Source organism: Parachryseolinea silvisoli, assembly GCF_021190955.1.
Lineage (GTDB): Bacteria > Bacteroidota > Bacteroidia > Cytophagales > Cyclobacteriaceae > Ohtaekwangia > Ohtaekwangia silvisoli.
Map to the genome: position 1 here is coordinate 403,701 of NZ_JAIOAO010000002.1, position 57,671 is coordinate 461,371.

Here is a 57,671-nt window from a genome sequence, read left to right on the forward strand (position 1 = left end):
GCGCTCTTGCTATAAAGCACGCTGCCGAAAGCGCTGCAAAAAATGCTATCTTCTTCATCTGTTTATTAATTCACTGGTATAATGATGATACCATTCGAACCTTTCGGGACAATCTTTTCTTCGTCGTCACGGAATGTTCTACGGGCAGCATCTTTGATATCAATAACAATACGGTCACCAGGGCGAGCTTGGCCTGCCCATGAACGCAAGTCGGGGTTACCGTTCGTTGCGGTCAAACGCTGTACACCAGCCGTTCCGCGACCGAGGATAACCTCAGCACGCTTGATGGAATAACGAGCATCCTTCGGAACTTCTTCCTTGAAGTTTGCTTCTGGCTCAGCCGCAAAACGCAGCGCAGCAAGTTGGTTGGCACGGATACCGTTGCGCAAGTCAACCTGGTTGTTACCCACGTATGCTACGTACTTCGGATCCGGAACGTTCTTCACGTCGAACGGCTGATCACCGATTGTAGCGCCACCGTTGCTTACCGTTACTTTGATCTTCCGTTGTTTCGGGATGATCGTTACACGGCCGGGCTTGTCACCTTTGATGATATCAGCACCGCCGTTTGAGTTAAACGAAGGATTATAATTCGTACCGAGAGAAGGAACTTCGATGTTCACCGTGTTACCGCAGTTCATATACAGGGTAGGAGCGTTACCAGTCGTTGCTTTAATAACTGGTTGTGCCACCATGTACTGAATGTCTTGCTCGTACGGCTTACCATCGATCATAATCCGGGCCTTGAAAGACTGTTTCGAGAAACCGTCTTTGTCATAGCTTCCACCTTTCGCGGTGAATTCTACTTTACCCATCTTCACACCGGACGGATCGTCCATTACCTGCAGTTTCTGACCGTTGTAGTACATCTCGGGCACCAGGCCGGAAGCCGATGCGGTGATAAACATGTCAGCCTGGTATTTAGCACCTGCTGCCACGATCGAAGATACAGGACGAACCATTGGAACGATGCGGTCGAACTTCACTACGCCAGCGCCTGCTTTTTCAGCCAGGATACCCAGCGCCTTCGCTTCTTGTTCCAACACTTCCGTTTGGATCTGCGTCACGGAAGCGTAAGCCGCTACCGCAGGCGTATTTTCAAACGTAAAGGTTAGGAAGTCTTTGTTCTTGTGCTTTTCGTTGTCTTTGAAAGCTGCCATTTGATCGGGAGACTTCGTCAGCGTTTCGAATTTACCACCGGTCAGCTTTTCGAGCTGCTTGCGGTAGTCTTCAAGCTTCTTCACGAACTCAACACCTACGCCCGCACCATCTTTTTTATCGATCATCATCGTCGCTATTTTCGAGCTGTGATCGTTGATGAATTGTTCGTCGACACCTTTGGCGCCAGCTTCGGCGAGCATCTTTTTCTTAACTTCTTCAATATAAGCCACGGTCGCTTTTGACTGCTTCCGTACTTCCTGGGCATTCGCTACGGCCTGCTTTACAGCTGCGTCGTCGCTCTTGCCACCGTCTTCCACTATCTTTCCAAGCTGAGCATCGTTCTTGGTATTCCCTTCACCAATCAGCGACTCAAGCGTGCTGTTGATGATAGCGAATTTTTCCAGAACGGCATTGCTCACCTGCAGCGCCAGAAGTGCAGTCAGTACGAGATACATCATACCGATCATCTTCTGCCGCGGGGTTTCCTTTCCACCTGCCATTGTTGGTTGTTTTTTTAATTAAACGTTAAAAAACAGTCAATCGTATTAGTTCTGACCGCCACCTTTCATGGCCGTCAGCATGCTGCCGTACACTTTGTTCAGGGCAGTCAGGTTATCAGAAAGTTTACCAAGTTCTGATGTGAATTTAGCGGTGTTATCACCAACCTTCGACAGACCTTGCATAGCACCTGTCAGGCTTTCATAGAACTTGTTCATATTCTTTACGTGGCTGTCGGCATCCTTCAGCTCCATCTCATATACTGAGTTCAGGGCAGCGAGGTTCTTCGTTACTTTCTGAACTTGTGAGTGGTACTCACCAGCGTCTTTCGATGCTTCAGACATGCTCGATACAGCCTTGATAGCAGTGTCGTAAGATTTGTTCATTTCCACCAGCTGGGTAGAAGCTTTCTTCACGTTGTTTGCATAGTCGTTTGTAGCGACAGCAGCGTCAGAAAGAGTCGACATTTTCTTAGCAGACTCAGCCAGGTTGTTCAGGCCTTTGCCGAGGCTATCCAGCAACTCAGGACCGATCTTCGCTTTCTCAAGTGAAGCGTCCAGTTGCTGAGACAAAGAAGCGCCAGCAGGTTTATTAGAGATACGAGGCGAAGTAGTAGGAGCTTCGTAGTCTTCAGAAAGTTCAGGATATACTTTTGACCAATCGGGCTCCTGGTGAGGCGGCTCGAATGCGCTCAGGAAGAAGATCACAGCCTCCGTCAAGAGACCGATCATCAGCATCTGGTCAGCACCGGTCAAGTGAAGAATTTTAAATAACGCACCCACGATTACAACTGCCGCACCAATACCATAAACTTTGGGCATTATGGTCTTGAAGAGAAGTTCGGCAAATCCGCCTTTTTTCTTGCTCATTTTAGTAATGGTTTAAGTTTTTTGCCTTTTGATATTAAAAAATAGAATAGAGTTTCTGGTTGTTAAAATTCCTGACCTGACGAGCGGCCCAGGTGGGTCATAGCACATCTGAACCCGATGTAGGCGCGCGTTGAATCTTTGAATTCGTAAGTACGTGTACCTGTTTCGAGGTAGTAAGCCACATCTTTCCAGGAACCACCGCGTACCACTTTCTTAGGCGGAACGCGCGGGTTGTAAGCTGAGCTTTCCGGATTGGTTCTCGGATCGATGTACTGCGGGTTCAAGTCCCAAACAGTCGGTACAGACGCAGGGTTGAAGTCATCTAAACACCATTCTGAAACATTTCCTGCCATGTCGAACAGACCGAAGTCGTTGGGGAAATAAGACATCGCGGGAGATGTGTAGGCAAAACCATCATCGTAAAAGTTACCACGGCCAGGCTTGAAGTTTGCAAGCATACATCCTTTAGAGTTACGGATGTAGGGGTTACCCCAGGGATATTTGGCCATGTCACGGCCGCCACGGGCGGCATATTCCCATTCTGCCTCAGACGGCAGACGGAAGGCAGGCATTTGGAAATCACCTACATTTTTGCGGTAGTCGTTCAGGTAAGCAGTTCTCCATTTTCCAAAGAAGACGGCAGCATCCCAGTTGACACCCACAACCGGATAGTCGTCGTAACCCGGGTGCCAGTAGTAGTAATCCTGAATAGGGTCACCCATGTGGTGAGCAAAGTCACGTACCCAGGCGGCAGTATCGGGATAGTATTTCTGACGGAACGTTTCAGCATCGACGGTCTCGAAGCCCTCAATGGTACCGTTGTCTACCAGGAAGAAGTTTGTGAATTGACGGTACTCGTTGTTGGTAATTTCTGTATCGTCCATGAAGAACGAACCAATGGTTACCTGCTTGTTGAAGTTGATTTGAGTGGAAGCAGGATCTTCATCTGCCTGACCCATGTGAAACGTACCAGCGGGAATCGGAACCATCCCATAGGGAATTGTCATAACCCAACCTTCGCGGCCGGGAACTCCGACGAGTTCACCCTGATCGTTTCCGCCACCTTTACCACCTCCAAGACCCAGGAGGCCACAAGCACTGGCCACTGCGCCCGAAAGCACTAACACTACTTTTGAAAGAACCTTATTCATACTGCTATCTCAGGTTTGTCTACGGTGAATTTTTAGAGGACGAAAGTTAATTGTATCAGCTTTATTTTTTTGAAGAAAGTAAATGCAAATTCATTAAAATCTTAAAAATACCAAACTCAGTGCCGCTTAATGCCTGTAGCGAGGGGTTCGAACGACTTTTTTGCCGCTGCCCGGATTGACAGGTAATTCATAACTCAGCATGAACTCAAGCGAAAAATTATCTTTGGCATCACGGTCTTTGACGATGAAGTCAATGCCACTACCTAACTTGAGTGATTTGTCTTTTAATAGTGCGTATCCCAACAGTAAGCTACCCGCCTCACCTTGTCTAAACGCAAGGCCTCCCCACATCGTATCTTTCAAGTAACCAATCGTTGCAAAATCCATTTGTGTACGATTCAAATCTGAGCGAACTGCAACACTAAATTGTACACGTAAATCAAAACTTACCTCGTAAAAATACCCACCGGTTGCGTTAATGTGATTTTCCAACGCGCTACGCACACCATCTTCACCAAAATCAAATTCAGAACGTAACAAGTGATTAAAACCGATACCGATATAGTACTTCTCGGCGCGATAAAAAGCGCCCAACCCCAGGTCCGGACGAATTTGCGATTCTTTACCGTGCTTCAGCAGCGGGTCGTCGGGATTTGTCGCACGGTACACTTCCCAATCAATCGCCTGCGAGTATACTCCTGCCTTAATCCCTAAGCTCAACTTCGTATCTTTTATACCCAGGTGGTACGCGTACATCGCTTGTGCCTCCAGGTTGTTCTGCGGTCCGAGCTTATCGTTCATCACGTAAGCACCAAACCCGCTGCGCAGTTTGAAGATGGGCGTGTTAAAGCTTACCATCTGTGTTACGGGAGCACCGCCATCGTTGAAGCTTGACTGGTACCCGAGCCATTGGCTACGGTGTACTGCTGTAAGCCTCGTTACACCATCCACGCCGGCGTATGCAGGAGTCATGTATAAGTTGTTAAACATGTACTGCGTGAACAGGGGATCTTGCTGAGCAGAAACACCGGATCCAGCCAGAGCCAACAGGAGGGTATAAAAAGTCTTTTTCAGCATTAAGGTTAAAAAATAGAATTTAAAGTAAGCGCTTTTTTACGACACAGTCAATCTAATGTAATTAAAGTGTAATAAAAAAGGTCACTTTGTAAAATTCAAAGGATGAACGAGTTATTCAAAAAAACTACCCGTTCATGCGGGCACATCAAAACGTCCAAAACGCCGAAAACCGTTTCGTCCCGCTGAAAGAACTGAAAATGTGCTACTTAATTCCGTTCGCCTTTTTTATATAGAGCTCAAGCGCACCCGTCATTGACGGCGCGTTCGGCAGGGGTGCTTCAATGTCCAAAATAAGGCCGGCATCGCGTACAGCCTTGGCCGTTGTTGGGCCAAAAACCGCTATGCGGGTGTTATTTTGCTTGAATTCAGGGAAATTGACAAAAAGGGAGTTGATGCCTGAAGGGCTGAAAAACGCCAGAATATCGTAAAACACTTCTTTCAGGTCCGATAAATTGGCGGCTACCGTATGGTAAATGATGGCTTCGGTGTAATTGTATCCGCCGTCTTTTAGAAAATCAGGGATGTCATTTTTACGGATATCCGAGCAGGGGAAGAGGTATTTCTCGTTTTTGTGTTTCTTGAGCATCTCCAGCAGATCTTGAGCCGTCTTCAAACCCGTGAAGATTTTACGTTTACGGATCACGATGTATTTCTGCAGGTAGTTCGACGTCTGCTCTGAGATGCAAAAGTATTTCATCTCCGGAGGCATCTCGAGTTTTAGTTCCTGACAGATATGAAAGAAATGGTCAACGGCATTACGACTTGTGAAAATAATGGCCGTATGGTTTAGGATGTCGATCTTCTGCTTGCGAAATTCTTTGACAGGTACTGGCTCTACCTGAATGAACGGGCGGAAATCGATTTTCAGGTTATACTTTTCAGCCAACTTCAGGTAGGGAGAGTTCGCATCAGCCGGAGCTTCTTGGGTCACCAGAATGCTTTTTACCTTGCGCATCCTGTCAGTAGCAATTTCACTCATATCAACACGTAAACGAATTCAGGCTAATTGTACAGTACCTTTAATGTTATCAAAAAGGGTATCAATTCGGTAGCACAAATGTACGAAAATAAATGAAACAACGAGTGGCTCATTTTGCTACTTAACTTGAAAATGATCAACACCATCCAAACAACAAGGGTCCATCCAAAAAACTGCAGCAGGCCGTAGAAAAAACCGGCATGCTGGCCATGCATGATGAAGTACCCAGACATAATGATCGTAACGGTTCCAAACACTACCAACAACACACGTACCCAATTGAAAAAATGTGTGCCCGCCGCCTCCGGCACACCGAATAAGCTCGTTAATCCGTACACCAGCGTCATCTTCACAAAGAAGATTCCCAGCACAATCAGGCTCAATTCCAGCCATTGCAGCATCGCCATGGGAAAATTCTCTGCTTTAAACAGCAAGGCCGTCGTATATTCTGTGGGTAGAAAATGAAAAATGATCATCAGGTAATACCCCAGCATCATACTACAGAAAATATAGAAGAGAATATTCGTGCTGCTGGTGATCCGCGTGTATACCTGACTGTCGTCCATTTCACGCATGGAGAATATTTTGATAACCGAAAAATAATCTGATGCCAGCTTGGGATTCAGGCGAATGATGGTAATGACCAGCATCACTAACACCAGTAACCCGATGATGGCGAAGTCGCGAAAGGAAGTATTGCGTGGCACCAACTGCTCTTCTGTGCTGGCCTTTTGCGGCGCGCGCGTCAGCACCTGGGTGCTGAGATCCTCCTGCCAGATGCGTTTTTGACGGACGGCCACCGTAAACGACGGCGAAAAAATACCCGCCAGGCTGTCGATGTCGAGATGCAAACGCGTACCAGTACCGGCGAGCTTGCCGTCGATGAACAGGTTAAACGGTTGAGGGCTGCTCACTGCCAGAAGATCGTGTTGAAATTTACCGGCATCCACGCGAAAGTAAACCGTCGACACCTTCTCGTTTCCGGTAAAAGCCTCGTATTTGCCCTCCTCAAAGTAGGTCCACTCGGATGCGAAATCCTTGCGGATAGCATACTGCTGCGCCGCGGCCTGTACTGTGAGTAGACATGCCAGACAGCTAAAGAGGACCAGTTTTTTTACGCTCATCATACGGCTCAAAAATATTCAGAATTGGTCTCATATCCCGAAATGCCCGTAAGTTTGCCACACGAATATGGCCGGAATCTATTTTCACATTCCCTTTTGCAAGCAGGCATGCCACTACTGTGACTTTCACTTTTCCACGAATCAGGAGAAAAAGGGAGAAATGGTCGGTGCGCTGGTGCGCGAGCTGGAGCTCCAAAAGTCGTACCTGGCGGGTGAAACGATCGAGACCGTGTATTTCGGCGGGGGCACACCCTCGCTTCTGTCGGTGGTGGAAATAGAAACGCTATTAGAAGCCGTTGCTAAAACCTACTCATTGGCGCCCACTGGGGAAATAACGCTGGAAGCCAATCCCGACGACCTTCACGCCGAAAAATTGGTGGATTTGCGTGCCGCAGGAGTCAATCGCCTGAGCATCGGCATTCAGTCGTTTGATGATCGGGTGTTGCATTTCTTACATCGCGCACACAGCGCCTCGGCAGCGCAGCAGTGCCTGGAGCAAGCGCGTGCGGCAGGCTTCGACAACATCAGCCTCGACTTGATTTATGCCATTCCTGGGCAACCGGTGGAGACCTGGCGGGAAAATATTCGGCGCGCACTGTCTTTTGCACCGGAACACATCTCATCCTATTCTCTTACAATCGAAGAAAAGACAGCGTTCGGCAAGTGGGCGGCCACGGGCAAGCTCAAAGCTGTAGAGGATGACCTCGCGGCAGCGCAGCTGGAGATGCTGGTAGAGATGCTGGACGTTGCCGGCTATGAGCAATACGAAGTGTCGAACTTTGCTCGGCCTGGATATTATTCGCGTCACAATAGCAGCTATTGGCAGCAAAAAAAATACCTGGGCATTGGCCCAAGCGCCCATTCCTATGACGGCCAGAGCCGGCAATACAATGTCGCGAACAACCATGTTTATTTGCGCGGATTGCAAGAAGATAAAATTCCATTTACACACGAAGCGCTGACGCCGGAAGATGTCATAAACGAATACCTGCTAACCACCCTGCGTACGTCCTGGGGCGCTGATCTGCGGAAACTGCGACAGGAGCTTCAGTACGACCTGCAGGCTCTACACGGTCCCTACCTGAATACACTCTTTGCCGAAAGTCTGGCCATCGTGTCAGGCGATACCCTGCAACTCACCAGGCGCGGTAAGATGCTGGCCGATAAGATCGCGGCCGACTTATTTGCGACAAAATAAAACCGCGTCGCAACGGCCAAGCAGGAAGTTTCGTAATTTTCACGACCGTTCCCTATCCGAGACCCATGGAAGAAAAAAAAGTGTATATGTTGCTCAAAGCCGTGATCTTTCACTACCACGGTCTGGACGACATAGAAAAAAACGATTTAGAGAAAACCGCGCACGAGCTAAACGCCCAGGATGAATACAAGTGGGCGCTGGATTTTGTAGCGCAAGATTATGTCACCTCTTTCGACCGCGCCCGTGATTACCTGAACGAGATCATCGGCGACTATCCCAAAGAAAAGCGCGTGGAGCTAATCAATATGGTTTGGCAAGCAAACAACCTCAAGGGCTACGTGACCGAAATGGAGGCCACGGCCATGCTGAAGCTTGCCAAAGACTGGAATGTACAAAAAGAACTGATCGAGCTTGTGTTAGCCTGAACCCATTACAGGCTCATCATATCTTTAAACTTGGCCGCCTGCCGACGACTTACTTCAACCTTATCCCCGCCCCGAAGTTTTACCATAAGCCCGCCGTTGAACCACGGCTCGATGCCTTCTACCCAGCTCAGGTTGACGATGTGCTTACGGCTCGCCCGGAAGAAAGCGCGTTCGTCCAGCTTTTCATCCAATGCATTCAACGACTTGTGAATCATCGGCCGGTTGGCATCAAAGTATACTTTGATGTAGTTACCGTCTGACTCGAACAGGCGCACATTTGAAAGGCTCACAAACCAGCAGCGGTCGCCGTCTTTTACAAATACCTGGTCGTTCAGACCCAGCTTTTTCTCCGGCCCACGAACGGCGGCAAGCTTGGCACGCTCCTTTTCCGCGAGTTTCGAGACAGTTTCCAGTAGCCGTTCCGGTTGAATGGGCTTAAGCAGATAGTCCAGCGCATTTACCTCAAAAGCCTTGATCGCAAACTCATCATAGGCAGTCGTGAACACCACCAGTGGCACAGCATCCAATTCTTCGAGCAGCTGGAAGCCTGTCTTTCCGGGCATTTGGATGTCCAGGAATAGCAGGTCGGGATTCAGGTCGTTTACCAGCTGCGTCGCCTCGTCGGCGTTGGCCGCCTCACCCACTACTTCGATCATCGGATGATCTTCCAACAACTTCATTAGCTCTTTTCGCGCCAGGCGCTCATCATCCACGATTAATGCTCTCATAGGTAAAATTTTGAGGAATGATTATTTCAGTAAGTACAAAATTATCGTTTTCATTCACAATCCGGAACGATGCCTCGTCTCCATAGATCAGTTTTAAGCGCTGCATGGTATTTTTCAATCCCAAACCTCCTTTGCGTTTGTTCCCTTGCACCAGGTGCCCTGTATTGCGAATATGGACCTTCAAACGGTTATTATCAACAGATGTCTTCACCTGAATCACGCCGCCCTGCGTAAGTTTCGAAATCCCGTGCTTGATACCGTTCTCCACCAGCGTCTGAATCATCAGCGGTGGCACCAAAAAGTTTTGCGATTGCGGATGTATGTCGAACTCCGTCTTTAGCCGCTCCTCAAAGCGAATGCTCTCCAGTCCCAGGTAATCCCGCACCAACCGCATCTCGTCATCGAACTTGGTAAGCCCTTTCTTATCCATCGCCAGGCTATTGCGCAAAATATTGGAGAGCTGGTTAATGGCCTGTTTGGACTTCGAGGGGTTCTCGTCTACCAGGGCACGAATGCTGTTTAACGCATTGAAGATAAAATGCGGGTTGAGCTGCGACTTGAGGTTGTTCAGCTCGATCTCGATCATCGACGCCTCGTACTTCAGCGACTTATTATACCGGTCGAAATAGTGATAGGTAAAATAAAACACCGACCACAGGAAGAATACGATCGCATAAAAGGACGTCTGCCCCAGGATTTGTGCCGGGTCAAACGCAGTGCGCGGATCAAATAATCGACCGAGGATCAAATTAACGGGTATACGTAAGAAATATACCGTCACCCCCATCAAAATCACGGCCACAAATACACCCGGGATAAGTTTTGGCATAGGCAGGTACAGCCACCGCCAGCGGTTCAGGAATAAGCGGAATAAGTGTGTGATCATGAGGCATAAAAAAGCCTCGAACAGCAAGAACGTAATGCGACGCGTCGCAAAACCATCAGAAGCAAAGAAGCTGAAGACAATCTGGACAACGGCGTAGAATAACCACCCGCCGGTTTGTAGTGTCCAATACAATCTGTGCTTATTTACCATATCGCCTCTGCGAAAAGTTCAAAATATACGCAAATCGCGGGCACCCGGCATCCCAAATTTATGTGGGTGGTGGATCTACAGGTATTTAAACTGCAGGAGGTATAAGAAAAGTATGCCTGTCACAATAATCAGCGACCAGGTAATGGTCACGATCGTTTTTTTATACGCGACAAGCTTTGGCTCGGCGGCCATCGAGTTGAACGCAAAGGCCAGACTGGCCAGTATATACAAAGATGCTTCGAGCAGATCTCCTGTGTATACCTGGTAGACTCCTACCAAAAAGAAAAGGAAGCTGACCAGGTATGGGCGTAGGCGTGCTATCATGTTGATACTGTGTGAAAATCGATTATTATCACGGGTTAATTCAACTCGGCCTTCAGGAACTTACCCGTGTAGCCTGTGGTATTTTTGGCCACCTCCTCGGGGGTGCCCCGGGCGATGATCTTGCCACCTTTTGCGCCACCTTCCGGCCCCAGGTCGACGATATGGTCCGACGACTTGATAACGTCGAGGTTGTGCTCGATTACCAATACCGTATTGCCCTTGTCGACAAGTTTCTGCAACACATCGAGCAAATGCGCAATATCCTGGAAGTGCAACCCCGTGGTGGGCTCATCCAGAATGTACATCGTCTTACCGGTATCGCGCTTCGACAGCTCCGTTGCCAACTTCACACGTTGTGCCTCCCCGCCAGAAAGTGTCGTAGCATGTTGTCCCAGGGAAATATAACCCAGACCCACTTCGCCAAGCGTTTGGATCTTGCGCAAGATCTTTGGCTGGTTCTCAAAGAACGTGATCGCTTCCTCCACCGTCATATCCAGCACGTCGCTGATCGACTTCCCTTTGAATCGTACTTCCAGCGTCTCCCGGTTATACCGCTTCCCCTTACAAGTTTCGCAAGGTACATATACGTCCGGAAGAAACTCCATTTCAATGAGACGTAAACCGGCCCCTTCGCATGTTTCGCACCGGCCACCCTTTACATTAAACGAGAACCGACCGGTTTTATATCCACGGATCTTTGACTCCGGCATCTGCGTAAACAGGTCGCGGATATCGCTGAACACCCCCGTATAAGTAGCCGGGTTCGAACGCGGTGTGCGGCCAATGGGTGACTGATCTACTTCTATCACTTTGTCGATATGCTCAAGCCCTTCCATCTTTTTATGCGACAGCGGCTCTGTACGCGAATTATAGAAGTGACGATTGAGGATCGGGAAAAGTGTTTCATGGATCAGCGTAGACTTACCACTGCCCGAGACACCCGATATACACGTGAGCGTGCCCAGCGGTATCTCGAGTGTAACATCTTTCAGGTTGTTACCTGAAGCACCCGTCAGCACCAGCTTCTCACCACTGCCTTTGCGTCTGTCCTTCGAAAATTGTATACCGATCTTGCCGCTCAGGAATTTGGCCGTAGTACTGTCGTTCTTCAAAAACGTTTTCGGATCGCCCGCGGCCACGACGTGACCTCCATGACGGCCCGCCCCCGGACCAATGTCGAGTATATAATCCGATGCTAACATCATGTCCTTGTCGTGCTCCACCACTACCACGCTGTTACCAATGTCGCGCAGGTCTTGCAGCGCTTTGATCAGTTTAACGTTGTCGCGTGCATGCAGCCCGATGCTGGGCTCGTCGAGAATGTATAACACCCCTACCAGCTGTGTACCGATCTGTGTGGCCAATCGTATACGTTGCGACTCACCACCACTCAGTGTGCGAATGGGCCGATTGAGGTTCAGGTAGTCCAGGCCGACGTCCAGCAAGAAGCCTATACGCTTCCGGATCTCCTTCAACACCTCCGTGGCGATTACCTTCTGCTTGGCATTGAGTCGTCCTTCTAAACCGTCAAACCATTTTTTCAAGGACTGGATGTCAAGTATAGCCAGTTCGGCAATGTTCTTGTCGTCGATCTTAAAATGCAACGACTCCTTCTTCAAACGCGCGCCGTTACATTCCGGACATGTGCGAACGACCGTGAAATCCTCCACCCATTTTCGCATTGACTCCGACCCTTCATCGCGTTGCTTCTCGAGGAAGTTGATGATGCCTTCAAAGCGCACGTTCCAGTCCGTGCCAGGATATTTTACCGAGGCCACCGGCACGGGTGTATCGTCGCCATAGAGCATCACCTTGATAACATCCTTGGGTATATCTTTGACCGGTGTCGACAACGTCAGCTTGTGACGCTTCAGCATCGACTCGATCTTCTTAAAGATCCAAATGTCTCGGTACTCACCCAGCGGCAAAATACCACCCCGGCTGATGCTCAACTTCTTGTCGGGCATGATCGAATCTTCCGTGATCTCTTCGATCTGTCCCAACCCGTTACACGTGGGGCACGCCCCATACGGGGAGTTGAAAGAAAATGTATTCGGCGCCGGCTCATCATACGACAGGCCCGTTTTGGGGTCCATCAGGAATTTGGAGAAATGATGCACCTTGCCACCCTCTTCCATCACCATGATGACGCCCTTGCCCTCTTTCAGTGACTTGGCGATCGATTGCCCGATGCGATGTTTGTCTTTGGGATCGGCCACGATCCTGTCCATCACCACTTCGATGTCGTGTATCTTGTAACGGTCCACCTGCATCTTGGCCGTGATCTCTTGCACATCGCCATCTATACGCACTTTGGTGTAACCCGACTTTCGGATCTGCTGGAAGAGCTCGCGATAGTGACCTTTACGCCCCTTGACGATTGGCGCCAGGAGCACCAACTTTTTACCTTTCAGGGTTGTGATGATCGCATCCAGGATTTGTTCTTCCGATTGACGCACCATTTTATCGCCAGACAGATACGAAAAAGCTTCGCCGGCCCGCGCGTACAACAGACGCATAAAATCGTATATCTCTGTTACAGTACCCACAGTGGAACGTGGGTTCCGCGACGTCGTTTTTTGTTCGATGGAAATAACGGGGCTCAGGCCATTGATCTTGTCAACATCCGGCCGCTCGAGGTTGCCCAGAAAGCTCCGCGCGTATGCAGAAAAGCTTTCCATGTAGCGACGTTGCCCTTCGGCATAAATAGTATCAAAGGCAAGTGAAGACTTTCCGCTGCCGCTGATGCCGGTAATGACAACTAACTTGTTACGCGGAAAGCTAACGTTGATGTTTTTCAGGTTATGCTCACGGGCCCCGATGACTTCGATATACTCATGACCGGTCTGGTCCTGGATCTTTTTTTCTGCTGCTTTCGCCATGAATTGAACTTACCAATAATGAGAAATACAAAAATGCCGCGCCGATCGTTTCCCGCAAAATGAAAAAATCGGAATCGTACGATCTTTCTTCAAATTCCGCCAGCGATGTGCCCGGCTGTCTGTGCCACCACTTCACCTATCGATGGACATACCCATCTGTTTTCCTAGTGCCTTATAGCTAGGATATCACTAGCATAACACTAGCTCAATACTAGCGTAAGTCTAGGACATCCGCGGACTATCCGGCACTGTATGTCCAGAAAAACAGGAAGGCCACCCTTTCCAGGATAGCCTTCCCATACGCCCGCAGGCAAAATATTATTTCCGATTGCCGTAAAACAGAGTAATAAACAGCGTCGGGTAAAATGCATAGTTTTTGGCAGCCGCCATCAATTCCACTTTTTCAGTGTAGGCATCTAGCAGAAATCCTGCCTCAAAACCCGTCACCTGGCTTTTAATCGTGCCCAGCTCAAAGTTAAGCGCAGCTTTTATATTGGCGCCGGGAGCGATCTTCGACTCGTCAATGCCCTGGAACAAACGGCCGGTGCCAAAGATAGACGTGACGCCGATGTTGGTGTCATACTGCGCCGTATTCGTTACAAACGAAGTGTTGTCTACGCTATATTCCACGTAATACGGGGCCACAATACCAATGGTCGGACCCGCTGCAAAAATGGCTTTGATTTCCACCCCTTGTTGCGGTGCTTTTTTGAACAAGATAAAGTCGCGTCCGTATTGCAGGCGGAGGGCATAGAGATAATTCTTTTTTCCGAGAATAAAGAAGTTGCCGGTGTTGGGTGAGCTGGTGCGTACTTCCTGTGGATTCTTCACGTTCATGATCTCCAGACCATACGTTTCCAGTACGCGGTCGCTCAACTTACGCGCTTTTTTGAAAACCAGGCCCCCGATGAGCCCCCCTGCTGTATTTTTATTGATCCCCCACGTAAACTCTGACTGGTAATCATAGCTATCTTGCGTTTGTGCATTTGCCACAATCGCCACCAACAAAAAGGCCATTAACAGGGAGATCTTATCCAGACGCAACATCCTCACAAAGATACTTTGGATTAAATTTAAACTTTTAATTACCTAACGCAAATACTAACCCCAAGTTATTCGATATGGTTTCCATGACCGGAATTTATGAAGGATCTTTACGTACAAGCGTAAAACATCTCAAATCAGGCAATACAATCGTTACCGATGCACCACCCGATAATAACGGCCGTGGCGAAGCATTTAGCCCGACCGACCTGACATGCGCCTCGCTGAACAGCTGCATGATGACGCTCATGGGCATTCTGGCTAACCGTGAGGGAATCGACCTGACAGGTCTTACGTCGGAAATCACAAAAATTATGGGTGCCGACCCGCGAAAAATTGCGGAAGTTAAAATTGTGTTTACACACCCGTCGCTCGTCGCCACGGACATTCAAAAGGAAAAACTAAAACGTGCCGCCATGACCTGCCCCGTAGCGTTAAGCCTCTCGGACACGGTCGTTCAGAGCATCACGTTTAATTTTTAACCGTACTGCGTATTTGTTGGTAGTCGATCGCCATGTGTGAGCGGTCGTATACCGACGCGCCGTCGCGGATGATCAGGATTTGGGGGGATTCGTGCTCAACTTCAAAAAGCGCAGCGATTTGATTGGAGATCTGACGATAGGAAATCAGGTCGAGGAAATAAGGCTTCACGTGTGAATCCATTTCCTGCACATCCCAGTTCCGCTCCAGTCGCTCTAACACCATTCTGCTAATTGAGCAACGGGTGCTATGTTTAAAAATAAGGACTGGTCTCTCGGCCGATTCTTTCCGGATCGCTTCCAACTGGTCCAGTGAGGTCAATTTTTCCCAATTCATATGTGATGCGTTATTCATACCACAACCCTGCTTCCCCTTTGTCGTACCGAGGCTTATGACCCTTGTCCTTCAGGTGGTCGGGCTGCGTTTCTTCTTTTCTGAATAAACGCGACCACCATAGCTTAAAGTTCGTGAGCATGTCACGTTCGCTATCAACATTGTTTTTGTTTGTCTTGACGAACTTCGCATCCGGATGCAAGCCCCTTTTATCAAACAGGGTGTACTTCTTCATCTTGATGTTACCCTGATAGTCGGTTGACCGTGCAAAGGCTTTTCCCGGCTCGCGCACCTTCAGCGCCTCTTCTGCACTGCTGCCATTCCGTACGTAGCGATATTGCTTTACTTTCACTTGCAGCTCGCCCACCGCCTTGGTGGCTTTCGTAGGCGACAACTTGGGCGTAGCATCTTCAGCAGCATTTTTATTTTTTACATAGCGCCGGGTTTTCACAGGTATCTGCAAACCGTATACCTGGTCGACCGCTACGCTTGGACGCTTTTTCAGCAACGCATCCTCGTGTGCTTTTTCATTGCGAATGTAGGGCTTGCGCAGCCCCCGGTGACGAATGACTCCTGTAAATTCTTCTCCCTGATCGCCAAAACCCGGACTGGCCGAGAAACGCTTCATCTTACCAGGATAGCCATTGATCTTATGCGCCTCGGGTTTTGGCACGCGACCCACTAGTGGTGTTTCATCGTTGTTCCACAACGTACCGCTTACACTACCGCCACCCTTCAAGGGCCGGCGACCTTTCAGTGTACCCTGATATTTACCATAGCGAGTCTCGCGCGGTTGACGTCCGACAATCGCCGACTCCTGGTTGTTCCACAGACGTCCGCTCACACTGCCGCCACCTTTCAACGGGCGACGGCCCTTTATTGTACCCTGATATTTTCCGTAACGTGTTTCGCGTGGCGTGCGGCCGGCAATTGCCGACTCCCGGTTGTTCCACAGACGTCCGCTTACGCTACCGCCACCTTTCAGCGGGCGGCCACCCTTCACGTTGCCTTGAAATTCACCATAACGCGTCTCCCGGGGTTGACGTCCGGCCAGCGCCGTACCGTTGTTGTTCCACAACCTGCCACTCACGCTGCCACCACCCTTCGCCTGTCGGCGACCTTTGATATTACCCTGGAAAGTACCTGGACGGGTTTCGCGTGGTTGACGCCCGGCAACAGCCGAACCATTGTTGTTCCACAATCTGCCGCTGACACTACCTCCACCTTTTGCACTGCGGCGGCCTTTCAAATTTCCTTTGTAATTACCGACACCCGATGCGCCAATGCCCGGCGTACGGCCCTGTATGGGCGTCTTCCCTGTATGCGACCGCGTGACGGACTGCGCGCCGCCGCCCGGAATGGCACCACGATACCGGCGATCGCCATACCGCGCTTTCTTACGACGCCCGGTATATAAGATCGGCATTCCCTCTGTACGTTTTTTGCTGGTGAAATTTTTACCACGAATTCGCCGTCCGGCAATATCGCCGGTCCAGGCCTTCGGCCGTGTGTTGGTGGCCGAACGATAACTGCCCGCAGCAGGTCCGCGATACGGACGTTCACCCACGCGTCTTTTACCGGAAAATGTTCTGACAGGTGCGCTTACTCCGGGCCGGGGCGACTCATAGTTACGTCGGCGCAATGGGTGGCCGGCAAGGTCTGTGGTCTGTGCGCGCTCTGTACGTTTCTTGGGGCGTGGGAAATTGGCGTAAACATTTAAGCTCTTCCGGGCAATGAACGGCCGCGATGCCGACCTTGGTTTCACCTTGCGTCTGCGGGGCGGCGTAGACCGCGGCCCTGACGAGGCGCTTGCCCTTGCCACGGTAGCCCGATTCGAAACGACACCACCACCGGCACGGCCGCGGCTGGACGGATGGCGCGTGACATAACGCCCGGTCTGCGGGTGTACATTGTTGCGCGAAGCACTGCTGCTGTTCCGCCCGCGAATGCGGCGGTGCGTAATGTCACCCTGCCAGGCACGTTGTGTGCCGCTGGGCTTGGGCGGTTGACGACGCAACACATTGCCTGACGCTTTTCCGACTTTATCCCGACCCCGAGCCGAGTTGGAACGCGACCGGCTGCGGGCCGTCGCGCGATTATTATAGGTGGGCTGCTTCTTAGAGGCTTTATTCTTTTTCCGGAATGTGCTTTTGAAACGGCTTTCACGGCGCTGCCCCTGGGACGCTCCCGGTCGGTCCCCTTTGGTATTTTGGGCCAACACCGGCGCCGCCAGCAACAACAGCAAGGCCATTAGCAACACCAACTTGGTGGCAGGCCCGGAAAATGCAGTATTTCTTTTAGTTACGTTCAAAAAATGGCGAAAGAAACAGGCCAAGATAATTGAAATTTATGATACCCCTCTACTTTAGTAGGTAAGTAACGTTTCAATGGCGCCGATCAGCCTGTTTTTCGGCAAAAAATTGTCTTCCAGCGTCGGTGCAAAAGGAATCGGCGTATCCAGGCTTGCCACCCGCACCACCGGCGCATCCAGGTCCCGGAAGCAGTGTTCGCTGATCCAGGCGCTGATTTCCGCACCCACACCACCTGTCAGCGTGTCTTCGTGCAGGATAATCACCCGGCTTGTCTTTTTCACCAATGCCGCCACCGCTTCTTTGTCCCAGGGCAGCAGCGTGCGCAAGTCCAGTATTGATGCGTTTACGTGCGGCAGGTTCGCCAGCGTTTGTTGTGCCCAGTGCACACCCATGCCATACGTGATAATGCCCAGGTCCGTGCCCTCGCTTAGCAACTTTGCTTCGCCGATCGCTATAGTATAATAGTCGTCCGGCACAAGTTCTTTCAGGGAACGATACATCAGCTTATGCTCAAAATACATCACCGGGTTCGGGTCTTCCAGTGCCGCACACAACAACCCTTTCGCATCGTAAGGATTCGAAGGGTATACTATTTTTAATCCGGGGGTATGGAAGAACCAGGCTTCATTGCTCTGCGAATGAAAAGGACCGGCCGCCGTGCCGGCTCCGGTGGGCATGCGCACTACTACGTCGGCCGGCTGTCCCCACCGCCAATGGGTCTTCGCCAGGTTGTTTACAATTTGATTAAACCCTTCTGTTACAAAGTCGGCAAACTGCATCTCTACCATCGACTTCATACCTTTCACCGACAGGCCTAAACCGGCACCCAAAATGGCCGACTCACACAAAGGTGTATTTCGTACACGTGCCTTGCCGAAGCGTTCTACAAATCCCTCGGTGATTTTAAAGACACCACCATATTCTGCAATGTCCTGCCCCATCAGTACCAGGTTGTCAAAGCGCTCCATGCTCTGCCGCAGGCCGTCGCTGATGGCATCGATAAAACGTTTTTCGGATTTCTTTTCGGAAGCGGGCGCAACAACCACCTGCTCAAAAGGAGCATATACATCTTCCAGCTCCTGCCCGGTCTGGGCAACGGGATGATCTTCCTGGGTCGCTATCGCAATGCCTTCTTCAATTTCCTGTTTTACACGTTTCCGTTGCGCGGCAATATAACCTTCGTCGATGACGCCACTTTGCACCAGGTACTTTTCATAGTTCTCCAACGGGTCTTTCTTCGCCCAGGTGTCCAGCAGCTCCTGCGGCACATACTTGGTACCCGACGCTTCTTCGTGGCCCCGCATCCGGAAGGTCATACACTCCAACAAGATCGGCCGCGGGCGTTTGCGCATATCCTCTGCCAGACGCTGCACGGTGCTATATACTGCCAACACATTATTACCGTCAACTTGTACCCCTTCCATGCCATAGCCAATGGCCTTGTCGGTAAAGCTTTCACAGCGAAACTGCTCACGGCTGGGAGTAGACAAACCGTAACCGTTGTTCTCTACGACAAAAATCACGGGCAGGTCCCACACGGCCGCTACGTTTAGGGCCTCGTGGAAATCGCCCTGGCTCGTGCCGCCGTCGCCGTTAAAGACGACCGTTACCTTCCCTTCCTGGCGCAGTTGGCTGGCCAACGCAATGCCGTCGGCTACACCATTTTGCGGCCCCAGGTGCGAGATCATGCCCACGATGTGGTGCTCGCGCGAGCCAAAGTGAAAAGAGCGGTCACGCCCCTTGGTATACCCCGCCAGGGTGCCCTGCCATTGAGCAAACAGCCGGTGGAAGGGTATGTTGCGGCCCGTAAACACCCCTAAGTTGCGGTGCATGGGCAAAATATACTCGTCGGGGGCCAGTGCTTGTGTCACTCCGACAGAGATGGCCTCCTGGCCAATGCCGCTAAACCATTTGCTGATTTTATTTTGCCGCAGCAAAATGAGCATCTTCTCTTCAATCAGGCGGGGCAATAACAAGTTTTCGTACAGCTTCTTCAGAACGCTGTCGGAGAGTTTTTGGCGATCAAACTGCATAGATGGTTTCTGGTGGCGCAAAGTTAACCGAGTTTTTGACTTACCATTAGCACGCAAATCTTATAAAGCATAGAGGCCCGTTGTTATAAAGAAACTGTTAACTTTATCTCCGATCCCGCTACATGCTGACCCGACTACCACTCCTCCTGGTTTTCTTGCTCGTTGTCATGGACCTGTCCGCACAGGAGTATCGCTTTCATCAATACCGCGTAGAACAAGGCTTACCCAGCGACGTCATGAAAGCCGTTGCCCAGGACTCTCTAGGCTTTTTCTGGATCGCCACCGACGATGGCATTGTTAAATACGACGGGCTACGCTTCACCACGTATCGGTCTGCGCTGCACAGTCAGTATGCCAAAGGTTTCCTCACCACCCGCAAAGGCAGACTTCTCGCCATTGCCGACCTCGACCTGATCGAAATCCAAAACCAGGTAGACACCGTCGTCTTCCATTCGTTGCTGCGCGGTACCCGTAATCCTACCGATACCACCATCTGGTACGGCAAGACATTGTACGAAGACCGACACGAAGACATCTGGATTGCCGAGACCCAAGCCGCCGTACGGTTTGATGGCAAAACCATGAAGCGCTACGACTTCGGTAATGAAAATCGATCGCCGGTATTTATACGCTCTTATAATTTCTTTGAAGACCAGGATGGCAACTTATACGCGGTTGGCTATACCGGAAAAGTGTTCCGTTTTGATGAAGTCGACGACACCTTCGTGCAACTGCCACAAACATTACCGGGTCATTCCAGTCACGTACTCTTCGAGAACGGCAAATTACTCGTCGCGGCGGGCGACGGGTTATATGAAGCCATTCTTCGCGACGGCGAGATTCAGCACCAGCAACGTCTCTTGTCGGCATACAATTGCTCCTATCTGCTCCGCTCTTCCGACGCCCTTTGGGTCTGTACCTTTAACGAAGACGTATATAAAATACCGGGCAGCCGGTACGAAGAAGCCGAAAGACTGCCATATTCCTTTATCGGCGCCACCGCCATCTTCAGCAGTAAAGAAAATGACTTGTGGGTGGCCTCTGACAAAGGACTGGTGTTGATACAAAAGAATCAGTTCCAGATCATTGACTTGCGGTCACAGGCCCACTTTATCGAAGGCATGGCCCACGACCCCGGGCGCGATGTATTGTATTACTGTTCCAAAGAAGCATTAATAGGACTATATCACAAGCCCGACGGTGAATGGGAACACCGGCTGCTCTATTTTGATCGCGACGGATATTTCCAGGCGTTACAATTTAATGCCCAGGGCCTGTGGGCCAGCACCGCATTCGAAGTACTACTATTCCAAAACGACAAGCTGAAAAAGCGCTGGGACTTTGCTAAAGAAGGCGGCTTTATTTCCGATGTGTTTATCGACAAGCGTCAGGATATCTGGCTTAGCCAGGGCCGCGCCCGCCGCGTAAAAGTGATGTCGACGAAAGACTTTTCGTTGCGTTATTACGACATCCCGTTGCTGAAACAAAGTCAGATAAACCTGGTGCGCGAAGGCAAGAACGGTATATACCTGGCATCGAGTGGCGTGGGCGGATATCTTTTCTACAAGGCCCACGATGCCGACACCTTTAAAAACGTAAGCCTCCCCGTAGACTTCCCCATCGAAAGCGATCTGAATATCCACGACCTGGCCGTACAGAACGATGTCATCTGGCTGGCGTCCACCGAGGGACTGCTGCGTTACGACCAACACACAACCCAACGCGTTGACCTCGGCGAACCACTCACCGGCTCGTCCGTCAGCTCGGTGGAGGCACTCGACGACCGCTATATACTTTTCTCTAACTCGTATGGCCTCATGCGCTACGATGTTGTGACCGGCGACCTGTGGCTATACGACGAGAATATCGGCCTGCCCTCCAACACCATTACCGATCACGGCATACTCGCGGACCGGTACAATCGACTTTGGATCGGCACATCCTTCGGTCTTGCGTTGGCCTCGAAATCCATTCGCACCAACGCCACTACCACGCAACCTTTCTGCATGTATGCCAGTGTGAACGGTGTAACACGGCGCTTCCACGACGGCTTACAAGCGCCGTACAGCGCGTTTATAAGCCTTATGTTCTCGCCCATCACCTTTCCCGAAAACAAGATCAACATGCAGTGGCGATTGGATAGCGATAGTGTCTGGCACTCGATGCACGATCACACCCTCACGCTCTCCGATTTATCAGCGGGTCGTCACACCCTGCAGGTGCGTGCCAAGAAAAATACGGGGCTTGGGTGGAGCAGGCCTACGGAAATGACCGTGACGATCGGCAAACCGTACTGGCAAAAAGCTGAATTCATTTTCCTGGTCCTACTCACTGCGCTTATGATCGCCTGGATCTCTTATGCCGTGAGCGCGGCCATTATGAAAAAACGCAAGACATACTTGCACGACCTCATTGAAGAACGAACAGTGGATTTACAGAAGGCGAACGAAGAATTGCTGCAACGCAACGCCGAGCTGGACCGCTTTGTATACAGTGCATCCCACGACCTCAGTGCGCCGCTGAAGTCTGTGCTTGGGTTGATTATGGTGGCCCGCATGGACAAGTCCATCACCAACCACGAGCAATACCTCGACATGATGGAACGAAGCATTCGCAAGCTGGAAAAGTTTATCGAAGAAGTGGTGAGCTACTCGCGCAATACGCGCATGCCCGTAAAGCCTGAGACATTTTTATTTACCGTCTTTGTTCAAAACCTGTTGCTCGACCATCAGTATGCGCCCAACTATGGCAAGATCAAATTTGAGGTGGAAGACGGCACAGACGGCCAGCCCATCGTAGCCGACGTCGTCCGGCTCAAGATCATCCTCAACAACCTCATCTCCAACGCCATTAAATTTCATTGGTTTGGCGGCGACCGCGAGCCCACGGTCCGCATCTCGCTCACGGCCACATCCACCCAGTACACCATCGTGGTACAAGACAATGGCCGGGGCATTGACGATCACCACCTTGCACACATCTTCGACATGTTCTACCGCGCCAGCGAGCAGGCTCAGGGCTCGGGCCTGGGCTTATACATTCTGAAAGAATCTGTTCTGAAGTTGGGCGGAACCGTCGAAGCGCGCTCCAGGCTGGACGAGGGCACCACCTTCGTGATCACGCTGCCGGTGTTAAACCCGACGGAATTCCGCTGATCTTGTTATTTTTGGCGCCACATGATCACATTCAACGAATTTACCCTCCCAAACGGCCTACGCGTGATCGTCCACGAGGACCATACCGTACAGATCGCCGTTATGAACATATTATACGACGTCGGTTCCCGCGACGAGCGTCCCGAGAAAACCGGCTTCGCCCACTTGTTCGAGCACCTCATGTTTGGCGGCTCCCGCAACATTACCAACTATGACGAACCGTTGCAGCGGGTCGGTGGCGAGAATAATGCCTTTACGAACACCGACATCACAAACTATTACCTCACCTTGCCCTCTGCTAACCTCGAGACAGGCTTCTGGCTTGAAAGCGATCGCATGCTTAGCCTGTCCTTCGACCCCAAAGTACTCGAGGTACAACGCAAGGTTGTAATCGAAGAGTTTAAACAGCGGTACCTCAACCAACCGTACGGCGATGTATGGCTCAAGCTTCGTCCGCTGGCCTATCACCATCACCCGTACCAATGGGCTACCATCGGCAAGGAGATCAGTCACATCGAAGACGCTACGATGGAAGATGTAAAGGAATTTTTCTTTACCCATTACGTACCCAACAACGCCATCCTGGTCGTAGCCGGCAACGTCACGCTGACGCAAGTCAAAGAGCTTACGGAAAAATGGTTCGGGCCCATTCCCTCTGGCAGGGACCGGTCTCGGCAGTTGCCCGCAGAGCCTCGCCAAAGCAGCAAGCGTGTGGAAACAACAGAAGCCAAAGTACCCGCCAACGCCCTCTACAAAGCGTGGCACATGCCCGGACGTTTTCACGAAGACTATTACGCCACCGACCTGATGAGCGATATTCTTAGCCGCGGTCAGTCCAGCCGGTTATACCAGCAACTCGTTAAAGAGCAAGAAATCTTTACGTCGATCTCCTCGTTCGTCACCGGCACCATTGATCCCGGGCTGCTGGTCATCAGCGGCCGCGTGCGCGAAGGATTTACCCTGGAGCAAGCCGAACAAGCCGTCGACAAGATTCTCGACACGCTCATCCGCGAGGGCGTGTCGGAGCAGGAGCTTGAAAAGGTGAAGAACCAGGCCGAGTCCAGTCTCGAATTTGGCGAAATGGAAGTGATGAACCGCGCCATGAACCTGGCCTTCTCCAAGCTCTCGGGGGATGCCAACCTGGTGAATGAGGAGGGTGGCCTCATCAATCGGGTAACGACGGCCGACGTTCAGCGCGTGGCGGCTAATACGTTGCGGGAAGAAAATGCCAGCACCCTGCATTACAAAGCCGTATCCTAGAAATACGTGCGCCCAGGCAAAAAACGCCGGGGCGCACGAACATCTGCGTGCATTTCAGCGTTCAAACAACAGCTCTCGTAATGTTTTAGGCGAGATACCACCAATTTTTTAAGATCATAGCAACTCCGTGGAGAAGGAAAAAGTAAGCAGCGGTAATATCATAGACTGGTCAGTACTGAGCCGGTTGATGAAGTTTATGACACCCTACCGGGGCCGATTCATTACCGTTATTTTGCTTACCCTGCTCCTGGGCGTGCTGGCGCCAACGCGGCCCGTACTGATTCAATATACACTGGACAAAGATGTAGCGGTTGGCAACTACGACGCCATGGTGCGGATGATGATCCTCCTCATGGTGCTGCTCGTCATTAACTCCATTGCACAGTACGTACACACGTACCTGTCGGGCTGGCTCGGACAACAAGTGATCCGCGACATCCGGGCACGCCTGTATCAACATATCATCAGCCTGCGCCTGCGTTTCTTTGACAAGACGCCCATCGGTCGTCTCGTCACCCGCACCATCTCCGACGTGGAGACCTTGTCCGATGTCTTCAGCGAAGGCCTGGCAGCGATGGCCGGCGATCTCTTGCAGATTATTTTCATTCTGGGCTTTATGTTCTACGAAGACTGGCGATTGGCGCTGTTGAGCCTTTCTACATTGCCGCTGCTGTTGCTCAGCACATATGTCTTCAAAGAAAAGATCAAGGTCGCATTTACAGAAGTCCGCAATGCGGTGGCAAACCTCAATACCTTCGTGCAGGAACATATTACCGGCATGAACATCGTGCAAATCTTTGGCAGTGAAAAACGTGAGTTTGAAAAATTCAAAGAGATCAACGATGAGCATAAACAATCAAACCTGCGCTCGGTGTTGTACTATTCCATATACTATCCGGTGGCCGAGATCATTGCGGCTGCAGGCATTGGCCTGTTGGTGTGGTATGGTGCCAAGGGTGTGATCAACTATGAAGAGACCGGCATCACCATTGGTAAGCTCATCGCATTCATCATGTATATTCAGATGTTCTTCCGACCGATCCGGATGATCGCCGACCGGTATAATACCTTGCAAATGGGTATTGTGAGCTCGTCGCGCATTATGAACCTACTCGACGAAGAAGAGCATGTACAAAAGAACGGCGCGCACAAGACCGAGCACCTGAAGGGCGAAGTAATCTTCGACCACGTGTGGTTTGCTTACAACGAGCCCGACTATGTGCTCAAAGATATAACCCTGCATATCCGCGCGGGCCAGACCATCGCACTGGTAGGCGCCACCGGCGCAGGCAAGTCGTCTATCATCAACTTGCTGAACCGGTTCTACGAAATCAACAAAGGCACCATCAGCGTGGATGGTATAAACCTTAACGACTACGACCTGGGCACGTTGCGTCGCAACATCGGCGTGGTCTTGCAAGATGTGTTTCTGTTCAGCGATACCATCTTTAACAACATCACGCTCGGCAACCCCGATGTAACAGAAGAGATGGTATGGCATGCCGCCGACCTGGTCGGCGCACGCAAGTTCATCGAGCGCCTGCCCGGCAAGCTTTCGTATAATGTTATGGAGCGTGGCGCCACGCTTTCCGTTGGACAACGTCAACTAATATCTTTCATCCGGGCCATGGTATATGATCCGAAAATTTTGGTACTCGATGAGGCTACCTCTTCCGTCGATACCGAAACAGAAGAAATGATCCAGCAAGCCATTGTTAAAATGATGTCCGGCCGGACCTCCATTGTCATTGCCCACCGGCTGTCTACCATTCAGCGCGCGGACAAGATTTTAGTGCTCGACCACGGCGAGATCAAAGAAAGCGGCCACCACGAAGAGCTGCTGTTACGCGAAGGATACTACTCACAGCTCCATAAAATGCAGTATAAGGAGTTCGTTTGAAGTCGATAACGGAGCAAAACGGTTATATTTGCTTCAATGTATTTCAAAAAGGCCATCCTCCTCATCCTTTTTGCCGCGCTGTGTTTTGGCGCGCAAGCACAACGATCGCGATCGCATAACACCAAAAAAAGCTCGTATACCCGCGACCGTTATAATTACAACGCTGCCCGCGTAAAAGGCGCCAAAGCCAAAGTCGCTTGCCCCATCTTCGAAGACAGCAAATATCCCTATCACGGCCTCGGCATTAAGCTGGGCGATCCTTTCGCCCTGACCTATAAATTTTATCCTAACAAAAACTTCTCCCTGGCCATCGACGCCGGCAAACCCGCCAGCGGCTTGTATAACCACTACTACCGCCAGCAGTTCGGCTCGTACTATACACAGCTGGACACACTGGCCGAAGGCGCCAGCATTACCTACCTCACCCACAAAGTAAAATCCGATTTTATCCTGGAGGCAAAGCTCTTGTACCACTTCGACGCCAAAATAATATCCCCCGGCCTGCAGTTCTACGTCGGCGCCGGCTGGGAGTGGAAGAATACACAGTTGCGATACGATTATGTATATGAAAGTGGTGGACTTCCAGGACCAAATGATCAAAATAATCTGGGAAATTTCTCAACTTCGCGCTTCACACAGGGCCCCCAGGCAGTCATCGGTATTGAATACTCCTATTTTCAATTGCCTATTTCGGCCTTTATGGAGCTGGAGTATTTTACAGACGTAGAGCTTGATCCAGGGTGGAGCCGTGTGGAAGGAGGAGTCGGATTACGCTATATCTTTTAACTACGCATCGCATGACCATGTCCCAGTCCCTGACCAAAGTGTCCATCGTATTTCTATTGCTGGTGGCACTGATCACCACGGCACAAGCCCAACACAACGATACCCCCAACAGCATTGGCATACGCATTGGCGATCCCATCGGCGTGAGCTACAAACGCTACCTGCCGAACAACAAAGCCTTTGAATTTGTTCTTGGTGGTGCTGCCCGCGGCTGGTACGACCGGTATTACGAAGACTCTTTTGATCACTTCTCACGCTACGACGACGATCGCTACATCACCCATCGTGTGAAAAGCACCTTTACAGCCCTTGGTCGTTACCTATTCCAATACAATATTCCCATGGAAGGACCCGCGTCGGAAGGTACACTCGATTGGTATTGGGGCATTGGTGGCATGCTGCGCACCGCAAAAGTACGGTATCGCTACCAACAGGAAAACGCGCCATTTGCGATTAGAGACGACGAGCGCAACGACATCACGATGGGCACTGAGGCGATCGGCGGCATAGAATATACCTTTGAAGATATACCCCTCACGCTCTTTGGTGAGTTCAGCTTGTTTGTGGAATTTGTCGACCGCCCCGGCGCGATAAAATTCTCCGGCGGTACCGGCGCCCGTTTTAACTTCTAACGTCCAGGTCGGCGCCAGCTTTCTTCGCCTCGCGCTCTTGCGATACTTGCTTTTCGTATAGTTCCTTGTAGGCCCCATTGTGCGCCAACAGGGACTCGTGCGAGCCTTCCTCCGTAACGATGCCGTCTTCCAGCACAATGATTTTATTGGCCAGCTTAGCCGACGAAACGCGGTGCGAGATAATGATCGTAGTCCGGCCTTTCATGATCCGGCGCATGCTGCCCAAAATATTGTTCTCCGTCTTGGTATCGACCGCCGACAAGGCGTCGTCCAGCATAAGGATTTTCGGCTCACGCACGATGGCCCGGGCGATCGACACACGCTGCTTCTGACCCCCCGACAATGTAATGCCGCGCTCACCCACCCGGGTCTCAAAGCCCAGCGGAAACTCGACAATATTATTATACACATCGGCATCCTTTGCCGCTTGCGTAATGCGTTCCTCATCCGGATTCTTTATACCGAAACCGATGTTGTTAAAGATCGTATCACTAAACAGGAACACATCCTGAGGCACATAGCCGATCTGGCTGCGCAGCGATGTAAGATTATAGTCGGCAATCGGCACATCATCAATCAGGATTTGTCCGTCGCGCGCATCGTACAACCGCGACACAAGGCTGGCCACCGTGCTCTTACCCGAGCCCGTGGTACCAATGATCGCCAGCGACTCACCCGGGTTGATCGAAAACGAAATACCTCTCAAGGCACGTATGCCGGTATCCGGATAGGTAAAAACCACATCCTTAAATTCTACCTTGCCCTGAATCTCGCGCACCAGTTCTTTCTCTGACACGATGTTGGTCTGCGTACGCAAAAACTCATTGATCCGCTTCTGCGAAGCCTCCGCGCGCTGCACCAGACTGCTGGTCCAGCCCAGCGATGTTACCGGCCAGGTAAGCAAGTTCACATAGATGATAAATTCGGCGATGTTGCCAAAGGTCAGATTGCCTTGAATCACTTCCGTGCTCCCCGCATATACTGTCAGGATCGTACTGATCCCCACCAGTCCCATGATGATCGGGAAGAACAAGGCCTGGATCCGCGTTAACTTGAGTGATTGATGTTTGTACGCTTCTACCTCTTTCTCAAAGCGGCCCATCGACTCCTGCTCGCGGTTAAAAGATTTCAACACGCGTATACCGCTAAAAGCCTCCTGTACAAACGTCGAGAGCCGCGACTGGTGCTTTTGAATCTGCTCGGACCGGCGCTCGATAATATTATTGACAAAGAAGATGCTGATCGAAAGCAAGGGCAGCGGACTGAGCGCATACCATGTCAGCTTTGGGCTGATGCTAAACATGATCGGTATTAACATGATAAACAGTGTGAACAGCGTTAGCCCGTACATAATCGCCGGACCGAGGTACATCCGTACCCGGCTCACATCTTCCGAGATACGGTTCATCAAGTCACCGGTATTGTTCTTGCGATAAAAACTGAGCGGCAATGTTTGATAGTGTTCGAATACTTCGTTCTTCAAATCATACTCGATCAATCGCGACATCACGATGAGCGTTTGGCGCACGAAGTATAAAAATATACCACGCAGAAAAGCCATTACTAGTATAAGCCCTGCATAAATGAGAATACCAAACGCAAACACCGAGAAAAAATCCTGCTGCACGTCGGTGTGGCCGAAACCCTGGTACATGCGAATGTTGTCTACCACGAGGTCGATGGCATCGCGCACAAGCTGCGCCGGGATGATCTGAAAAATATTGGAGAGGATAACAAACACCAGTCCGAGTACCAGATGCCACTTGTATTTAAACAGGTATTTATTGATGTACTTCAGCTCACGCATGGAAAAAAATTTGGCAGCCCCCCGATTAAACGAAATATCCTTTCAATAGTTTATGCAAACGTTTGAAACTGGTTAATTTTGCTTAAATCCTGGATGAAAGGTATCCCTGGAACGAGGGATTAAAACTACAATAATCAAATGTAAATCTAATCCGCATGGAGATCAAAGAACTGGAAAAAGTGCAAGAAGGAAGCATCTTTGGAACCCTCACACAATTAGGTCACGAACAAGTTGTATGGTGTTACGATCAGGCCACCGGTCTGAAGGCAATCATCGCCATTCACAACACTGTGCTCGGCCCTGCACTGGGTGGCACTCGCATGTGGCACTACGCTTCAGAACAGGAAGCGTTAACAGACGTATTGAGATTATCACGCGGCATGACTTTCAAAGCTGCCATCAGCGGCATTAACCTGGGCGGTGGCAAAGCTGTCATCATGGGCAACGCCAAGACCATGAAGACCGAAGCCTTTCTGCGCCGCTTTGGTAAGTTCGTCAATAGCCTCAACGGCAAATACATCACCGCCGAAGACGTAAACATGAAGACCGTCGACATGGAATATATCTCCATGGAGACCAAACACGTGACCGGCCTGCCCGAATCAATGGGAGGTGGCGGCGACCCTTCGCCCGTCACAGCGTATGGCGTATACCTGGGCATGAAGGCGGCCGTAAAAAAAGCCTATGGCAGCGACAGCCTCGCCAACAAAACAATCGGCGTACAAGGCGTGGGCCAGGTAGGCATGCACCTGGTCGAGCACCTGGTAAAAGAAAATGCACGGGTGTTTATCACCGACATCTCGGAAGATCGTGTGAAGGAAGTGGCCGCGAAGTACGGTGTGAGCACCGTTGGCCAGGATAAAATCTACGACCTCGACATGGACATCTACGCACCGTGCGCATTGGGGGCGTCGATCAACGACGAGACCATCAGCCGCCTGAAATGTCGGGTCATTGCCGGTGCCGCAAACAACCAGTTGCAAGACGAAGTGAAGCACGGCTACATGCTCGTAGACCGTAGCATTACCTACGCGCCCGACTTCCTGATCAATGCCGGTGGTTTAATGAACGTATACCACGAGCACCTGGGCAACTACAACCGTAAACGTGTGTTGGAACAGGCCGAGACTATTTACACCACGTGTTTGAACACGCTCTCGTTCGCGGAACAGGAGAAGCTTTCGCCGCAGGAAGCTGCCATACAGCTGGCGGAAAAGCGCATTCAGGACATCGGACGCCTTCGCATGTCACGCTAACAGAGACATAACGATACAAAAAGACCTCTTACAGGCTTCTGGTGGTATACTGACCATTGGAAGCCTTTTTTTCGATCATTCGGTATTTGAGTTGCCCAACCCCCCGCGATATTCTATTTTTGCGCCTCAGATCACTAGAAGTCGTTCTTTATCATGCTCAACCGAAGAAGTCTCCGTATTAAAGTTATGCAAAGCCTGTTTGCACTCGAACAGTGCAAAGAGGCCAACTACGAGCTCTGCCTCGAACAGATCACCGATGCCTTTGCGCCCGATCTCAATTCCATGGAGGTTCAAGACAAGGTCGCCCTCAACCTACAGAAGAAGACGGCCACGAAGCTCTTCGAAAAAGCCTTCAAGCAAGGTGACACCTCGGTTGACCACGAAGACCCTCGCATCAAGAAAGCCGTAAACGAGTGCTTTATTTTCTACAGCAAAGCAGCAAAGAAAGACACCGACTTCTTCCTGAAGAACACCATCAGCGAGATCGAGAAGATCTACGACCATTACATCGCCGTGCTCAGTCTGCCCCCGGCATTTGCCGAGCTCGCAGAGGCCGACAAAAAAGTCAGTCACAAAAACTTTGTGAACAACGCATGGATCAACACGCTGCGCCATCACGAAGGCCTGCGCAAAGACGCCCTGAAGTTGGGCCGTCACTGGCAAGACAAGCCCGATAAGATCAAGGGTTGGTTCCGCGATGTGGTACGGCAGGACAATGAGTATCTTAACTACCTCGACAAAAAGAGCCCCACGCTCGACGACCAAAAAAAATTTATCAACCACCTCTTCAAAAAGGTGATCCTCGGCAAGACCGTCATCAACGAGTTCTTTGAAGAAGAAGTATTGCGGTGGGCAGAAGACTTGGAGATCGTAAAAGGCCTTGTTGAAAAAACGGTAAAGTCTTACAATGGCGAACCCAACAGTACCATCCAGTTGCATACGCTTTCGATCAACTGGGAAGAAGACCGTGAGTTTGTAGAGAAGTTGTACAACAAAGCCAGTGACCTGGAGCAGCCCTACCGAGATTTGATCGCCAACAACACCCGTAACTGGGAAGTCGACCGCTTGCCGCTCACTGACCGCATGATCCTTGAAATGGCCATTGCCGAGCTATTGGAATTCCCCGGCATTCCGGTAAAGGTCACGATCAACGAATACATCGAGCTCGCCAAAAACTACAGCACGCCCAAGAGCCGCCAGTTTATCAACGGCATCCTGGATGTGATCGCTAAAGAGCTGAAAGACACGGGCGTAGTGAAGAAAAGCGGACGGGGCCTCATGGACAACAAATAGGCACCTCCACAATGATCATGTACAGGGTGTTAAGTTTCAGGCCGGTCGTGCTGAAAATTGACGCAGGCCTTTGTTAAAATTTGTTAAAATTTTGAATTTGCGCGAAGTCGATAACTAACTTTGAAAGTCGTATGAGCAAAAAGAGTGGAAATTTTCTGATGGCGTTCCTGGCCGGCGCTGCTACTGGAGCAATTTTGGGCATCCTGTACGCGCCTGACAAAGGATCGAACACGCGGGAGAAGCTGTCTTTCCAACTGGACAAATACCGCAAGATGCTGCAAGACCTCATCAACGATTTCGTCGATGGCAAAGAAACCCCGCTGACCAGTGAAGCTAAGTCGCAAGGTCAGAAAGTGGTGGACGAAGCCAAAAATAAGGCTGAGCGTCTCCTCGAAGACGTAGACGACCTGCTGGAGCAAATCCGCGGTGGCCGCAAAGAATAAGTACATTCAAAAAAACAATAATCTTAAGAAGGCAGGGATATGAAAACAGCAATCTTTAAGTCAATGCTATTTTTTGCCGTGGTGTTGGTATGCTTTACCGCGTGTAAAGATCGCGCCGCTGAAAAGCGAATAGCAGAACTGGAAAGCCGGCTCGCAGAAGTAGAAGGCAAGAAGCCCACAACGACCAACGTACCGGCACCGAACCCGACCGTAGCAGCCCCCGAAGAAAAACCGGAAGGCCCGCTGCCCGTCATCCAGTTCGAGACAACCGAACATGACTTTGGTACCATCAAAGAAGGTGACATTGTAGAGTACGTCTACAAGGTGAAAAACACCGGCGAAGCTCCGCTGATTATTCAGGGCGCACAACCCTCTTGTGGTTGCACCGTACCGGACTTCACCAAAGAGCCGATCCCCGTCGGAGGCACCGGCTACGTAAAAGCCAAGTTCGACAGCAACGGCAAACAAAACGTCCAAAACAAAACCATCACGGTATCAGCCAACACCTGGCCCAAACAAACCGTCCTGCGTTTCAAGGCCATGATTACGCCCAAAGCCGGCAGCACAGCACCAGCGGCACACTAAGACGTTTTCTTCATCAAAAATATTCAAAAAGCCATCCCCACCAGGATGGCTTTTTTTGTTGCACCAAACTTCCCTTACTTGCACCAATGCTAATCCCTACTCCGCTAAAACCTGGCAGCCGGGTAGCCCTCGTCGCCCTCAGCCGTAAAACTTCCGAAGAGCACCTTCTCAGCGCCCAGCGCGTACTTACCGCCTGGGGTCTGACCGTTGTTCCATCTAAAAACCTGCTTAGCCCATCCCACACATACCTGGCCGGCACCGACGAAGAGCGTCTGGCCGACCTGCAAACTGCCCTCGACGATCCCACCATCGACGCCATCCTCTGCGCCCGCGGCGGCTACGGTAGTGGCCGCATCATCGACCGCGCGAATTATACCGCGCTGCAACAACACCCGAAATGGATCGTCGGCTTCAGCGACGTGACAGCCCTACAGCTTAAGCTGCTAAGCCTGGGCATTGCCAGCATCCATGCCACCATGCCCGTGCTCTTTGGCAATCCTGCAAGCGCTCCCTCTATTGAAAGCCTGCGCAACGCCCTGTTTGGAAAACCTGATGTCATTACCGGAGCAGCATCACCCGCGAACAAACCCGGTCGCGCAGAAGGCATACTCGTGGGTGGAAACCTGTCATTGCTAACCGACAGCATGGGCACCACCAGCGAGCTGATGACCGATGGAAAAATTCTGTTGATCGAAGAGATAGGAGAGTTGGTATACCGCGTCGACCGTATGGTCAACCAGTTGAAGCGTGCCGGCAAGCTGGCGAACCTGGCAGGACTGGTAATCGGCCATATGACTGATATCAAAGAAGATCCTAACCTGGCTTTTGGAGAAACATCCGAGCAAATCATTCTGAACCATACCCGGGAGTACAGCTACCCCGTTGCCTTCCGCTTTCCCTCGGGCCACGAAAACCCCAACCTGGCATGGGTGCAAGGGGCGAGGACATCGCTAAACGTTACAGCACAACAATCCATCATCACACCGCTTACATAGCCGGATATATATTACCTCAACGGAAATCAGGCCACAGCCACGAGGTTTTTAACCCGGGGCCAGACCAGGTCCGGCTCAAACCCTTTTTGAATAGCATAGCGGGCAAGCTTATCACGCGTAACGAATGGATTGGTCGTATCCAGCTGGGCGAGCTTGCGGTCTAATACATCGTATAGCACCCGCTGATAATCTTCCTCGTCGATTTCTTTCAACCCTGCTTTGATGCAGTTCTTCGTCAGACCGTGTGCTTCCAGCTCGTGCACGATCTTTACGCGCCCCCAGTGCTGCATACGGAACTTACCACCGGCAAAGGCCTTGGCAAAACGTTCCTCATTCAAAAAACCTTCGGTGATCAGCTGTGACAAAATCTCGTCAACGTCGCTGGTATACAAACCGTATTCGTAGAGCTTATCGCGCACCTCCTGGTGCGACCGCTCCTGGTAAGCGCAGTAGCGGTATATCTTCTGTTTGGCAGCTGCGGGAGTGAGTCTTTTTCCGTGCTCCATGCAGTCTCTCTACTTTATTTCTTCGGCTTCACAAGACCCTTCTTCTCCAGAATGCTGGCAACAAATTTCCGCTCGTTATCCGTATTAAAGATCTTAAACGGCCAGTAGATGATTTGGGCTTTGTTCACAAACAAAGCAAAGAAGTCGGCGCCGATTTGTGCCGTTTGAATCTGATCCCACTTCAGCGGCATGCCTTCACGCGGATTGATCTTCATCAGGATCTGCTGGCTGCTGATCTCGTAATGGAATTTCTCAAAGAGCATCTTGCCTTGCTCCAACTGGGTAACACCGTAAAACTGTATCCACCAGAACAACAGGTATAAACCTAAACCAACAAAGGCAGCGATAAACCACCAAATGCTAAAGATCCATATACTGGGCAGACAGATGGCTACTGCGCCTGCTACTGCAATCCATCCCTGCTTTTTTAAAATGGTTTTCAAGGCTAAGCTGATGTATGTCTTCTTATCGAGCTTGTAACTTTTGGTCTTAACGATCATATGCTAAATCACTATATTCAGTTCAAAACGTTTTGTCTAGGCAATCGCCTTCAGGCTTAAGTCCATGCTTTTGATGGAGTGGGTCAACGCACCGACCGATATAAAGTCGACACCCGTCAACGCTATGTCGCGAATGGTCTGCTCCGTCACGCCGCCACTGGCTTCCGTTTTACACCGGCCGCCAACCAGGGCTACTGCCTCTTTCATAGTCGCCACGCTCATGTTGTCCAGCATGATCGTGTCAACGCCCCCTACGCGGAGTACTTCCTTCACCTCTTCCAGGTTGCGGGTTTCCACCTCGATCTTCAGCGTTTTATTGCCGGCGCGAAGATACTCTTTTGTTCGAATGATTGCCTGCTCGATACCGCCCGCCATGTCAATATGATTGTCCTTGAGCATGATCAGGTCGTACAGACCCATGCGGTGGTTTTGACCGCCGCCAATCAGCACCGCCCATTTCTCGACCAGTCGGAAGTTCGGGGTCGTCTTGCGGGTGTCGAGCAGACGGGTCGGAGTTCCCGCCAGCAAGGCCGTGAGGGCGTGTGTCTTGGTGGCAATGGCGCTCATGCGCTGCATGCAATTCAGCACCAGGCGCTCGGCCAGCAAAATAGCGCGGGCGGGGCCACTCACGATAAAGGCTACATCGCCAGGTTTAACCGCTGTGCCGTCGTGCAAGAAAACTTCCGTTTTCAGGCGACTGTCCACCTGCTGGAAAATTTCCAGGGCCAGGGCTACGCCTGCCAGGATGCCCGCCTCTTTTACAAGCAAGTTGGCACGGTGCGTGGCAGTAGCCGGAATGCAGGCCAACGACGAATGATCGCCCTCACCGGCATCCTCTGCCAGGGCAGTGGAAATGAAAGTCTTAAGGAAATCGGGGGTGATGTAGACAGGTCTCACCCTGCAAAAATAGGGGAGTAATTCACAGTTATCACTCTTTCACAAAGGATATCTCGTGCACCAGCTGTTGGTTGCCTACTGTTTTGATCTTCATAAACACCCGGTAGGTTTCGGCGCCGCTTTTGTATTGGCCAATGGCAAACGGTTGCCCACCCTTGGACGAACCCTGATGGATGATATTAAACTCGTTGGCAGGATGCTGACGGAAAAAATCACGGAAAATAAATTCCGCCTGCGCCTTGCTGTACGGCTGCATCTTGTCGTCAATGGTAACGTCTACCGTCTGGTTCAGATATTTGGAAAGCTCTTTGGCGCTTCCGGCTTTAATCGTTTCTTTCACCTGGCTGATGACGTCGCTCTGGGCAAATAGCGTAATCACTTGCAAACAAACCAGCACCAAGACTAAGGACGTAATATTTCTGTTCACCTTCATGGCAACTTTATTCGGGCCAAAATTGTGCCACGTCTGCAAGATAAGGAAATTATTATGTGAACATTATGCGTCTAAATCGTTTACAGTACATTGAAAAAATGCCCGCATTCCCCCTTTCCACCCCCGCAAGCTGCAAATCCTCGTTATATTTGCGCCGCATATTACATCCCGAACTAAAAAATCGATTTTCATGAACAAGAAAGTACTGCTGATGATCCTCGACGGCTGGGGCATCGCCACCAATAAGGCTGTGTCGGCTATCGACAAAGCCAAAACTCCCTTCATCAGCTCACTATATGGCAAGTACGCCAACAGCAAACTCGAGGCTTCCGGTCTCGCCGTGGGGCTCCCCGCCGGCCAGATGGGTAACTCTGAAGTAGGCCACATGAACATCGGCGCGGGTCGCGTCGTATACCAGGACCTTGTCCGCGTAAACAAAGCCGTTGAAGAAAAAGAGCTCGATCAAAACAGCACACTGCTCGAAGCCTTTGCCTATGCAAAAAAGAACAACAAAAATGTTCACTTCATCGGCCTCGTATCCGACGGTGGAGTACACGCACACATTGAGCACCTTAAAGCCCTGGTGACCATCGCGCAGAACAATGGCCTGCAAAACGTATTTGTCCACGCCTTCACCGACGGCCGCGACACCGACCCCAAAGGCGGTCTCGGCTACCTGAAAGACCTGTTGGCCCATTTAGATAAGACCTCCGCCAGGCTGGCCAGCATCGTAGGCCGCTATTATGCCATGGACCGCGACAAACGTTGGGAGCGTGTTAAGCTGGCATACGACCTCCTGGTAAAAGGTATAGGCGAAAAATCAACGGATGCCCTGAAAGCCGTACAAGCATCGTACGACGCCGGTGTGACCGATGAGTTCATCAAGCCTATTGTCATGGTAAACGCACAGCAACAACCGGTTGGTACCATTCAGGAAGACGACGTGGTGATCTGCTTTAACTTCCGCACCGACCGCGGCCGTCAGATCACGCAAGCGCTGACACAACAAGATTTCCCCGAGCAAGACATGAAGGCTCTGCGCCTGGACTATATCACCCTGACAAACTACGACGACTCGTTCAAAGGGGTAAAAGTTATTTTTGACAAAGACAACCTGGAGAAAACACTGGGTGAAGTTGTATCCCTGGCTGGCAAGAAACAAATCCGCATGGCCGAGACCGAAAAATATCCGCACGTAACGTTCTTCTTCTCGGGCGGCCGCGAGACCGTCTTCGAAGGCGAGTCGCGTATACTGTGTCCATCGCCGAAAGTAGCGACATACGACCTCGCACCCGAGATGAGTGCCAAGGATCTCAAGGATAAAATCATTCCCGAGCTCAACAAAAAAGAGCCTGACTTTATCTGTTTGAACTTCGCCAACCCCGACATGGTCGGCCACACAGGCGTATTTGAAGCCGTTGTAAAAGCTGTCGAGACAGTAGACTCCTGCGCACAACAAGTTACCGAAGCTGCATTGAAGAACGGCTATAGCATCATTATCATTGCCGATCACGGCAATGCCGACATGATGATCAACGAAGACGGTAGTCCCAACACTGCCCACACCACAAACCTGGTGCCGTGCATCCTGGTAGACGACAACTACAAAGGCAAGCTCAAGAACGGTAAGCTGGGCGACCTGGCGCCGACCATCCTGACACTGATGGGAATACCTGTGCCCGCCGAAATGACCGGCCACATATTGCTGGAAAATTAAAATCGTGACACGACAACGTTTTGTTTCCAGGTGCTGCCGGCTGGCAGTCGCCATTGTACTAACCGGAGGCCTGTTTGCCTGCTCACAACAGGCAGGCACCTCCGCACGGTACTATGCGATTGACAGCCTTGTACGGGGGCAAATCCACCTGCTCGCTGCGCGCCACGCCACGCTTACCAAAACGGCAACGCTAGGCGCGCAGCAGGACACGGCCACCTTTACCCCGGGCGACACCCTGGCCTGGACCAAAGAGCTGGACTTGTTCCTGGAGCTGAAAACCCTGAACAAACCGACCAACGTCGGCGCCTATACAGTAACCAACAACCTGCCGGACACACGCAGCAACCTGCGCATCAAATCCATCGAAACGCTGCAGGCCCTGCCCGTGCGGTATTTAAAAGTTTTCTACCACGGCACACCTGCACGAGTGCGCCGCATCGAAGCCCAATTTCGGGAAGACAATTCGCTGTACCACAGCGGGCGCTTCCTCACCATGGAATTTGATGAGCTGCAACAACAGCCGGTCTTGCTGGCCTATTCTGTTACCGGCGGGCAGAAGATTTTTCTGGGTGACACCGTGGCCTATACCGTTTCAGCAAAAGTTTCCGTACCGAATTAATGTAAACAACACTTCCCTACCGACGGGTATGGAGCGTATGACGACACTATGGCAAAACAAGTTAAAGAGCCTTTGAAAGAAGAAGAGAAGAGGAAGCTGAACAAGGCTAACCTGAAGAATTTGCTAAGGGTGTTTACGTTCATGATGCCTTACAAAGGAATTTTTATCTTCGGACTGGTCGCATTGGCATTTTCCACGGTAACCCTGTTGGCCTTCCCCCGTCTTTGCGGCATGCTGCTGGATATTGCCGACGGCAAACCTTCCTATTTTGATACGATCGACCAGGCTGCCCTGGCATTGATTCTCATTTTGCTGGTGCAGGCTATCTTTTCGTTCATCCGGGTATATACATTTGCGATCGTGACCGAACGGAGCATGGGGAGCATTCGTAAGACGATCTACGAAAAGATTATCTGGCTGCCGCTGACGTTCTTCGACAACCGTCGTGTAGGTGAGATTATGAGCCGCCTGACATCCGACATCGCCACATTACAAGATACCTTCAGCACAACGCTGGCGGAATTATTGCGCCAGCTATTGACGCTAATTCTCGGTACTGCCATTCTCTTTTACATGACACCTGACTTGGCTGTGTTTATGTTGCTGACGTTCCCAGTGCTCGTGATCTCCGCATTGATCTTTGGAAAATTCATTCGCAAGCTTTCGAGCAAGACGCAGGATCGACTCGCGGCCGCCAACGTGATTGTAGAAGAGTCGTTGCAGTCCATTCCGATCGTAAAGGCTTTTACCAACGAAGCATTCGAGACTAAACGCTACGCCAATGCGATTGAAGAGTCCATGCGCGTTGCCATTTACTCGGCACGCTACCGCGGACTTTTCATCTCCTTTGTCATCTTCGTGATCTTTAGCGGCATCGTGGCCGTGGGATGGCACGGTGCCAGCCTGGTCCAGGCAAAGACTACTACCACAGGCGAACTATTCTCGTTTGTACTATACACCACCTTTATCGGCGCCTCTATTGCTGGCCTGGGCGACATCTATACCCAGATACAACGCTCTATCGGGGCATCCGAACGAGTGTTAAACATCCTGCATGAAACGGAAGAAATCACATCCCGCACATTCGCACCTCCTATTAAATTACACGGCGGCATCCGTTTCAACAACGTCTCGTTTGCATACCCAACACGTCCCGACAACACAGTGCTGAATGAGCTGAACTTTGAGATCCGGCCGGGCGAAAAGGTAGCGCTCATTGGCCGCAGCGGTTCGGGCAAATCCACCATCATCAACTTGTTGTTACGCTTTTATCCGTTGTCGAACGGAACGATCACCATCGACGGTCAGGACATCGACGGTCTCAACCTCTCGGCCTACCGTCACAACCTGGGCATCGTTCCGCAAGAGGTTATACTTTTCGGCGGCACCATTCGCGAAAACATTGCATACGGTAAGCCGGGCGCGACAGAAGCCGAGGTGCAAGAAGCCGCCCGTAAAGCCAATGCGCTGGAGTTCATCGAGCGTTTTGACGACAAGTTCGAGACCCTCGTGGGCGAACGCGGCGTGAAGCTTTCCGGCGGCCAGCGGCAGCGTATCGCCATTGCCCGTGCCATCCTGAAAGACCCGGCCATCCTTATCCTGGACGAAGCGACCAGCTCGCTGGATGCACATACCGAGGTGCTTGTTCAAGAAGCCCTGGAGAAACTGATGGAAGGCCGTACGACCATCATCATTGCCCACCGCCTGAGCACAATCAAGAAAACAGACCGCATTTTTGTGATCCAGGATGGTGCTTTGGCCGAAACTGGCTCGCATGCTGAACTTACCCAGCATGAAAATGGTATTTATAGTACCTTGCTGAAGCTACAGCTGCAATAATCACTCGTATGAACACGGCATCCGATCGGCTCCTGAAAAACTTCCGGTTGCGCTCCACGCCAACCCGGCAGGAGATTTTGCACCTCTTCCTGAAGCGTACATATGCGCTTTCACACGGTGATATCGAGAAAGAGATCAACAATGACTTTGACCGTGTAACGGTTTACAGGACACTTAAGACGTTTTTGGACAAGGGGCTTATTCACAAAGTACTGGATGATGAGGGGAGTCTGAAGTATGCTTTGTGTAATGACGCCTGCAATACCGCCGGCCATCATCATGACCACGTACACTTCAAGTGCACTGCGTGTGGCCAGACAAGCTGCCTAAGCGTGGAGATTCCCGCCGTTAAGTTGCCAAAGGGCTTCCGGGTCAACGAACAAAACCTGTTGATACAAGGGGTTTGTGAACGTTGTGCGAAATAGTGTAACCGCTGTACGGTTTTTTTAAAACGTCTACAAATTCAGGAAGGCTAAGTTTTTGAGATTGAAATATATTTGTAGTTTTGGCATTCACAAATTGCCAGAGATGTGATTTTCTGATGTTTATAAAAGCTTTTAATCATTAACCGGAATACTCCCCCTTGTTATCAGCCCTGAACATACTCCTTTTCTCCCTCTTCAGAAATCAGAGTGAACGGGAGACCATTCTTTTTGGCGTCTTTGCTCTCATCATCATCCTGTTTTTGGTGCTTGACCTGGGACTCTTTCACAAACAGGCCCGGCGTATCTCCACCAAATCGGCCTTGTATCAGTCCATTTTCTGGGTTTGCGTCTCCACGCTCTTTGGCTTCTTCATCTACAAGTACGACGACAGCGGTGCAGAAGGCGCCGTAGAATACTTCTCAGCGTACCTGACCGAGTACGCCCTTTCTGTCGATAACATCTTTGTCATCCTGCTTATCTTAAAATATTTCCGCGTAAAGGAAGAATATTATCACAAGACACTCTTCTGGGGCATCCTGGGGGCTATTGTGTTTCGCGGCATATTCATCTTTGTCGGCGCGTACCTCATTCACCAGTTTCACTGGATCCTGTACATCTTCGGCGTATTCCTGATCTACTCAGGCATCCGCATCTACTTTGAAGACGGCGACGAGAAGATCGAGCCGGAGAAGAACCCCATCATGAAGTTCTGTCTGCGCTTCCTGCCCATGACAAAGAACGAGCACGGCGGAAGTTTCCTGGTGCGCGAAAACGGCCGGCTGGTATTCACACCGCTGTTCCTGGTCATCGCCCTGGTTGAAACAACCGATCTGATCTTTGCGGTAGACTCGATTCCGGCGGCATTTGCCATTACCCAGAACGAATTCCTGATCTATACGTCCAACATCTTCGCCGTCATGGGCCTCCGGGCGATGTTTTTCCTGTTGGCCGGCATTATCGATAAGTTCTACTTGCTGCAGAAAGGACTCTCAATCATTCTGTTCTTTATCGGCGCCAAGATGTTGCTCGAAATCTTCGATATCGACGTGGGCGTATACACTTCGTTCTCTGTCATCATCGCCACGCTGACGCTGTCGATCATCTTCTCGGTACTCGTACCGCGCAAAGAGGAGCCCGAGGAAAAGGACGAGGTGAGCAGCTGATTACAGCACGCTCTTCCACCCCTTTGTTTCTAAATCTTTTGCTGCCGATTCTACTTTCACCTTCAATGACTCTTTGAAGGCATCGATTCGTTGCCCCAAAGCAGCATCAGATGCACCTAAGATTTGCGCCGCCAGAATACCGGCATTGCGTGCACCGTCAAGTGCTACCGTGGCCACCGGTACACCGGCCGGCATTTGTAGAATCGACAAGACAGAGTCCCAGCCATCGATAGAGTTCGACGACTTTACCGGCACCCCAATTACCGGCAGTGACGTAAGCGATGCCACCATGCCCGGCAAGTGCGCAGCACCTCCCGCACCGGCAACGATCACCTGTATGCCCCGACCACGTGCGGCCGTAGCATACTCCACCATACGCAGTGGCGTACGATGCGCCGATACAACCGTAACCTCATAGGCCACCTTCAATTCGTCTAATACTTCGGCCGCCTCCTTCATGATCCGCAGATCGGACTGGCTGCCCATGATAATTCCTACGACAGGTTTACTCATAGCTTTAGGATGCAATAACTTTTAAAGTTTCTTTCACGAACATAGTCTTCTCCCGCAGGCGGGCCAGATCATTATCAACGATCGTCACATGCCCCATCTTCCGGAAAGGCTTCGTAAACCGCTTGCCATACAAGTGTACATGCACACCCGACACCTTGGCAACCTCTTCAAATCCCTGATACCGGGCAACACCTTCATGACCTGGCTCGCCCAACAGGTTTACCATCGCTCCGGGAATTACCATAGACGTATCACCCAGCGGCAGGTTGAGAATAGCCCGCAGATGTTGTTCATACTGCGACGTGATGTTGGCTTCGATGGTTTGGTGGCCGCTGTTGTGCGGACGCGGTGCGATCTCATTCACCAGCACCTTTCCGTCCTTCGTCACAAACATTTCTACCGCCAGCAAGCCTACCATCTTCAAACTGTCAATGATGGTGCGGGCGATCGTATCAGCTTCCTTTGCAATAGCCTCCGGCAACTCCGCCGGCGCGAACAGATATTCTACCAGATTCTGCACAGGGTGAAATACCATTTCCACGACAGGGAAAGTTTTCACTTCACCGTGCTCATTGCGGGCTACAATGACGGAAATTTCCTTTTCGAAATCGATCAGCTTCTCTAACAGGCCCGGTGCGTCAAAAGCATTCGCCAGTTCCTTCTCCGAACGGAGTATCTGCACACCACGGCCGTCATATCCTTCGCGACCAAGCTTGTTAACAGCTGGTAAGAAACTAGCGTGACGACGCACATCCGCTGCATTTTCCGTCAGCACAAACTCCGCTGTTGGAATGCCGCTGTCGCGATAGAATATCTTTTGTGTACGTTTATCTTGTATCAGCTCGATAACGTCAGGCTGCGGAAAAACCTTTTTGCCCTGTTTGACAAGCTCTCTCAACGCCACCGTGTTGACATTTTCAATCTCAATGGTAATGATGTCGCATGCCGCGCCAAACTTCATGACCGTGTCGAAGTCCGTCAGCTTGCCCGTATGAAACGCTGCCAGGGCCGAGCACGGAGCCTGCGGGTCTGGATCGAGAATAGCGAATGGGATATTAAAGTCTATACCCGATTGAATAAGCATGCGGCCAAGCTGTCCACCACCCAGGATGCCCAGCTTGAAGTTCTGTTGGAAAGAAAGGCTCAAAACGCTGTTTTTGACGCGGCAAGGTAGAAAGGATAACCTTACGGCACCAGCGCAATACGTACTATCTGGTCGCCTACTTCTACCGCATGCACCACGTCCATACCCGAAACAACTTCCGCAAAGATCGAATAGCGGCCGTCCAGGTGCGGCGTAGGCGAGTGGGTAATAAACCACTGCGTGCCTTCAGTATCCTTTCCAGCTGACGCAAAGCCCACACTTCCCGTGGTATACCGACGGCCCGAAAACTCCGAGCGGATCGAATAATCTTCGCTGCCCCAGCCATCGCCACGGTTGCAGCCCGCCTGGATCACAAAGTTGGGCACCACACGGTGAAAGAATTTTTTATCGAAATAGCCTTGCTGTAGCAGCGATACAAAATTAGCCACCGAGCCCGGCGCCTCCTCAACCAACAACCTTACGACAATGTCACCCTTCGTGGTTTGAATGCGCACCTTTTGATCGCGACCAATCGTCTTGACCAGCGCCCAGTCGATGGCATGGTTAAATTCATTCTTCACTGCGGGAGCCTTCCGGCCCTCGAAGAGTGCCAACGCCGCCTCCAGCGGTTGAATCGCTTCGTTGTCACGAGGCAACGATAGCTTTTCCCGCGCCGCACGCAGAAAGGAAAAGTCTTTCACCACTTGTTTATAGCCCAGCGCGGAGTCCGCCAGCACACCAGCAACAATACCGATCACAGCGGCATCGCCGGTATTGATAGCATCTTTATACATCGCAGCAAACACAGGCTTCAACTTCGCCGGAAAGTCTTTCTGATCATTCAGGCTTACCAACGCCTCCGCTGCTGTCGACCGCACTACCGGCGTGTCTGCCGCGAGCAGTTGTTCCTGTAAAAAGATATACGCTGAAAGCGACTGGCCCAGTGCTCCCAACAAGAATGCTTTGTGATACGGATCGGTTGTTTTCTTCGCGAGGTCGATCACCTCCTGCAACACTTTATCGCCAGCGCCCGACACCAGCGCTGCCTTGTATAGATTGGCTTTCACGCGTGCATGTTGTGCAGCACGAGCAGCCTCTGCAATCACCGATGCCTGTGGTTTAGCCGCTACCGCAATCAACACCTCCGACGCCGCCACCTGTACCTGCAACGACTTATCCAGCAGCGCCGCTTGTAACGCCGGCCAGCTCTTTCCCAATGAAAATGACTGTAGCGCACGCACTGCACTTACACGCACCCGGTAATCCGGCTCCGCCGTCACGATGCCCGCTAACACCTGTACGATCGTATCGGCCTTGGCCTTCTTCAACGCCAGCGTAGCCGCCATCCGCACCACTACCTCGGAATCGTGTTTAGCCGCCGACACCAGTCGATCGGTATACTTACCGACGGGTGTTGTCGGTCGTGAAAAATAGTGTGCGGCACCCAACCGGCCCCACATTGGTGCACCCGCTTCTAATAAAGTATAGGGTATAAAACTAAGGGCCGTGTCAACCTTGTTCCGAACCGCTGCGCGATACAGCGACCACGCCATGGCCGGCCCCTGCGTAATAGTATCGTGTGAAACCTTAGGATTTTCTATTACCTTAAACTGTGCAGCAACTTTGCCATACGCTTCCAGCATCACCGCACGCACGCTATCATCTTTTTCGTCCACAAAACCCAGTAGCAGTTGCGCGCTGCCCTGCGATACCGTCTGTCCCAATGCATACGCCGCAGCCATACGCACCGACGCCGCAGCATCTTTCAAACAGACGCCCAGCTTTTCCACGGCAGCTGTGTCTTGCACGGAAGCAAATGCCAACGCTGCAGCTTGGCGATACAAAGCACTGTCGTGTGCAAGATATACCAGCAAGCTATCCGTTTGCCGGCGATCCTGAAGATCGGCGATCTTCACCAAGGTGGGGTTAGAGAATTTATTGACGGATGTGCCGGGCGACTCAACACCACCGGAACAACCTGCCAGCACGACGGCGGCAACAAGGATAAAGGAGATTATACGCATACAAGGCTCGATAACTTATAGAATAACCGGCATGGCCTTCGCCACATTCACCACCGCATCAAATTCAAGCCCCGCCGTATTAATAGAATTTAACAACAACCGTATTTCTTTTACATGCACACGGCCGTCTACTTCCGACAAGCGATACAACACACCAAACGTGCGTAGCTTCTCTTCATAACTGCAGCCGTTGATCAACGTGATCCCCGCCGTATACAAGTCCGCGTGTACCATGCCCTGCGTCGCCTCCTCAAATTTTTCGAAGATCTCTTCCGGAATGTTCTCACGATCTTTGATGGCCTGCAAGGCAGCCAGCTCTTTGGCGTCGGCAATGCCGTCGGCATCGATCAGCAGCCGTACCAGGTACAGCAAGCCCAGGTGGTAATTAGCGGTCATAGGAGAGGTTTAGCCAACGAAGATAACATTTCTTTCATCCCTACCGCATTACCTGGTACACGATAAACGCAGATATATACGCCAGCGCGGTCATATATGCAAATTGCAGCAGTGGCCATTTCCAACCCTTCGTTTCGCGGTACACCACGGCGATCGTGCTCATGCATTGCATGGCAAAGGTGTAAAAGAGCAGCAGCGAAAAGCCCACCGCCGGCGTAAACCGCGCCCCGCCCGTTTCGGGATTGACCTCTTCGCGCATGCGTGTCTTGATCGTCGTCTCATCTTCATCACCGGCGCTACCGATGCTATAGATCGTGGCCATCGTACCCACAAACACCTCGCGGGCCGCAAACGACGTGATTAACGCGATGCCGATCTTCCAGTCATAACCCAACGGCCGGATCGCCGGCTCGATGGCCTTGCCGATAATACCGGCATACGAATACTCCAGCTTGCGAGCCGCAACACGATCTTGCAAGCCTTCTTCCGTCAGACGAAGATTGGCAGACTCCTGCTGCACCGATTCTTGCGCACGTGCCGTAATATCACCGGGACCATAACTGGCCAGCACCCACAGCACAATCGAAATGGCCATGATTACCTTACCAGCCTCCAATACAAATGCCTTTGTCTTTTCCAGGATGGTATACCCCACGTTCGACCACTTCGGCACACGGTAGGTCGGCATCTCCATCACCAGGTAGCTCCGCTCGCGCACACGGATGATCAGGTTCATGATCCATGCCGAGGCAATGGCCATCACAAACCCAAGCAAGTACAGCCCCATCAATGCCAGCCCTTGCAGATTAAAGAAACCAAGGGCCGTTTCGTTAGGCACTATTAATGCAATGATGATCGTGAAGATGGGAAGGCGCGCCGAGCAACTGATCAACGGTGTGATCATGATTGTAATAGTACGTTCCTTCCAATTGTCAATCGTACGGGTCGCCATGATCGCCGGAATAGCACACGCTACACCCGAGATCAACGGCACCACACTCTTGCCATTCAACCCAAAGCGACGCATGATCTTATCCATTAGAAACACCACGCGCGCCATATATCCGGACTCTTCCAGAATAGAAATAAAGGCAAACAAAATCGCGATCTGCGGCACAAAGATCACAATACCACCCAGGCCGGGTATAATCCCTTCTGCTAGCAAACTGGTAGCAGGCCCCGCCGGTAAAGCAGCACCAACCCATTGACTGACATCGGCAAACAGCGCATCGATAAAGTCCATCGGTACCGTTGCCCAGGCAAAGATGGCCTGAAAGATCAGCATCAATAGTCCCAGAAAAATGAGATAACCCCATACCTTGTGCGTCAGGATCCGATCCAGCTGATTGGAATATTTCTTCCAGGAGTGATCGCTCGCCCGCAACGTAATGTCGTTCAGCAGGTCTTGTATATAGCTATAGCGCTGAATCGTCTCGGCGCCCTGAAACTTGCCCGGAAAAAATTTATGCCCCGTACGAATGTGATCCACTTTACTTTTGCTGTCCGCCGGCAGAAACTTGAGCGAGTCGGGTTGCTCCAAGTACAAGTATGCTTCGTAGTCGTTGTCGACACCGAGCGCATCGCGTAGCGCTTTGACAGGCGCCTTTGCTTCCTCCCAGATGGTAAAACACGGCTGCTGGGAAACGGCAAGCGGCTTGCTAAACTGTTCTTTCAGCTCTTTTATACCTTCACCTTTGCGCGCATTGACTGCCACTACCGGTACACCTAAGCGCTTAGACAATGCCGTAAAATCATAACTGATTCCTGCCTTGGCCACAAGGTCCATCATGTTCAAGACCAGCATGACCGGCAAGCCCATGTCGACAATCTGTGTCAACAAAAGCAAGCTGCGTTTCAGGTTCGTGGCGTCGGCCACAACAACAATCTTATCGGGAAGCTCGGCCGAGCGGTGATCCAGCAGAATCTCCGACACGATACGCTCGTCGAGACTACGGGGATAAATACTATAAATGCCGGGCAAGTCTACGATCTCGACGACGGTGCCATCGGCCAGCGTGGTGAAGCCGGACTTTTTATCGACCGTAACACCAGGAAAATTTCCAACCTTCTGGTTAAGACCGGTAAGTTGATTGAACAGGGACGACTTGCCCGAATTTGGATTACCAACTAACGCAATCTTTGTTTTGGAAGCAGGCGCCATTAATTGAGGATTGAAATGGTCGCCGCTTCCTCCAGACGAAGAGAAAGCTCGTACCCTGCAACGCTAATACAAATAGGATCGCCCAGTGGTGCGCTAAAATTGAATCGAACCGGTGCTCCCGGCAGGCAGCCCATCTCCATCAGCTTCACCGACAAATGATCATCGGTAAAGCCCGACACCACGCCTACCTCACCAGGCTTCATCTGCGCTACATTCCGTACCAATCCCATGCTCTCTATTTAGATCAATTTTAAACAAGGCAAAGATATGCGCCGTTCCCCAGCGGAACAATGATTTTAGTAGATTATCGGGTGGTTGATTTTACACACTGTGACGACGACCTTTGAAGACATGAAAAAGAAGAAAAAAGCAGATACTAAACCCGAAAAGGCAGAAACTGCTCCCGCCGCGCCTGCGCCATTACGGGAAGAACCCGAAGAAAAACCGTTTGACTTCGGTGGACTTCCGTCGCGGGACTTAAAGAAAAATCTGGGTTGTGGATAAGGCCCTTACCAGGCCGTCAAGCTCTTGAAAATGATGCGCACGCTGACGAGAATCACCATGATGCCAACAAAGATCATCATCCTTTTTAACGGCAATCGGCTCGACAGGTACGCGGCAATCGGTGCTGCGATTACACCGCCGGCAATGAGGCCGGCAATAATTTGCCAATGGCTTATGCCGATCACGGCAATAAAGGTCAATGAGCTGGCCAGCGCCACGAAGAATTCCGTCAGGTTTACCGAGCCGATGGTGTAACGCGGATGCCGCCCACCGGCAATGAGCGTGGAAGAAACGATCGGGCCCCAGCCACCACCGCCAATGGAATCCATAAAACCACCGAACGTAGCGAGTTTGGGGATGTTCTTTGTCTTGATCTTCTTACGGCTTCCGACAATGGCCTTGCGAATAATGACAATGCCCAGGTACAGGGTGTACACGGCAATCACAGGCTTGAGGTAATCGTTATATTGTTCCAGCGATGACAGTACGTACGCACCCAGCGCCGCACCTACCACGCCTGGAATCAAAAGCGTTTTAAACAGTTTTTTGTTAACATTCTGAAAACGCAGGTGCATCAGGCCAGATACGCCGCTGGTGAAAATTTCGGAGGTATGGATGCTGGCACTCGCCGCCGCGGGCGGAACACCAAACGAAAGCAGAAACGTAGAGGCACTTACGCCATAGGCCATGCCCAGGGCGCCATCGATCATTTGCGCAATAAAACCTGCCATCATAAACAGGTAGAAGTTGCTGTCCAATTGCTGTATCCAGCCACCAAAAACGTCCAGCAGATTGTAGGAATAGACAATCGTCGCCGCGGCCACCAGCAAAACGAGCGTGATCAGCGTTATATATGCATATCGCCAGCCAACGGATTCTTTTTGCTCAACCTCAAACGATCCCGGATTCTTTTGTATCAGCTCTTCACCTTCCATGCTAAAACTCTATACGGCTATATTGTCTATTGAAATTATAGACAAAGATGCTATTGCCAACCCGAAATCCCTAAGGGAAATCCAAAAAATTGATGAGAATGGCTAAAAGTGGCGTTAGGGGCGCATAAACGGCCACGACGGGGCAATTCGCTAGATACCCTCCGCGACGAAAATGCGTTTTATGCGCTCGCGGGTATTGGTCAGGATTTCATACGGAATGGTGTTAATGCTTTTGGCGACATCCTGAATGCTCAGCTCCCCGCCAAAAAGAATCACCTCGTCGCCTTCCCGTGCGTCAATGCCAGTCACATCTACCATCGTCATGTCCATGCAGACATTGCCGATCACAGGGGCACGTTGACCACGTATTAACACTTTTCCTACACCCCGGCTAAAGGCCCGGCTAAAACCGTCGGCATAACCAATAGCAATGGTGGCCAACGTCATATCCGCCGTGGCTCTTCCACGGCGGCCATAGCCAATACTCTCGCCGGCGCGAATATGCTTCAGTTGTGAAATGATGGTTTTTAAGGTGGCCACGGGGCGAAGGCCCTGTGTACCCTCCGCGGTAGGATCGATACCATACAGGCCAATACCCAGGCGCACCATGTCCAGTTGCAGCTCCGGCAACCGCAGAATGCCCGGCGAGTTCAGAATATGCAAGACCGGTTTCTGGCCAATAGCATCCGCCACCGTCGTGGCCCAGGTCTTAAACTTCCCGGCTTGAGCATGCGAAAAGTCATCATGCTCATGTTCATCAGCGCCCGCCAGGTGACTAAAGATCGTCGCCACCGTCAACTGTGGATTGGCCCTGAGTATCGCGATAAGCTCATCCAGCTCGCTGCCTTCAAAGCCCAGGCGGCGCATGCCGGTATCGAGCTTGAGGTGTATCCGGCAAGGCTTATTGTTCAGGAACTTGAGCAACGCCGCCAGGATTCGGAAACTATAGATCTCGGGCTCAAGATTATACGCCAGCAGGGTCGCAAAGCTCTCGTCGGAGGGATTCATGACCATGATCGGCAAGGTGATGTTGTTACGCCGCAGTTCCACCCCCTCATCGGCATACGCCACACCCAGGTAGTCTACCTTGTGATATTGCAACATGTTAGCGACCTCGTTGCTGCCGCTGCCATACGCAAATGCTTTTACCATCACCATGATCTTCGTCATAGGCTGCAGACGTGCGCGGAAGAAATTGAGATTGTGTACGAGGGCCCCAAGATCCACCTCCATCACTGTGCCATGCACCTTGCGCTGCAATTGATTGACAATGCGCTCAAACTGAAACGGCCTGGCGCCCTTCACAAGAATGATCTCCTCGTATAATGTCGTGGTATCAAAACGCTCCAGGAACTCTCCCGTCGAAGTATAAAACAACGACCCCGGCGGGAAAAGCTGCTGATACGCCTGAAACATCGGCCCCACACCAATGAATTGGCGTATCTGATGTTTGGCCAACAGGTCCGATACTTGCTCGGCCAGCGTCGCTTCTGCTAATCCCGATTCGAGGATGTCGGAAAGAATGACGCGCTTGCGTGTACGCTGATGTTGATGCGCCAGAAATTGAAGACTGATCTCCAACCCACCCAAATCGTTGTTATACGTGTCGTCAATAAGCTGACAATGATTGATCCCTTCCTTCAGCTCCAGGCGCATAGGCACAACCCGCAGGCTATTGATAGCCTCCTGCACCTGGTGCAGGCTATAGCCCATCCACACCATCACCGCCACGCAGTGAAAACAATTCTCCACCGACGCGTGGTCTGCAAAGGGCAGGCGCAACTCACCAATCTGACCGCGGTACGAGACCGCATATCCACCTTGCTCCGAAGGCACCACAAGTATATCGACATCAGCCGAGCGACCCCACGTAAAGAGTGTTTTGTTCAATGGCGCAATAGCCGTATGAATTGCCTCATGATCTTTGCAGTATACAATGACCGAGACGTCTTTAAACAATAAAAGCTTCTCCTGGATCTTATCCGTCATCGACGCAAATCCTTCGTCATGCGCCGGACCAATGGTGGAGAACACGCCGATAGTCGGCCGGATAATCCCGGCCAGCTTTTCCATTTCGCCAGGACGCGAAATGCCCGCTTCGAAAATGCCGAGTTGGTGATGCGCCTGCATCTGCCACACCGACAACGGAACACCGACTTGCGAATTATAGCTGCCGGGGTTCTTCACGATGCTGAGATACTTCGACAACATTTGGAACAACCACTCTTTGATGATCGTCTTGCCGTTGCTCCCGGTTATGCCGATGACGGGCACGGAGAACTTCGCGCGATGATGCGCCGCCAATCGTTGCAGGCTGTCCACTGCCGACGGCACCTGTATAATGTTCGCTTCCGGAAAAGCCTGTACCACCACAGGTTGTTCCACCACAAATTGCCGGATGCCCCGCTGGTATAGCTCGGCCAGATACGCGTGGCCGTCATGGCGGTCGCCGCGAATGGCAAAGAAGAGTGTCCCCTTGCCGGGAATAGCCTTGCGGCTGTCGAGTGTCAGGAGTGTTATACCCGCGTCTTGGGACACTTGAAGTATACTGCCGCCCAGTAGCGCCGGAAGCTCAGAGAAAAAGATCATGGTTTAAAAGAGACGTGCGCCGTTGGGCACCTGTTTATCAATACTACTCAAAACAACATTTTTTTGTTCGTCCGGGAAACCCGTCACCAAAACTTCTGATATAAAATTTGCGATCTGTTTGGGCGGAAAATTTACCACGCAGAGTACCTGCCGGCCGATGAGGTCCTCCGGTGTGTAGTGCACCGTGATCTGTGCGCTGGATTGTTTTATACCAAGCTCCGCGCCTAGGTCGATCCAGACCTTTAGCGCAGGTTTTTTTGCCTCTTGAAAAGGCTCTGCCCGGACGATCGTTCCCGCCCGGATGTCTACTTTTTCGAAGTCGTCCCAGCTGATCATGCTGTAATTTGTTATTGAAATGTTAAAAAGTATATAAATCCCTCCATTTTGACCGCAATCCAGGAGAAGTTATCTCAAATAGCTAGTAATACAAGTTTTATTTCGTACTTTGAGCCGGAACAAAAAATTATATTCGGACGTTAAGAACAGACACCTCCACCAAGGAAAATGAAGATTAGCCTATACCATATCATCTTCACGCTAAGTCTGGCCATTCTGACTCCTTCCGGAATCGTTTGCATAAACGCTCAGGACGCCGGATATTTCAACGAAGGCAGCAATGACGCTGACGGCGACAACAAGGAGCGCAGCCATTATAGCCCTGGAGGAGAAGGAGAATCAATGACCAGTGGCGCGACGCGTGTTCATACACCGGTCCTCTCCCGCGATTCTGCCCGTACCTCGCCCATCAAAACGCTGGCAGTCCCCTCCACCTCAAATTCTGACGCCAACAAGAGTGCTGCCCGTCAGAACGAAGAAGACGACTCTGTGCTCTCGTTCAATTTTCTGTATTACATCATCCGGAAGTACAAGCTTCAGGATATAATGGACTGACGACGTCCTCCTCCCAGCCAATACTTATATTTCTCCCCGAAGCGATTTAGAGATCACTTCTGCTTTGCCGTGTACGTGCAGCTTGCGATAGATATTCTTGATGTGAAACCGCACCGTCTCGATGCTGATGTCCATGCGGTCAGCGATAAGCTTGTAGCTCAGGCCATCCACCAGACCTACCACAATCTCTTTCTCTTTGGCCGATAAGGGTGACGCGACCTCCTTCTTCTTCTCCGGTTGGCCGAAGTGCTCAATCACCTTACGGGCAATCTGCGGCGACATCGGCGAACCGCCATGGGCCAGCAGCTCGATGCCTTCTTTAATCTCTTCCAACGGTGTGTTTTTCAGCAAGTAGCCGGTGGCACCGGCGCAAAGCGAATCAAAAATGCGCTTGGGGTCATTGTATACCGAAAAGACAATGATGTCGATGTCCGGATTTTTCTCCTTCACGAGCTTAATGCCTTCGATCCCCGACATGCCAGGCAAGCCAAGGTCCATAATGATGACATTTGGAATGCTCCCCTGTTGGATGCCCTTCAACAGTTCTTCGATGGAGCCATAAGTATACTCGCTCGAAAAGCCGGGTTGGCGATTCAGGAACGTCTGTACGCCCTTACGTATCTGCTCATCATCTTCTACAATACTGACTGATATCATAATGCAAAGTAACAGAAGCCAGGACTTGTCTGAAATACCTTCCAATCACATAAAGATGTGGGAATCAACCCACCTGCAATCACTTACAGTTTTTCTTAATGACGGCCTTCACTTCGGTGGAGCCAAGCTCCTCCGCTTTTTTGAAATCCAGGCACGCGTCATACTTATTGTTCATAGAGAGCTTCACAAGCCCACGTTGATAATATGTTTCCGGATCGCTGGGATACAGCTCGATCGAGGACGAATAATCTTCCACGGCACCCGCGTAATCTTCTTTCTCTGTTTTGCTCAAGGCCCGGTTGTCGTAATACGTTGGGTTCGTCTCGTCTAGCGCAATGGCCTTCGTATAGTCAGCAATTGCGCCATCATGGTCCTCCAGGTTGAACTTTGCCACACCGCGCAGATTGTAGGTCTCTGCCTGGTTCGCGTCAAGCTCGATCGCCTTGTTAAAATCTTCCAGCGCGCCCTTAAAGTTCTCCTTTGCATTTTTCGCGAGCGCACGATTCTCATACTTCAGTGCATCCTTCGGATCGAGCTTGATCGCCTGATCATAATCTGCCACAGCCAGATCAAGGTTGCCCGTATTATAGTAGGCTACGCCGCGGTAGTTATACAAGCCCGCATCGGTCTTGTCCAGCTCGATGGCTTTTGTATAATCGTCAATGGCGCTGATATATTCGCCAAGCTCGGCCTTCACCACCCCACGGTTAAAATACTTGTCGGCATCAGCCGGCCCCAGGTCAAGTGCCTTGGAAAAATCCTGGTAGGCACCTTGCAGGTCTTCGATGTTGTACTTGGCCAGACCCCGGTTGGTATATGCCAGCACCATCTTGGCGTTGAACTTGATGGCCTTGGTAAAATCGTTGATGGCGCTCTCGTCATCGCCGAGTGCGATCTTCGCCTCACCACGGTTATTCCAGGCCTCGGCAAAGGTGGAGTCCTGCTCCAGAGCAAAGTTAAAGTCGCCGATAGCACCGTAGAAATCTTCGAGACCCAGACGTGCCTGGCCGCGCAGATTCAGCGCCACTTTGTTGCGCGGGTTGGCATCGATGGCTTTCGTGAGGTCCGTCTTGGCCCCGGCAAAATCATTTGCCTGGATTTTCTTTTTAGCGCCTTCCAATTGAGCGTCTTGGGCAAACGCCGTTACGGCGACAACGCAGCCCAGCACAAAAAATACCCATTTTCCCATGAGGTCGTGTTAATATCACGGCAAGGTAAAAATAAAGCCTGACATCAGCTTGCTGCCCGTCATCAAATACCGGCCGACGACTGTAGAGTTTTTCGTGTATTTTCACGCAAAAAGCTTTTTTATGATGACGAGAATATACCCGATAGCCTGGGCCGCGCTCTGCAGCATCACCGTCGCGGGGGCGCAGGAGAAACCGTTGGACCAGAAAATGGACTTTGAAAAGTATGATCCTCCCTCAACGCTGGTGGTACCGGAGCATCACCTGACACGCGCGAAGTTCCCGTTCGTCGACGTGCACAACCATCAGTTCAACATGCCAACGCAGGACCTCGACGCCCTGCTCAAAGAAATGGACGCGCTGAATATGCAGGTTATGGTGAACCTCAGCGGCCGGGGCCGCGGCAGCACCGAGCACCTGGAACGGTCGTTGGAAAACGTGAAGAAAAACAATAGCGGTCGCTTCATTGTTTTTACCAACATGGACTTCGCCGCCATAGACGACCCACAGTGGCAGGGCCGCATGCTCAAACAACTTGAAGAAGACGTACGCAAAGGCGCCAACGGTCTGAAGATCTACAAAAGCCTGGGCATGTTTACCGAAGACAGCAAAGGCCAGCGCATACACATTGACGACCCACGTATCGATCCCATTTGGGAAAAGTGCGGCCAATTAGGCATACCGGTACTGATTCACGCCGCCGACCCCAGGCAGTTCTGGCAGCCCATTGACGAAAACAACGAACGCTGGCTGGAGCTCAAGCTGCATCCCGGTCGCCGCCACGACAGCGACCCCGTGTCGTGGGAAACAATCATTGCCGAGCAACACAACATCTTCCGCAAACATCCCAAAACGAAATTCATCGCGGCCCACCTGGCCTGGTATGGAAACGACCTGAAAAAGCTTAGCGAGCTGCTCGACCAGTTCCCGAACATGTATACCGAGATCGGCGCGGTAATCGCCGAGTTGGGCCGCCAGCCCCGTGCCGCCAAAACCTTCCTGACCAAATACCAGGATCGTGTATTATTTGGCAAAGACTCGTGGGTACCGGACGAATATGAAACGTATTTTCGCGTGCTCGAAACAGCGGACGAGTATTTCCCGTATCACAAGCGTTACCACGCCTTCTGGCGTATGTACGGTCTCGATCTGCCCGACGACATCCTGAAAAAGATCTACTATAAAAATGCCCTGAAGATCATTCCGCACATCGACGCATCACAATTTCCGAAATAACATCATCACTAATTTTTTATTCACACCCATGAGCCAAGAAAAAGCAGCGCTTGTTAATACCCTGATTCGAAATCGCCGTTCCGTTTTCCAACAACAGTACACCGGTGAGAAAGTGGACGATGCCATCATCCGCCAGATGTTGGAAAACGCCAACTGGGCCCCTACCCACAAACTAACGGAGCCGTGGCGCTTCATTGTCTTCACTGGCAATGGTATTCAAAAACTGGCCGAAGAGCAGTCCGCCTTGTATCGCCAGGTAACGACGGCCAAAGGCACCTATGCCGAAGACCGGTATCAAAATCTACTGACGAAACCCAAGCTCTCGTCGCACATCATTGCTATCGCGATGAAGCGCGACGAAAAGAAATCCCTACCCGAAATCGAAGAGATCGGAGCCGTGTATTGCGCTGTTGAAAATATGTACCTCACGGCCTCCGCCTATGGCGTCGGTTGTTTCCTGAGCACCGGCGGCATTGCCCACTGGGAAGAAGCCAAACCCTTGTTTAACCTCGCCCCGGAAGACAAACTGATTGGCTTCCTGCACGTCGGCAACATCAAAGGCCCCGTACCCGACAGCCGCCGCAAACCCATAGACGAAAAAGTAACATGGGTTGACGGTTAAGCACCGCAACACGCTTGCCACTGTGCGCATGTGTGGTATAGAGACCACACATGCTGCGCTTTTGGTCGAAGCTACCCGCCATCTACGCATAAATTTCTCACATGTACCGACTACCCCATGTTTTCACCGCCAGGGTGTCGATTTTGTCTCCTACCTTTGCTTTCTGGCGGTTACTATTTCCGTCGTTGAAGACATTCACTCCTAAACACAATTGTATGAAACACTTTGTATTGTCTCTCGTCATGATGATCATGGGTCTTGCGGCGCATGCCCAGGTCGTTGGCAAGATGTTCCCCGCGATGGAAGCCGAGAGTGTAGAAGACAAAAAAGTAAAACTGCCCGACGATGTGAAAGGCAAATATACCCTGCTCGGCCTGGCGTACTCCAAAAAATCGGAAGATGAACTGAACTCCTGGTTCCAACCCGTGTTCGAGAAGTTCATTCAAAAGACCAACGGACTGATGTCGGGGTTTGGTTATGACGTAAACGTATACTTCGTTCCCATGTTCACCGGCGTGAATGCGGCCGCGACGGGCACCGCCAAACGCAAAGCCCTGAAGAACATCGACCCCCAGCTGTTGCCCTACATCCTGTTTTACAGGGGCGAGCTGAAGCCGTACAAAGAAGCCCTCGACTTCGAGAAAAAAGACATTCCTTATTTCTTCGTGCTCGACGAAACGGGCAAGATTGTCTACGCCACTTCCGGCAAATTCTCTACCACAAAGCTTGATAAGGTAGAAGAAGTCATCGAATAGAAGCCTTTTTATCTATTTTGACAGGAATTGACGATTTAAGAGTACCTTAGATCGTCAATTTTGTTTTAGATGAATCTTATCAGCCTGGTAGCCCTGGCCGTCGCACCCGGGGTGGCCATTGCCCTATACATATACTTAAAAGACCAACACGAACGGGAGCCACTCTCCCTGTTGCTGATAAGCTTCCTCTACGGCACGCTGAGCGCCGTGATCACACTGATCATTAGCCTTCCCCTCAACATCTTCCTGATC

Annotated in this window: 55 protein-coding genes (2 of these 55 cut by a window edge); 24 read left to right on the forward strand and 31 right to left on the reverse strand. The window is 51.2% G+C overall.

What is annotated here, in order from left to right:
• The 7 genes from K7P01_RS11480 to K7P01_RS11510 all read right to left on the reverse strand — a co-directional run.
• On the reverse strand, positions 1-58 hold the 5' end (the start) of the coding sequence (locus tag K7P01_RS11480; protein WP_254082344.1) for a gliding motility protein GldN. Its footprint begins 857 nt before the window's first position; only the first 58 of its 915 coding nucleotides appear in the window; the start codon lies at positions 56-58; the stop codon falls past the left edge of the window.
• Positions 59-65: 7 nt separating this feature from the next.
• The gene (gene porM, locus K7P01_RS11485; protein WP_267293053.1) at positions 66-1,661 is read right to left on the reverse strand and encodes a type IX secretion system motor protein PorM/GldM; all 1,596 of its coding nucleotides are present in this window, start codon (positions 1,659-1,661) and stop codon (positions 66-68) included.
• A 45-nt stretch (positions 1,662-1,706) separates the two neighbouring features.
• The gene (gene porL / locus K7P01_RS11490) at positions 1,707-2,528 is read right to left on the reverse strand and encodes a type IX secretion system motor protein PorL/GldL (protein ID WP_254082346.1); all 822 of its coding nucleotides are present in this window, start codon (positions 2,526-2,528) and stop codon (positions 1,707-1,709) included.
• A gap of 62 nt (positions 2,529-2,590) precedes the next feature.
• Positions 2,591-3,679: a T9SS ring complex lipoprotein PorK/GldK gene (gene porK, locus K7P01_RS11495; protein WP_267293054.1), complete on the reverse strand. Its 1,089-nt coding sequence runs from the start codon at positions 3,677-3,679 to the stop codon at positions 2,591-2,593.
• Positions 3,680-3,805: 126 nt separating this feature from the next.
• Positions 3,806-4,756 carry a PorP/SprF family type IX secretion system membrane protein gene (locus K7P01_RS11500; RefSeq protein ID WP_267293055.1) on the reverse strand — a complete coding sequence of 317 codons (951 nt, stop codon included), beginning with the start codon at positions 4,754-4,756 and terminating at the stop codon, positions 3,806-3,808.
• Between the two features lie 202 nt (positions 4,757-4,958).
• Positions 4,959-5,735 carry a uroporphyrinogen-III synthase gene (locus K7P01_RS11505; RefSeq protein ID WP_267293056.1) on the reverse strand — a complete coding sequence of 259 codons (777 nt, stop codon included), beginning with the start codon at positions 5,733-5,735 and terminating at the stop codon, positions 4,959-4,961.
• A gap of 23 nt (positions 5,736-5,758) precedes the next feature.
• Positions 5,759-6,862, reverse strand: a complete 1,104-nt coding sequence (locus tag K7P01_RS11510; protein ID WP_267293057.1) for a DUF4271 domain-containing protein — start codon at positions 6,860-6,862, stop codon at positions 5,759-5,761.
• Between the two features lie 64 nt (positions 6,863-6,926).
• Here K7P01_RS11510 and hemW point away from each other — a divergent pair, with 64 nt between their 5' ends.
• Both hemW and K7P01_RS11520 read left to right on the forward strand, forming a co-directional pair.
• Complete coding sequence (hemW, locus tag K7P01_RS11515) at positions 6,927-8,057, forward strand: radical SAM family heme chaperone HemW (RefSeq protein ID WP_267293058.1); 1,131 nt, start codon at positions 6,927-6,929, stop codon at positions 8,055-8,057.
• A 65-nt stretch (positions 8,058-8,122) separates the two neighbouring features.
• Entirely contained in the window at positions 8,123-8,482 is a 360-nt protein-coding gene (locus K7P01_RS11520; RefSeq protein ID WP_267293059.1) for a hypothetical protein, read from the forward strand.
• Between the two features lie 5 nt (positions 8,483-8,487).
• Here the strand turns inward: K7P01_RS11520 and K7P01_RS11525 are convergent, their stop codons facing one another.
• The 5 genes from K7P01_RS11525 to K7P01_RS11545 form a co-directional block, all read right to left on the reverse strand.
• On the reverse strand, positions 8,488-9,210 hold the full coding sequence (locus tag K7P01_RS11525) for a LytR/AlgR family response regulator transcription factor (RefSeq protein ID WP_267293060.1): 723 nt from the start codon (positions 9,208-9,210) through the stop codon (positions 8,488-8,490).
• Complete coding sequence (locus K7P01_RS11530) at positions 9,188-10,246, reverse strand: sensor histidine kinase (protein WP_267293061.1); 1,059 nt, start codon at positions 10,244-10,246, stop codon at positions 9,188-9,190. Before K7P01_RS11530 ends, K7P01_RS11525 begins: the two co-directional genes overlap by 23 nt.
• Before the next feature lie 75 nt (positions 10,247-10,321).
• The gene (locus K7P01_RS11535; protein WP_267293062.1) at positions 10,322-10,570 is read right to left on the reverse strand and encodes a hypothetical protein; all 249 of its coding nucleotides are present in this window, start codon (positions 10,568-10,570) and stop codon (positions 10,322-10,324) included.
• 35 nt (positions 10,571-10,605) lie between these two features.
• On the reverse strand, positions 10,606-13,452 hold the full coding sequence (gene uvrA / locus K7P01_RS11540; RefSeq protein ID WP_267293064.1) for an excinuclease ABC subunit UvrA: 2,847 nt from the start codon (positions 13,450-13,452) through the stop codon (positions 10,606-10,608).
• A 318-nt stretch (positions 13,453-13,770) separates the two neighbouring features.
• Entirely contained in the window at positions 13,771-14,499 is a 729-nt protein-coding gene (locus K7P01_RS11545; RefSeq protein ID WP_267295322.1) for a hypothetical protein, read from the reverse strand.
• 74 nt (positions 14,500-14,573) lie between these two features.
• Between K7P01_RS11545 and K7P01_RS11550 the strand changes: the two genes are divergently transcribed.
• Positions 14,574-14,978 carry an OsmC family protein gene (locus tag K7P01_RS11550; protein ID WP_267293066.1) on the forward strand — a complete coding sequence of 135 codons (405 nt, stop codon included), beginning with the start codon at positions 14,574-14,576 and terminating at the stop codon, positions 14,976-14,978.
• On the opposite strand, the gene ytxJ is transcribed toward K7P01_RS11550, so the two are convergent.
• From ytxJ to K7P01_RS11565, 3 genes are read right to left on the reverse strand one after another with little or no spacing between them, the layout of a single operon-like run.
• Positions 14,968-15,312 (reverse strand): bacillithiol system redox-active protein YtxJ, encoded by a 345-nt coding sequence (gene ytxJ, locus K7P01_RS11555; RefSeq protein WP_267293068.1) that lies wholly within the window; start codon positions 15,310-15,312, stop codon positions 14,968-14,970. The genes K7P01_RS11550 and ytxJ overlap by 11 nt on opposite strands.
• A 10-nt stretch (positions 15,313-15,322) precedes the next feature.
• A complete protein-coding gene (locus tag K7P01_RS11560; protein ID WP_267293070.1) occupies positions 15,323-17,620 on the reverse strand; it encodes a hypothetical protein in 2,298 nt (765 codons plus the stop codon).
• Between the two features lie 54 nt (positions 17,621-17,674).
• A complete protein-coding gene (locus tag K7P01_RS11565; protein ID WP_267293072.1) occupies positions 17,675-19,654 on the reverse strand; it encodes an alpha-ketoacid dehydrogenase subunit alpha/beta in 1,980 nt (659 codons plus the stop codon).
• Between the two features lie 122 nt (positions 19,655-19,776).
• Here K7P01_RS11565 and K7P01_RS11570 point away from each other — a divergent pair, with 122 nt between their 5' ends.
• From K7P01_RS11570 to K7P01_RS11590, 5 genes are all read left to right on the forward strand, one after another.
• On the forward strand, positions 19,777-22,809 hold the full coding sequence (locus K7P01_RS11570; protein WP_267293074.1) for a sensor histidine kinase: 3,033 nt from the start codon (positions 19,777-19,779) through the stop codon (positions 22,807-22,809).
• 21 nt (positions 22,810-22,830) lie between these two features.
• Complete coding sequence (locus tag K7P01_RS11575; protein ID WP_267293076.1) at positions 22,831-24,069, forward strand: M16 family metallopeptidase; 1,239 nt, start codon at positions 22,831-22,833, stop codon at positions 24,067-24,069.
• Positions 24,070-24,196: 127 nt separating this feature from the next.
• Positions 24,197-25,969 carry an ABC transporter ATP-binding protein gene (locus K7P01_RS11580; RefSeq protein WP_267293078.1) on the forward strand — a complete coding sequence of 591 codons (1,773 nt, stop codon included), beginning with the start codon at positions 24,197-24,199 and terminating at the stop codon, positions 25,967-25,969.
• Positions 25,970-26,005: 36 nt separating this feature from the next.
• Positions 26,006-26,755, forward strand: a complete 750-nt coding sequence (locus K7P01_RS11585; protein ID WP_267293080.1) for a hypothetical protein — start codon at positions 26,006-26,008, stop codon at positions 26,753-26,755.
• 11 nt (positions 26,756-26,766) lie between these two features.
• Complete coding sequence (locus K7P01_RS11590) at positions 26,767-27,387, forward strand: hypothetical protein (protein WP_267293082.1); 621 nt, start codon at positions 26,767-26,769, stop codon at positions 27,385-27,387.
• Here the strand turns inward: K7P01_RS11590 and K7P01_RS11595 are convergent.
• Positions 27,377-29,194: an ABC transporter ATP-binding protein gene (locus K7P01_RS11595; protein ID WP_267293084.1), complete on the reverse strand. Its 1,818-nt coding sequence runs from the start codon at positions 29,192-29,194 to the stop codon at positions 27,377-27,379. The genes K7P01_RS11590 and K7P01_RS11595 overlap by 11 nt on opposite strands.
• Before the next feature lie 155 nt (positions 29,195-29,349).
• On the opposite strand from K7P01_RS11595, the gene K7P01_RS11600 reads away from it, so the two are divergent.
• From K7P01_RS11600 to K7P01_RS11620, 5 genes are all read left to right on the forward strand, one after another.
• The gene (locus tag K7P01_RS11600) at positions 29,350-30,450 is read left to right on the forward strand and encodes a Glu/Leu/Phe/Val family dehydrogenase (RefSeq protein ID WP_267293086.1); all 1,101 of its coding nucleotides are present in this window, start codon (positions 29,350-29,352) and stop codon (positions 30,448-30,450) included.
• A 186-nt stretch (positions 30,451-30,636) separates the two neighbouring features.
• Entirely contained in the window at positions 30,637-31,743 is a 1,107-nt protein-coding gene (gene nusB, locus K7P01_RS11605; RefSeq protein ID WP_267293088.1) for a transcription antitermination factor NusB, read from the forward strand.
• 131 nt (positions 31,744-31,874) lie between these two features.
• Positions 31,875-32,186: a YtxH domain-containing protein gene (locus tag K7P01_RS11610; RefSeq protein ID WP_254082369.1), complete on the forward strand. Its 312-nt coding sequence runs from the start codon at positions 31,875-31,877 to the stop codon at positions 32,184-32,186.
• Between the two features lie 39 nt (positions 32,187-32,225).
• Entirely contained in the window at positions 32,226-32,771 is a 546-nt protein-coding gene (locus tag K7P01_RS11615; protein ID WP_267293091.1) for a DUF1573 domain-containing protein, read from the forward strand.
• 86 nt (positions 32,772-32,857) lie between these two features.
• The gene (locus tag K7P01_RS11620; RefSeq protein WP_267293093.1) at positions 32,858-33,766 is read left to right on the forward strand and encodes a S66 peptidase family protein; all 909 of its coding nucleotides are present in this window, start codon (positions 32,858-32,860) and stop codon (positions 33,764-33,766) included.
• 26 nt (positions 33,767-33,792) lie between these two features.
• Here K7P01_RS11620 and K7P01_RS11625 read toward each other — a convergent pair whose 3' ends face one another.
• From K7P01_RS11625 to K7P01_RS11640, 4 genes are read right to left on the reverse strand one after another with little or no spacing between them, the layout of a single operon-like run.
• Positions 33,793-34,272, reverse strand: a complete 480-nt coding sequence (locus K7P01_RS11625; protein ID WP_267293095.1) for a regulatory protein RecX — start codon at positions 34,270-34,272, stop codon at positions 33,793-33,795.
• A gap of 14 nt (positions 34,273-34,286) precedes the next feature.
• Complete coding sequence (locus K7P01_RS11630) at positions 34,287-34,772, reverse strand: hypothetical protein (protein ID WP_267293097.1); 486 nt, start codon at positions 34,770-34,772, stop codon at positions 34,287-34,289.
• A gap of 36 nt (positions 34,773-34,808) precedes the next feature.
• A complete protein-coding gene (gene nadC / locus K7P01_RS11635; RefSeq protein WP_267293099.1) occupies positions 34,809-35,669 on the reverse strand; it encodes a carboxylating nicotinate-nucleotide diphosphorylase in 861 nt (286 codons plus the stop codon).
• Positions 35,670-35,700: 31 nt separating this feature from the next.
• Complete coding sequence (locus tag K7P01_RS11640) at positions 35,701-36,102, reverse strand: DUF4783 domain-containing protein (RefSeq protein WP_267293101.1); 402 nt, start codon at positions 36,100-36,102, stop codon at positions 35,701-35,703.
• Positions 36,103-36,292: 190 nt separating this feature from the next.
• Between K7P01_RS11640 and gpmI the strand changes: the two genes are divergently transcribed.
• The 5 genes from gpmI (at position 36,293) to K7P01_RS11665 (ending at position 41,865) form a co-directional block, all read left to right on the forward strand.
• Entirely contained in the window at positions 36,293-37,819 is a 1,527-nt protein-coding gene (gpmI, locus tag K7P01_RS11645) for a 2,3-bisphosphoglycerate-independent phosphoglycerate mutase (protein ID WP_267293103.1), read from the forward strand.
• A 4-nt stretch (positions 37,820-37,823) separates the two neighbouring features.
• Positions 37,824-38,438 (forward strand): hypothetical protein, encoded by a 615-nt coding sequence (locus K7P01_RS11650; RefSeq protein WP_267293105.1) that lies wholly within the window; start codon positions 37,824-37,826, stop codon positions 38,436-38,438.
• 48 nt (positions 38,439-38,486) lie between these two features.
• On the forward strand, positions 38,487-40,277 hold the full coding sequence (locus tag K7P01_RS11655) for an ABC transporter ATP-binding protein (RefSeq protein ID WP_267293107.1): 1,791 nt from the start codon (positions 38,487-38,489) through the stop codon (positions 40,275-40,277).
• Positions 40,278-40,285: 8 nt separating this feature from the next.
• On the forward strand, positions 40,286-40,702 hold the full coding sequence (locus K7P01_RS11660; RefSeq protein ID WP_267293109.1) for a Fur family transcriptional regulator: 417 nt from the start codon (positions 40,286-40,288) through the stop codon (positions 40,700-40,702).
• A 158-nt stretch (positions 40,703-40,860) separates the two neighbouring features.
• Entirely contained in the window at positions 40,861-41,865 is a 1,005-nt protein-coding gene (locus tag K7P01_RS11665; protein WP_267293111.1) for a TerC family protein, read from the forward strand.
• Here the strand turns inward: K7P01_RS11665 and purE are convergent, their stop codons facing one another.
• Genes purE through K7P01_RS11695 form a run of 6 tightly spaced genes read right to left on the reverse strand, consistent with a single transcriptional unit; the run spans position 41,866 to position 48,273 of the window.
• Positions 41,866-42,378, reverse strand: coding sequence for a 5-(carboxyamino)imidazole ribonucleotide mutase (gene purE, locus K7P01_RS11670; protein ID WP_267293113.1), 513 nt, complete (start codon positions 42,376-42,378; stop codon positions 41,866-41,868).
• Between the two features lie 4 nt (positions 42,379-42,382).
• Complete coding sequence (locus K7P01_RS11675) at positions 42,383-43,525, reverse strand: 5-(carboxyamino)imidazole ribonucleotide synthase (RefSeq protein WP_267293115.1); 1,143 nt, start codon at positions 43,523-43,525, stop codon at positions 42,383-42,385.
• A gap of 38 nt (positions 43,526-43,563) precedes the next feature.
• The gene (locus K7P01_RS11680) at positions 43,564-45,486 is read right to left on the reverse strand and encodes a peptidylprolyl isomerase (RefSeq protein WP_267293117.1); all 1,923 of its coding nucleotides are present in this window, start codon (positions 45,484-45,486) and stop codon (positions 43,564-43,566) included.
• A gap of 15 nt (positions 45,487-45,501) precedes the next feature.
• Positions 45,502-45,882, reverse strand: a complete 381-nt coding sequence (locus K7P01_RS11685; RefSeq protein ID WP_267293119.1) for a hypothetical protein — start codon at positions 45,880-45,882, stop codon at positions 45,502-45,504.
• A gap of 40 nt (positions 45,883-45,922) precedes the next feature.
• Complete coding sequence (feoB, locus tag K7P01_RS11690; protein WP_267293121.1) at positions 45,923-48,043, reverse strand: ferrous iron transport protein B; 2,121 nt, start codon at positions 48,041-48,043, stop codon at positions 45,923-45,925.
• Complete coding sequence (locus K7P01_RS11695; RefSeq protein WP_267293123.1) at positions 48,043-48,273, reverse strand: FeoA family protein; 231 nt, start codon at positions 48,271-48,273, stop codon at positions 48,043-48,045. Before K7P01_RS11695 ends, feoB begins: the two co-directional genes overlap by 1 nt.
• Before the next feature lie 121 nt (positions 48,274-48,394).
• Here K7P01_RS11695 and K7P01_RS11700 point away from each other — a divergent pair, with 121 nt between their 5' ends.
• Complete coding sequence (locus K7P01_RS11700; RefSeq protein WP_267293125.1) at positions 48,395-48,547, forward strand: hypothetical protein; 153 nt, start codon at positions 48,395-48,397, stop codon at positions 48,545-48,547.
• Positions 48,548-48,552: 5 nt separating this feature from the next.
• On the opposite strand, the gene K7P01_RS11705 is transcribed toward K7P01_RS11700, so the two are convergent.
• The 3 genes from K7P01_RS11705 to K7P01_RS11715 form a co-directional block, all read right to left on the reverse strand.
• On the reverse strand, positions 48,553-49,482 hold the full coding sequence (locus K7P01_RS11705) for a sulfite exporter TauE/SafE family protein (protein WP_267293127.1): 930 nt from the start codon (positions 49,480-49,482) through the stop codon (positions 48,553-48,555).
• 150 nt (positions 49,483-49,632) lie between these two features.
• Complete coding sequence (locus K7P01_RS11710; RefSeq protein ID WP_267293129.1) at positions 49,633-52,071, reverse strand: bifunctional UDP-N-acetylmuramoyl-tripeptide:D-alanyl-D-alanine ligase/alanine racemase; 2,439 nt, start codon at positions 52,069-52,071, stop codon at positions 49,633-49,635.
• A 3-nt stretch (positions 52,072-52,074) separates the two neighbouring features.
• Complete coding sequence (locus K7P01_RS11715; protein ID WP_267293131.1) at positions 52,075-52,407, reverse strand: tRNA-binding protein; 333 nt, start codon at positions 52,405-52,407, stop codon at positions 52,075-52,077.
• 168 nt (positions 52,408-52,575) lie between these two features.
• Here K7P01_RS11715 and K7P01_RS11720 point away from each other — a divergent pair, with 168 nt between their 5' ends.
• Positions 52,576-52,962 (forward strand): hypothetical protein, encoded by a 387-nt coding sequence (locus K7P01_RS11720; RefSeq protein WP_267293133.1) that lies wholly within the window; start codon positions 52,576-52,578, stop codon positions 52,960-52,962.
• 24 nt (positions 52,963-52,986) lie between these two features.
• Here K7P01_RS11720 and K7P01_RS11725 read toward each other — a convergent pair whose 3' ends face one another.
• Both K7P01_RS11725 and K7P01_RS11730 read right to left on the reverse strand, forming a co-directional pair.
• Positions 52,987-53,619 (reverse strand): response regulator transcription factor, encoded by a 633-nt coding sequence (locus tag K7P01_RS11725; protein WP_267293135.1) that lies wholly within the window; start codon positions 53,617-53,619, stop codon positions 52,987-52,989.
• A gap of 79 nt (positions 53,620-53,698) precedes the next feature.
• Positions 53,699-54,808: a tetratricopeptide repeat protein gene (locus K7P01_RS11730; RefSeq protein ID WP_267293137.1), complete on the reverse strand. Its 1,110-nt coding sequence runs from the start codon at positions 54,806-54,808 to the stop codon at positions 53,699-53,701.
• Between the two features lie 121 nt (positions 54,809-54,929).
• Here K7P01_RS11730 and K7P01_RS11735 point away from each other — a divergent pair, with 121 nt between their 5' ends.
• The 4 genes from K7P01_RS11735 to K7P01_RS11750 form a co-directional block, all read left to right on the forward strand.
• Complete coding sequence (locus K7P01_RS11735; RefSeq protein WP_267293139.1) at positions 54,930-56,042, forward strand: amidohydrolase family protein; 1,113 nt, start codon at positions 54,930-54,932, stop codon at positions 56,040-56,042.
• A gap of 28 nt (positions 56,043-56,070) precedes the next feature.
• Positions 56,071-56,664: a nitroreductase family protein gene (locus tag K7P01_RS11740; RefSeq protein WP_267293141.1), complete on the forward strand. Its 594-nt coding sequence runs from the start codon at positions 56,071-56,073 to the stop codon at positions 56,662-56,664.
• A 215-nt stretch (positions 56,665-56,879) separates the two neighbouring features.
• Positions 56,880-57,419, forward strand: a complete 540-nt coding sequence (locus K7P01_RS11745) for a TlpA family protein disulfide reductase (protein WP_267293143.1) — start codon at positions 56,880-56,882, stop codon at positions 57,417-57,419.
• Positions 57,420-57,488: 69 nt separating this feature from the next.
• On the forward strand, positions 57,489-57,671 hold the 5' portion of the coding sequence (locus tag K7P01_RS11750) for a PrsW family intramembrane metalloprotease (RefSeq protein ID WP_267293145.1). The gene runs 531 nt beyond the window's last position; only the first 183 of its 714 coding nucleotides appear in the window; it begins with the start codon at positions 57,489-57,491; the stop codon falls past the right edge of the window.

Coding starts and splice junctions, on each gene's coding strand:
- K7P01_RS11685 (WP_267293119.1), bottom strand. CDS start 45,882: ATGACCGCTAATTACCACCTGGGCTTGCTGTACCTGGTACGGCTGCTG.
- K7P01_RS11720 (WP_267293133.1), top strand. CDS start 52,576: ATGAAGATTAGCCTATACCATATCATCTTCACGCTAAGTCTGGCCATT.
- K7P01_RS11545 (WP_267295322.1), bottom strand. CDS start 14,499: ATGTTGCGTCTGGATAAGATCTCCCTGTTAATGGCCTTTTTGTTGGTG.
- K7P01_RS11680 (WP_267293117.1), bottom strand. CDS start 45,486: ATGCGTATAATCTCCTTTATCCTTGTTGCCGCCGTCGTGCTGGCAGGT.
- K7P01_RS11740 (WP_267293141.1), top strand. CDS start 56,071: ATGAGCCAAGAAAAAGCAGCGCTTGTTAATACCCTGATTCGAAATCGC.
- K7P01_RS11550 (WP_267293066.1), top strand. CDS start 14,574: ATGGTTTCCATGACCGGAATTTATGAAGGATCTTTACGTACAAGCGTA.
- K7P01_RS11660 (WP_267293109.1), top strand. CDS start 40,286: ATGAACACGGCATCCGATCGGCTCCTGAAAAACTTCCGGTTGCGCTCC.
- K7P01_RS11590 (WP_267293082.1), top strand. CDS start 26,767: ATGACCATGTCCCAGTCCCTGACCAAAGTGTCCATCGTATTTCTATTG.
- K7P01_RS11735 (WP_267293139.1), top strand. CDS start 54,930: ATGATGACGAGAATATACCCGATAGCCTGGGCCGCGCTCTGCAGCATC.
- K7P01_RS11730 (WP_267293137.1), bottom strand. CDS start 54,808: ATGGGAAAATGGGTATTTTTTGTGCTGGGCTGCGTTGTCGCCGTAACG.
- K7P01_RS11640 (WP_267293101.1), bottom strand. CDS start 36,102: ATGAAGGTGAACAGAAATATTACGTCCTTAGTCTTGGTGCTGGTTTGT.
- K7P01_RS11570 (WP_267293074.1), top strand. CDS start 19,777: ATGCTGACCCGACTACCACTCCTCCTGGTTTTCTTGCTCGTTGTCATG.
- K7P01_RS11600 (WP_267293086.1), top strand. CDS start 29,350: ATGGAGATCAAAGAACTGGAAAAAGTGCAAGAAGGAAGCATCTTTGGA.
- K7P01_RS11725 (WP_267293135.1), bottom strand. CDS start 53,619: ATGATATCAGTCAGTATTGTAGAAGATGATGAGCAGATACGTAAGGGC.
- K7P01_RS11585 (WP_267293080.1), top strand. CDS start 26,006: ATGTATTTCAAAAAGGCCATCCTCCTCATCCTTTTTGCCGCGCTGTGT.
- porL (WP_254082346.1), bottom strand. CDS start 2,528: ATGAGCAAGAAAAAAGGCGGATTTGCCGAACTTCTCTTCAAGACCATA.
- K7P01_RS11595 (WP_267293084.1), bottom strand. CDS start 29,194: ATGCGTGAGCTGAAGTACATCAATAAATACCTGTTTAAATACAAGTGG.
- K7P01_RS11710 (WP_267293129.1), bottom strand. CDS start 52,071: ATGATCTTTTTCTCTGAGCTTCCGGCGCTACTGGGCGGCAGTATACTT.
- gpmI (WP_267293103.1), top strand. CDS start 36,293: ATGAACAAGAAAGTACTGCTGATGATCCTCGACGGCTGGGGCATCGCC.
- K7P01_RS11745 (WP_267293143.1), top strand. CDS start 56,880: ATGAAACACTTTGTATTGTCTCTCGTCATGATGATCATGGGTCTTGCG.
- K7P01_RS11625 (WP_267293095.1), bottom strand. CDS start 34,272: ATGGAGCACGGAAAAAGACTCACTCCCGCAGCTGCCAAACAGAAGATA.
- K7P01_RS11535 (WP_267293062.1), bottom strand. CDS start 10,570: ATGATAGCACGCCTACGCCCATACCTGGTCAGCTTCCTTTTCTTTTTG.
- K7P01_RS11500 (WP_267293055.1), bottom strand. CDS start 4,756: ATGCTGAAAAAGACTTTTTATACCCTCCTGTTGGCTCTGGCTGGATCC.
- K7P01_RS11700 (WP_267293125.1), top strand. CDS start 48,395: ATGAAAAAGAAGAAAAAAGCAGATACTAAACCCGAAAAGGCAGAAACT.
- K7P01_RS11695 (WP_267293123.1), bottom strand. CDS start 48,273: ATGGGATTGGTACGGAATGTAGCGCAGATGAAGCCTGGTGAGGTAGGC.
- feoB (WP_267293121.1), bottom strand. CDS start 48,043: ATGGCGCCTGCTTCCAAAACAAAGATTGCGTTAGTTGGTAATCCAAAT.
- purE (WP_267293113.1), bottom strand. CDS start 42,378: ATGAGTAAACCTGTCGTAGGAATTATCATGGGCAGCCAGTCCGATCTG.
- K7P01_RS11565 (WP_267293072.1), bottom strand. CDS start 19,654: ATGCAGTTTGATCGCCAAAAACTCTCCGACAGCGTTCTGAAGAAGCTG.
- K7P01_RS11510 (WP_267293057.1), bottom strand. CDS start 6,862: ATGATGAGCGTAAAAAAACTGGTCCTCTTTAGCTGTCTGGCATGTCTA.
- K7P01_RS11525 (WP_267293060.1), bottom strand. CDS start 9,210: ATGAGAGCATTAATCGTGGATGATGAGCGCCTGGCGCGAAAAGAGCTA.
- K7P01_RS11520 (WP_267293059.1), top strand. CDS start 8,123: ATGGAAGAAAAAAAAGTGTATATGTTGCTCAAAGCCGTGATCTTTCAC.
- K7P01_RS11620 (WP_267293093.1), top strand. CDS start 32,858: ATGCTAATCCCTACTCCGCTAAAACCTGGCAGCCGGGTAGCCCTCGTC.
- uvrA (WP_267293064.1), bottom strand. CDS start 13,452: ATGGCGAAAGCAGCAGAAAAAAAGATCCAGGACCAGACCGGTCATGAG.
- K7P01_RS11505 (WP_267293056.1), bottom strand. CDS start 5,735: ATGAGTGAAATTGCTACTGACAGGATGCGCAAGGTAAAAAGCATTCTG.
- K7P01_RS11705 (WP_267293127.1), bottom strand. CDS start 49,482: ATGGAAGGTGAAGAGCTGATACAAAAGAATCCGGGATCGTTTGAGGTT.
- K7P01_RS11610 (WP_254082369.1), top strand. CDS start 31,875: ATGAGCAAAAAGAGTGGAAATTTTCTGATGGCGTTCCTGGCCGGCGCT.
- K7P01_RS11655 (WP_267293107.1), top strand. CDS start 38,487: ATGGCAAAACAAGTTAAAGAGCCTTTGAAAGAAGAAGAGAAGAGGAAG.
- porK (WP_267293054.1), bottom strand. CDS start 3,679: ATGAATAAGGTTCTTTCAAAAGTAGTGTTAGTGCTTTCGGGCGCAGTG.
- K7P01_RS11715 (WP_267293131.1), bottom strand. CDS start 52,407: ATGATCAGCTGGGACGACTTCGAAAAAGTAGACATCCGGGCGGGAACG.
- K7P01_RS11615 (WP_267293091.1), top strand. CDS start 32,226: ATGAAAACAGCAATCTTTAAGTCAATGCTATTTTTTGCCGTGGTGTTG.
- ytxJ (WP_267293068.1), bottom strand. CDS start 15,312: ATGAATTGGGAAAAATTGACCTCACTGGACCAGTTGGAAGCGATCCGG.
- hemW (WP_267293058.1), top strand. CDS start 6,927: ATGGCCGGAATCTATTTTCACATTCCCTTTTGCAAGCAGGCATGCCAC.
- porM (WP_267293053.1), bottom strand. CDS start 1,661: ATGGCAGGTGGAAAGGAAACCCCGCGGCAGAAGATGATCGGTATGATG.
- K7P01_RS11530 (WP_267293061.1), bottom strand. CDS start 10,246: ATGGTAAATAAGCACAGATTGTATTGGACACTACAAACCGGCGGGTGG.
- K7P01_RS11630 (WP_267293097.1), bottom strand. CDS start 34,772: ATGATCGTTAAGACCAAAAGTTACAAGCTCGATAAGAAGACATACATC.
- K7P01_RS11575 (WP_267293076.1), top strand. CDS start 22,831: ATGATCACATTCAACGAATTTACCCTCCCAAACGGCCTACGCGTGATC.
- nusB (WP_267293088.1), top strand. CDS start 30,637: ATGCAAAGCCTGTTTGCACTCGAACAGTGCAAAGAGGCCAACTACGAG.